This is a genomic window from uncultured Lutibacter sp. (assembly GCF_947495725.1).
GTDB lineage: Bacteria > Bacteroidota > Bacteroidia > Flavobacteriales > Flavobacteriaceae > Lutibacter.
The window spans coordinates 115343-172885 of sequence record NZ_CANLZZ010000007.1 but is presented as its reverse complement, the minus strand read 5'-3'; the positions used below and the strand labels follow the sequence as shown (position 1 = coordinate 172885).

Here is a 57543-nt window from a genome sequence, read left to right as displayed (position 1 = left end):
CTTCAGCTTTAATTTCTTTAATTAGGAATTCTCCTCCTTTAATTGTTGCCATTTTTTAGATAGATTTTTGGTGTTATTTTAATAATTCATAAACTCCTGCAGCACCTTGTCCGGTTCCCACACACATAGTTACTATTCCATATTTATTTTTACGACGACGCATTTCATTGAATAATTGTACTGAAAGTTTTGCGCCTGTACAACCTAATGGATGACCCAAAGCAATTGCTCCACCATTTACATTTACAATGTCTTGATTCATATTTAATTCGCGCATAACAGCTAAGGATTGTGATGCAAAAGCTTCATTTAACTCAAATAAGTCAATATCATTTAAAGATAAATTTGCTTGTTTTAAAGCCTTAGGAATTGCTTTTACAGGACCAATTCCCATAATGCGTGGTTCAACACCAACAGCAGCAAAAGAAACCATACGAGCAATTGGCTCAATATTTAATTCTTTAACCATTTCTTCACTCATTACCAATAGAAAGGCAGCTCCATCACTCATTTGAGATGAGTTTCCAGCGGTAACACTTCCTCCTTGAGCAAATACCGGTCTTAATTTAGCTAAAGCTTCTAGTGAGGTTCCTTTTCGTGGACCCTCATCAGCACTAACAGTATAATTTTTAGTTTGCTTTTTGCCGTTTTCATCTAAAAATATGTTTTCAACAGTAATTGGAACAATATCATCATCAAATTTATTATCTGTTTGAGCTTTTAAAGCTTTCATATGAGAGTTAAAAGCAAATGCATCTTGGTCTTCACGAGAAACTTTAAATTGTTCAGCAACAGCTTCAGCTGTTAATCCCATTCCCCAATAATAATCTTCATTACCTTCTTTGGCCGATTTGTAGTTTGGGACGGGACGATAACCTCCCATTGGAATATAACTCATGCTTTCTACACCTCCTGCAATTATACAATCGGCCATTCCAGATTGAATTTTAGCAACGGCAATACTTACTGTTTCTAAGCCCGATGCACAGTAACGATTAACTGTCATTCCAGGAACATCTTCAATTTTTAAACCCATTAATGAAATTAGACGTCCCATATTTAATCCTTGTTCGGCTTCGGGCATTGCATTACCAACAATTACATCATCAATTCTATGTTTATCTAATTGCGGAAAATCTTTTAATAAATGTTCAATAGTTTCTGCGGCTAATTCATCCGGTCTTTTAAATCTAAAGACTCCACGAGGAGCTTTACCAACTGCTGTTCTATATCCTTGTACTATATATGCTGTTTTCATGTGTTCTAGTTTCTTAAAGGTTTACCTGTTTTTAACATGTGCTCAATACGTTCTAAAGTTTTACGTTCAGTCATTAAACTCATAAAAGCTTCGCGTTCAAGATCTAAAAGGTATTTTTCTGATACTTTTGTTGGCTCAGATAAATCTCCCCCCGCCATAACGTAACCAAGTTTGTTTGCTATTTTTTTATCATGTTCGGATGCGTAATGTCCTTTTTCTAAACTATCAGTTCCAACCAAAAACATTCCTAAAGCTTGCTGTCCATAAACTAATACTTCTTTTGGCACTGGTTGAGTATAGCCGTCTTCAAGCATTTGGATTGCATGACGTTTAGCTGTTGCTATTTGCCGATCTTTATTTACAACTACAAGATCTTTATGATTTTTAAAGAAACCTAAATCATAAGCTTCATGTGCTGATGTAGCTACTTTGGCCATTGCTACATTAATAAAATAATCGCGTAACTTGTTTAATTTTACATCATCTTTTAATAAACCTTCAGAAGCACGTAATGCCATTTCTTTTGAGCCAGCACCTCCAGGAATAATTCCAACTCCAAATTCAACCAAACCAATATAGGTTTCAGCTGCAGCAATAACTTTATCGGCGTGCATACTCATTTCGCAAGCACCACCAAAGGTATATCCGTGAGGAGCAATTATAGTTGGACAAGATGAATAACGCAAGCGCATTACCGTATCTTGGAAATATTTAACGGAGAAATTAAGTTCATCATATTCTTGTTCAACGGCCATCATAAATGCCATTGCTAAATTTGCGCCTACGGAGAAATTAGCGGCTTGGTTTCCTAAAATTACAGCATCGTATTCAGTTTCAGCTAAATCAATTCCTTTATTGATAGCTTGTAAAACTTCTCCGCCCAACGTATTCATTTTAGATTGGAATTCTACATTTAAAACGCCATCACCTAAATGTTGAATAGAGGCACCCGCATTTGACCAAATTGTTTTAGCTTCACGAATATTGTCTAAAATAATAAAACTTTCTTGTCCAGGTATTTTTTTCTGTGTTTTAGATGGGATATCATAATAATATTTTGCTCCATCACAAACAGTGTAAAAAGATTTATGTCCAGAGGCAACCATTTCTGTTACCCAATTTGCTACAGTGATATTTTCGGCTTGCATTAACTCGATACCTTTTTCAATTCCGATGGCATCCCAAATCTGGTAAGGTCCATGTTCCCAGCCAAAACCAGCTTTCATAGCATCATCTAATCGGTATAATTCATCAGAAATTTCAGGAATTCTATTTTGTACATAGCCAAACATGGCAGCAAAATTTTTACGATAAAATTCACCAGCTTTGTCTTTTCCTTTTACTAAGATTTTAAAACGATCAATTACTTTATCGACGGTTTTTGTGAGTTCAAGTGTTGCAAATTTTGCTTTTTTACCAGGACGATATTCTAAGGTATTTAAGTCTAGGCCTAAAATTGATTTTTTCCCTCCTTCAACAATTTTTTTATAAAATCCTTGGTTTGTTTTACTTCCAAGCCATTTATTTTCCATCATGGTATTGATGAAGCTTGGAAGTTTAAACAATTCATGTGCTTCGTCTTTGGGGCAGTTTTCAAATATTCCGTTTGCAACATGTACTAATGTATCTAATCCAACAACATCAACTGTTCTAAATGTTGCAGATTTTGGTCGGCCAATTACTGGGCCTGTTAATTTATCAACCTCTTCAACTGTTAAGCCTAATTCTTTAACTTGATGAAAAAGACTCATGATACCAAAAATTCCAACTCTATTTCCAATAAATGCAGGAGTGTCTTTTGCTAAAACTGAAGTTTTACCAAGATATTTTTCACCATATACCATTAAAAAGTCTGTAACTTCTTGCGAACAATTAGGCCCAGGAATTACTTCGAATAATTTTAGGTAACGTGGTGGGTTGAAAAAATGGGTTACGGCAAAGTGTTTTTGAAAATCTTCACTTCTTCCTTCATTCATATATTTAATTGGTATTCCAGAAGTATTTGAAGTTATTAAGGTTCCTGGTTTACGGTACTTTTCAATTTTTTCAAAAACAGATTTTTTAATGTCTAATCGTTCAATTACAACTTCAATAACCCAATCTACGTCATTAATTTTACTTAAATCGTCATCTAAATTACCAGTGGAAATTCTACTTGCAAATTTTTGATTATAAATTGGTGAAGGTTTCGATTTTAAAGCTGCTTTTAAGCTATCATTTACAAGTCTATTTCTAACTATTTTGTCGTTTAAAGATAAACCTTTAGATTGTTCCAAAGCATTTAGTTCTCGAGGAATTATATCGAGTAGTAAAACTTCTACACCAATGTTTGCAAAATGACACGCAATTCCAGATCCCATAATTCCAGAACCTATTACTGCTACTTTTTTTATTGGTCTTTTCATTATTTTGATTTTTTATATAGTTGGTTTTGAATCTAAAAAAACAGCTCTATTAGAAATTAATTTATTTATAGTTTCTGCAACTTCTAAAAAGTGTTTTATTTTTTCGTCTGAAATGGCATTTCTCACGCATTGGTTAAATTGTATTACGTGTTCTCTTGAAATATCTCTTTTTTCTAATCCAAATTTTGTTAGTTTTATTAAAACACTTCTGCCGTCTTCAGGGTTTTTTTCTCTGTATATAGCTCCTTTTTCTTCCATACTTTTTAATATTCGAGATAGGCTAGTAGGTTCCATTCCCATTTGTGGACCTAAAGAAGTAGAAGGTGTTCCATTTTTTGAATCTATATTTAATAAAACAAATGCCATTGCCATTGTGCTATCATGTTTTATAGCCTGTTCATTGTACATTTTTGCAACTGCTTGCCAAGTGGCTCGCAAGGTGTGATCTATAGTCAATTCTTTCTGCATTTTCCAAATATATAAAAAAATACTATGCACGCATAATAAATATTAAAAAAATGTTTTCGACAAAAATTGTTTGGTTATTAAAAAAAAAAAGGATAAGTTTAAAATTCAAATCACAAACTGACAATTATGGCTACATTAGAATATATAGGGAAAATAATTAAACAAGAAAATATTGATACGGTAGATGAAAACAAAATTCCAAGAACATTTGTAATTAATGTACCAAACCCGTATGATTCGTATTATAGTAGGTTTACTGATGTTGAAAAACCAGACTCAATTATTTTTGTAACCAAAACTCCAAATTCATTTGAAAAAATTTTGAGAGTTACTAAAAAAATTAATGAAAAGCATAACCTTAATTTAGATAGTGCTAAATGTGAAGTTACCATTGGATCGAGAAAGTTAAATGGAATTCGGGTAAAAGGAATTAATAGATATCCTGAAATTGAAAAAGTGCAACAATATTATAAAGATGCTGGTTATGATTTTGCCAAAAGCGAAAAATTTAAAGATGTAGACTCGTTAATTCGTATAAACAGATTTTTTAATATTGAAAAATTAGCAGAAGGTGTTTTTAAAGCCAATAATGAGCAAGATGTTTATTATGTTACTATTCCAAGGTATATGCCTTGGGATGAATTTAGAAGAATAACTTTTGAAATAAAGAATAACATTTCAGATAAAAATTACGATATAGCCAAAGGAATTGTTTACATAGATGGTGGAATTAAAGAGTTTTTAAGAATTGTAAAACCTAAATATACTTTAGAAAGTATTCAATTGATTAGAGACAAATACATTGAAAAACTTCAATAATTTTATTTAAAGTTTATCCAAATTTTAATAAATTAAAGCTATTTTCGTTTGTTGATTAAAAAATCGCAATATGGAAAACGTTTTAAAAGTTGATGGTGTAAGTAAAAGTTATGGAAATTTTACAGCATTAAACAACATATCCATTGCAGTTCCTAAAGGAAGTGTATTTGGATTGTTAGGGCCCAATGGCGCCGGAAAAACTTCATTAATACGCATTGTTAACCAAATTACGCTGCCTGATTCTGGTAAAATTTATTTAGATGGAGAAGAGTTAAAACCAGATCACGTTCATCAAATAGGTTATTTACCAGAGGAAAGAGGTTTGTATAAAAGTATGAAAGTTGGTGAACAAGCATTGTATTTGGCACAATTAAAAGGATTGTCTCACTCCGAAGCTAAAAAGAGGCTTAAAATGTGGTTTGAAAAGTTTGATATTTCAGATTGGTGGGATAAAAAAATTCAAGAACTTTCAAAAGGAATGGCTCAAAAGGTACAATTTATTGTTACTGTGATGCACCAACCAAAATTGCTAATTTTTGATGAACCTTTTAGTGGATTTGATCCAATTAACGCTAATTTAATAAAAGATGAAATTCTAAAATTACGCGATGAAGGTGCTAGTATTATTTTTTCCACTCATAGAATGGAATCGGTTGAAGAAATGTGCGAGCATATTGCCTTAATTAATAAATCCAATAAAATTTTAGACGGAAAACTAAGTGATATAAAACTAGAGTTTAAAGAGAATAAATTTGAAGTGGGTTTACAGTGTGATAATAAGGAAGAATTATTTAATGAAATTAAAAATAAATTTATTGCTGAAAAATCAACTAATTTTAATGGTTCGAACTTAGGGATGACAATTCAGTTGCCTCAAAATGAAGGTTCAACAGGTTTAATTAAATTTTTGAATAGTAAAGCACAAATAACACATTTTACGGAAATTATACCAAGTGCTAACGATATATTTTTAAAAGCAGTTGCCAACAATGGATAAATTAAAACTAATTATAAAAAGAGAGTTTTTAGCTAAGGTTAAAAATAAATCATTTATTATTTTAACCTTATTAAGTCCGGTTTTAATGGTTGGTTTAATAATGTTAATTGTATTTTTAAATCAGAAAAATAGTGAAGACATTAAAACGATAGCCTATGTTGATAACAGTGGGTTAATGGCATCGGTGTTAAAAGACACAGAACACACAAAATATTTAGATTTGCACGCTTTAGGTTTAGAAGAAGCTAAGGCAAAAACCAATGAGTTTTACTATGGTTTAATATATATTCCTAAAGTTGATAGTTTACAACAATTAGAAAAAAATATTTCATTTTACTCTAAAGAATCTCCAAGTTTAAGTTTAGTAAGTAGTATTGAGAGTAAACTTGAAAAAAGAATTCAAAACCTACGTTTAGAGGCGATGAACTTTGATTTAGAACTATTAAAATCTGCTGAAACTAATGTCGATTTTATTACTGAGAATTTTGAAGGGAAAAAATCTTCAAAAATTGGAAGCATTTTAAAAATGGCTGCCGGTGGAGGTTTTGGATATTTAATTTTTATGTTTATTATTATTTATGGTACTTCGGTAATGAGAAGTGTTATTGAAGAAAAAACAAGTAGAATAATAGAGGTAATTATTTCTTCTGTTAAACCTTTTCAGTTAATGCTTGGAAAGATTTTTGGAAATGCCCTAGCAGGAGTTTTACAATTTGTAATTTGGATGATTTCGGCTGGTTTTTTGTTATTTATTATAACTTTAATTTTTGGACCTGAAGCAACAAATATGAACGGAGTTCAAGGAGTTGGTGTTTCTACTGAAATGGCCAATCAGGTTCAAGAAACTGCAAATAATGACCTTCAATTAGTTTTAGCTGAGATGAAAAATTTACCAATAATGACACTGTTTTTCTCATTTATAATTTATTTTGTTGGAGGCTATTTAATTTACAGCTCAATTTATGCAGCCATTGGAGCTGCAGTTGATAGCGAAACCGATACACAACAATTTATGATGCCGGTATTAATGCCATTAATGATTGCAATTTATGTAGGTTTTTCGGTAATTGAAAATCCACACGGGCCAATTGCAGTTGGTTTCTCAATATTTCCATTAACTTCTCCAATTGTAATGTTAATGAGGATTCCATTTGGAGTTCCGTGGTGGCAATTAGTGGTGTCTATGGTTTTATTAATAATAACCTTTTTAGGAATGGTTTGGTTTGCTGCTAAAATTTATAGAGTTGGTATTTTAATGTATGGAAAAAAACCAAGCTATAAAGAATTGTATAAATGGTTGAAATATTAAAATGGAAACAATAAGAAGCATATTAAATTTTAGTTTTTCTATAACAGAAGATATACAAATCTCTGTAAGCATTATTTTACTTTTAATACTAGCATTTGTATTGACTAATTTCTTGTTAAGAGGAATTAGGAAACTAGTTAACAAAAAGGTAGATGAACAAGATATAGGAAGGTTTAGTAGTGTATTTTCGTTTATTAAATATATAATTTATGTTTTTGTAATTATAATTGTCCTAGAATCCTCAGGAGTTAATGTTAGTGTATTTTTGGCTGGTTCAGCAGCATTACTTGTTGGAATTGGATTAGGTCTTCAAACACTTTTTCAAGATATTATTTCAGGTATTTTTATAATTTTAGATAAAACACTACATGTTAATGATATTATAGAGATTGATAATTTATTTGGTAAAGTTTTTGAAATTAAATTAAGAACAACACGTATTGTAACAGTTCAAAACAAAGTAATTATTATACCAAACCACAGATTTTTAACAAATAATCTAATTAATTGGACACAAAACGGAACTACAATAACAGAAACGCTAGAAGTAGGTGTGGCATATGGTTCGGATGTTCAACTAGTTAAGAAAATACTTATAGAGGCTGCTTTAGAACATCCAAAGGTGTTGAAAATTAAATCTCCAGATGTTTTGTTTATGGATTTTGCAGATAGCGCTTTACTTTTTAGATTACGCTTTACAATTAATGACAGTTATTACCAATTAAAAATAAAAAGTGAATTACGTTTTGCCATTTATGAAAAATTTAATAAAAATAATATCAAAATTCCTTTTCCTCAAAGAGATATTCACTTGTATAATCAGGATAATAATAACGAATAATATTCAGAAGAATTAACAAAACATAAAAATGGCTTGCTTTTTGAAGTGCCTACAATTATAAATTACAACTTTTCAAAATAAAAAGAATATATGTCGAAAATATTAATAATTGAAGATGAAGCTGCAATTCGCAGAGTTTTAAAGAAAATAATTTCAGAAGAAAACGATGACTATCAGGTTGAAGAGGCAGAAGATGGGTTAATGGGGATAGAAATGATTTCAAAATCGGATTTTGATTTGGTTCTTTGCGATATTAAAATGCCAAAAATGGATGGTGTTGAAGTATTAGAAAAGGTTAAAAAAATAAAGCCTGAAATTCCAATGGTTATGATATCGGGTCATGGTGATTTGGACACAGCAGTGAATACTATGCGTTTGGGGGCATTCGATTATATATCTAAACCACCAGATTTAAATCGTTTGTTAAATACTGTTAGAAATGCTCTAGATAGAAAAGAATTAGTTGTTGAAAATAAATTACTAAAGAAAAAGGTTAGTAAAAAATACGAAATGATTGGTGAAAGTGAGCCAATTTCGCACATCAAAGCAATTATAGAAAAAGTGGCGCCAACTGACGCAAGAGTGTTAATAACTGGGCCAAATGGAACAGGGAAAGAATTGGTAGCACACTGGCTACATGAAAAAAGCGAAAGAACAAAAGCACCAATGGTTGAAGTAAATTGTGCCGCAATTCCTTCTGAGCTTATTGAAAGTGAGTTGTTTGGTCACGTAAAAGGATCGTTTACAGGAGCTAATAAAGATAGAGCTGGAAAGTTCGAAGCCGCCAATGGAGGTACCATTTTTTTAGATGAAATAGGAGATATGAGTCTTTCTGCTCAGGCAAAGGTTTTAAGAGCTTTGCAAGAAAACAAAATTTCTAGAGTTGGAAGTGATAAAGATATAAAAGTGAATGTTAGAGTAATTGCTGCCACAAACAAAAATTTAAAAAAGGAAATTTCGGAAGGTAGATTTAGAGAAGATTTATATCATAGACTAGCAGTGATACTTATTAAAGTTCCTGCTTTAAATGAAAGACGCGATGATATTCCATTGTTAATTAACTTTTTTGCTAATCAAGTCGCTACTGAACAAGGAAATGCAGTAAAATCATTTTCCTCAAAAGCCATAAAACTGTTACAAGAATATGATTGGACAGGAAATATTAGAGAACTAAGAAATGTAGTTGAACGATTAATAATATTAGGTGAAAAAGAAGTTTCGGAAAACGATGTAAAACTTTTTGCAAGTAAATAGCTAAACCTTATAGTGTTTAAATTTTAGTATAAAAAAATCTTATGTTAATATAAATAATTAGCATAAGATTTTCTGTTTTCTAATAAATTTTGAACATATATTTGTAGTGTCAAAAAAGAATATTAATAATTAAAAAATAAATAAAAATGGCAACAGCAGTAGGTAAAAAATTTCCAGATTTAAATGTAGATGCAATGAACGAAATGGGTGATACATTTAAAGTTAATGTGTTGGAAGAAGCTATAAATAATAAAAAGAAAGTTGTATTATTTTGGTATCCTAAAGATTTTACATTTGTTTGTCCAACTGAATTACACGCTTTTCAGGCTGCACTAGGTGAATTTGAAAAGAGAAATACAGTTGTAATTGGAGCTTCCTGTGATACTCCAGAAGTGCATTTTGCTTGGTTAAATACACCAAAAGATAATGGAGGAATAGAAGGTGTAACTTATCCAATCTTGGCAGATAGCAACCGTAACTTATCAAGTATTTTAGGAATTTTAGATATTACTAATGAAACTTATGATGAGGAAACAGGAACTGTACAGGTTGAAGGAGATAATGTAACATATAGAGCAACTTATATTATCGATGAAGATGGTGTTGTACAACACGAAAGCATTAACAATATGCCTTTAGGTAGAAATGTTGGTGAATATTTACGTCTTATTGATGCATTGACACACGTTCAAGAAAAAGGAGAAGTTTGTCCTGCAAACTGGGAAGAAGGAAAAGATGCAATGGCACCAAATGCAAAAGGAACAGCTGATTATTTAGCTTCACATTAAAAAAATAAGAATTATGTTTCAAGAATTAACAGAAGATAATTTAGAGCAAATTGTTGCTGACAATAAAACCGTAGTTGTACAATATGCTGCTACTTGGTGTGGTAATTGTAGAATTATGAAACCAAAATTTAAAAAATTAGCTTCAGAAAATCCAGATGCTGTTTTTGTACTTGCAGATGCAGAAAAGTTTCCAAATACTCGTAAATTAGCAACGGTAGATAATTTACCAACGTTCGCAACTTTTACCGAAGGAGCTTTTGTTAATCAAGTACAAACAAACAAATTCGAAATTTTAAAAGATTTAGTAGATGAAGTTACCAGTAATTAAGCATTTAACGAATTTTATCGAAGAAAACGATGAGGATTACGTTTTAGAGACTATTGAAACTTTAGAAGCTTTAACCGAAGTTTCTTCACTAAAAGATGAAGAATTGGATGTAATTGGAGAAATAATTTCTAATTTATATGGAGCCATAGAAGTTGATAAAATGGTAAAAGGTGGAATGCCTAAAAAAGAAGCATTAAATACGTTTATGAAACGTGTTTTAGGATCTATCGATACTTAATTTACTACTAAAAAAATCAAAAATAAAAATCCCGAGTTTATAGCTCGGGATTTTTTGTAGAGTTTAAATTAATTTCTATTTAATTGTTGGTATAATGTCTCTTTACTGATTTTTCCTAATTTGGAAAGTCGCATTAATATTTTAACTCCAAAACTAATTTGTAAATACTGCAAATCTAAATTGCTTAATTGTCTTATGCTGGATTGATTAGAGACTACCATATTTTGATTCACTCTGTCAGATAAATCATAATTACCTTTTGCGTATAACATAATTCTAAAATCATCTCTATCATATATTTCTCTTCCTTTTGAACTTTTAGTTGATAGTAAAAACTCATACCCTAGTATAGAAGAAATAAAAGGAGTTGCTTCATACAATTTTTCTTTTTTAGATTCATTGACTAATAAATTATTACTATACGTATTAAGCTCAGTTTTTAATGGAATAGAATAACCGCCCCCTAAAGCAAGAACTAGATGGTTTTTTTTATTCATTTTACCAAATCGAAATTTCAGATATACTGGAATTTCAAGATTGGAAGTTCTAACAGAGTCAACAACTGAATTAGTTGAGTTGTGAATTGAAAACTCATGTCTATTATAGGAACCTCCAACATAAAAACCTAGTATTGATTTTGAAGAGTAAATATCAAAACCAAAATTACCAGAAACACTTGGAATTGAATTAAATTTTATATTTTTACTTGTAGTTTTGCCTTGTAATTTCATAAGTGAAGATTCTCCATTTTTATTAGCCCAATTCAAGTCAATACCTAGGTCAACACTTACTTTTAATTCTTTTGTTGAAAAGAAAACAGGACTAATTGAAACTTCCTGTGCAATAAGTTTGTTAAATATAATAAAGGATAAGATTGTAAATAAGTAGATTTTTTTCATAATTAGTATTTTTTTCGTTTTTCAATGCTTTTTGTAAATATTTGTGTTTCGTAAAAAGATACATTAGCTCCTTTGTCTTTTGCTTTATAAAAATACTCTTTAGCTAAATTTAATGCTAAATTTTTAGAGTATCTCATTGGTTTTACTACAGTACTTGGTTTATCTAGCATCATTAGCATCATAAATAAATAGTTTTGTCCCGTCAATAATTTACTGCTTTCAAATTTTTTATATGTTTTAAATGTAGATAAGTAATGTTTCTTTGATTTTACTGCATTTTTATAAGCAATCTTTAATTGTTTTTCTACAAAATAAGGGTCTCCATTTTTACTTTCTTCTAATTTGTTCAGTAAAGTATTATTGTTAGGGTCTAATTCTAAGCCTTTTTCATATTGTTCTCTAGCTTGTTTAAATTGACTGTTTTTTAAATAGTTATTTCCAAGCTTTAAAAACAGATCAATTCTTTCTTGGAAAATACCTTCTTCACATTTTTTCTTAATATCATTAACGTAAGTTAATTCAAGTTTGATGTTATTTTTATCTGCATTTTCAAGTTCTCGCAAAGCATCATTATATCTTTTTTCTTTTATAAATATTTCAATAGAGTTTTCATATTCAATAGAGGTTATGAGATAATTGCAATTATTTACTCCGTCTAAAGCATCTTGGTTTTTACTATCAAGTTTTAATATTAACTCGTAAGATTTTACGGCTTCTGTATAATTTTGTTGACTGTAAAAATTGTTTCCACTTTCTAATAGATTTTTAATTTGAGATTGTAGTAATTCTCTTTCTCTTTTAAGTTCTTCTGAATCGGTGCTTTTAGAACAATGATCAACAAGGTGTTGTTGATCATTTATATAGCTAAGTAAAATTTGATCAATTTTATATTCAGATGTTGTAACATCTATAATCATTAAAAAGTCATAAGTTACAGGCTTATCGTTTGGTAGTTGTACTATTTTAGTAAATTTTGCATAGGCATATTTTTTTAGATTATGGGAATTTGAACATTTTAGAATTTTTTGATTTACAATTTCAACTCTAATTTTTCGATTGTATTTTTGTTCAATTTCAGCTAAATACTGTACTAAGCTATAATCATATTGAAGTGGGTTTAGTTCATTATGATGATTCCCATCTTGGAAAACATCCTTATATGAACCCATAAGTATAGACCCAGTTGCATCATTAAAATCAGCACTATAAGAATACTCTATAAGATTATTTATATAAACTTGTAGCAGTTTATTTAAATTACCTTCATCAAAAGAAAAACAATTAATATTATTTAATAGTAAAATGATTAATGTATAATATTTAAAAGTACTTTTCATTATAAAATTTTTATATCAACTACATAAATACTTTCGTATAGCATTTTCCATTTACTACCAAGTATTGTATTTACTTTTTTAATTAAAAAACTACCTTTTTTTGTTGTATAATCGCAGTAATCATATTGTAAAAGCCCTTCTTTATTTCGATTGCCTAATTTTGATCCACAAAATTTTTGAACAATTGTGTATTCCATATAATAGCTGTTAGGTTCTGTTCTGTGAGGTCTTAAATCTTTAATATCAAATGAAACAAAATCAATATCAACAACAGCGTATCTTTTTTTATAGTTTTTAAGTTTCTCTCTTAAATAGGTTTCAATAGGATAGTCATTTTTACCTTTTCTCGATGCAACCTCAATAGTTGCTTGTTCTGGTTTTAAGACAAAACTTGGTAGAATACTTTCTATTATTCGGTTTTTATCTTCAATATTTCGAGATGTGGCAATTTTGTCAAATGTAAAACCTAATAATTTTATTTTTTCAATAGCTTTTATTTTAAAATTTTCTTTATCGGCGTCACTCATTGTGTCAAATTTTTGACTGTGCCCTAAAAATAAACCACCAAAGAAAAACAATATTAAAATTATTTTTCTCATATTGCTTCACTTGCGTTATGACATTCAATAATTTTTATACCTGAAATTTTACCTGATTGTGTGGAGGTTTCCACTCTAAAGATATTAATGTCAGTAATGGATTCTAAAATAGCTATTCGATGCGTAAAATATTGTTTACCCTGTCCAGGATTCCATATTTCAGGATTATTATCGGTTTTACTTATATAAGTAGCAACATAAGCACTTTCATCAAAATATTTATTCCAAACTTTTATTGCTAATTCATTTCTTTCTGAGGAACTTAGTTGAGCATTGACAATTTTTAGCATATCTTCACGTAAATCAAATGCACTAGCAATTGTGTTTTCGCTGCAAGGATTGCCTAGGTTTGGTTTTTCTATTGGGGCTTTAATTATTAGTTTTCCAATTCTGATTAAATTTTGCTCTTTTTGATCTTTTTCATATTTTATATATACGTTTTTACTAAAACTTTTTCCTTCTGCTATAAGAATTGAATCCAATTTAATTTTTAATGATTTAATATCTGGAAAATAATTTGGTTCATTCGTATTTGATGAGCTTATTATAAAAACTAAATCGTTAGAATTAATTTTTAAATTATTTGTGTTATTAGTTATATTTCCTTTTTTAGCTAAAAAGTCACCTGCAGTCATTTTTGGTAAAAACTCTTCATAATCTAATTTTAAATCAACATAAGTATAGGTCCCCATTTTTTTTCTAAGCTTGTTCTCCATTGAAATAGGTACTTTAATTTCCATTTTGTTTTCTCCGCTAAGATCATTTCTTAAAACGGATAGTTTAGGAATGAATACAATTTTTCCATTAGGGTGTTCTTTTGGTTCAAGCAATTCTTTAATTTTAGAGGGTATTGGTTCTTCCATTCCTTCTACAAGGTTTGTATTTGCTAGAACAATTATATTATAGTCTTTCATCTCAGTTTCACAAGATGTTAAAAAAATGGCACTACTTAATACTACAAATGTTCTGAATATAATATTTTTCATAAAAAAATGGGATTAACTGTTATGTTTCATTTGATGATATAAACAATGGATGGCAATTTCTTCACGATTTATTTCATGTCCAATACTTAGAAATGCCTTAACATCATCATCTGTAAAAATACCTCGAGTAATAAATTCATAATGATAAAAATTATCTTCCTTTCTGTCAAAAAGCAATTTATGATCTTCAATTTTTAATTCAAAGGGAACATCATCTTTATGGTTCCATAGTTTGTATTGAGAAATAAATCCACCTTTTTGAGGTGCTTTAATGTCATAGTTTTTACCTTTGTGATTTTCGGATTTTGCTTCGTTTGTGCCATCACCAATTCTTTTTAGTCTATTATATTCTAACCATAGGCTATGTTGTTTTTTTATTTCACGCTCAGTATTTTTTTCAGCTAAATAAAAACCTGTATGATTTATATGAATATAAATTGCAATCATATACAATACGGTCATAATTCCAATATAAACAAATCCTAAAGTTCCTAATAAAAAAAGAGCTACTAGCTTTAGTACTGCACTAAATATAATTAGGAATATTCCCCAACTTTTAATTGAACTTTTAATATTTAAATCTGTTAGAATACTTAATCTTTGGGGACGCATTGATTCATCCAGCTCATTTAGTAGTGCTAATTTACATTTCGATTCTTGTTTTTCTGAAATAGGTTTATGGTGTAAATTACTACCTACAATATCAAATGCAATAAATAAGATTACGGCAATTATAGCACCAATCAAAAACATTCCACCTCGTACGATTCCACCATAAATGGTAACAATAATTGCTGCTAATTCAATAGCTGCAACAAAATACACCCATCTTTTATCAATATTAAAATCTGTTGTTTGATAAAACCCAGGATGTTTGGTCCCTTCAATTTGCTTTTTTCTAGTCCCTAACCAAGTCTTTCTGATATCACTTGGTTTGAATAATGATTTATCTTTAATTGTTGGCATATAGTTATTAATTTATTTGAAATAATAGTTTAGCAAATTTTTTGTTTTATTGATAACAATTTTTAGCGTTTTACTGTTTCGTTAATTCAACATTCTGAGTAGCGTTTAACTCGTATATAATTGAATTTGAAGAGCCTTTATTAAAAGTGTAATTAAGAGTTGTAATTCCAGAAGTATTAATTATTATTTGATAGACTTCATTTGTTATTGTTTCGTCAATTTTCATTGTCCCACTTTTAAGACCTATAGCAAAACTTTGATCATAGTTTAATATTTCTTGCCCATCAGCATTTAAATCTATAATGTTATCAGAAGTAAATTTAAAACCTCCAATTTGTGACCACTCAGGTTCATTTTTATCGAGCCAAGTACCAATTATCCAATTTGGTGGATTAAAAGATGATGAAGAGGAACCTTCATCATCTTTTGAACATGAGATAGTTAACAAAAGACTAAAACATGTAATAATTAAAATAGAAATCTTTTTCATAGCAATTTTTAAATTAATAGATTTAGTAACTTTTTATTCAATAGTTGCGACTGCTGTTGGGCTAAAAATATTATTTTCATTTTTCCATTTTTCAAAACCATCTTCTCCAAATAGAGCAATTAATTGTTTTGAACTTACGGCTGTACCTTCAACAATAAATCCTCCATAAAATGGATAGCTTTTTGCTCTTACAACTCCATTTATAAGGATATCATATTGAGGGCCTGCATTTTGGAGTGCTGTATCCATTGCGTCCTTTATATTTGTCCCAATTCCAAATACTCCCATACTTTTTCCTGATGTTATTTTACCTTGTTCAAGATCGAAATTAATGGCATGGTTTTTAGAGCTAATAACTGTAAAATCTACAAGTCTTTGAGAACAACTAGAAAGGGTTAGTACTGTAATTACAAGAATAATTCCGTTTAATTTTAGATTTTTCATAATTTTTAAGATGAATTAGTGTTAATTTGTCTCAAAAATGCGACCTAATTATAGGTTGGGCAATAAAAAATGAAAATTCTATAAATTCTAGTGAAAATGTTGGTTATTTAAAAGGAAGTTAACTTTTAAATAAATTGTCAATTTTAAAATTTACATCTTTTGTGTAGGTATCCTTAATTACAATTAAGTGTTTATTAATAGAGAGTTTAGAACCATTTATTCTCCCGTCAAAGTTTTTTGATTTAAGATTAACAATAGTGCTTTCGTTTATTCGAATAAAACTGTCAGGTAAAATGGTTAACAAAGTTTTTAGTGAAGATTTAAAGAAATAGCGTTTAGAATCACTAGTTTCTATTCTCACATAATTAGTTCTTAATGGTTCTATAATCTTATTACTTTTAGAAATAGCTTCAGTAGTAATTATATCAATTTCTTTAAATGAAATGGGAACTTTAGTTATTTGATTTTTACTTGATGTTTTTAATTTGTCTAAGTAATCTACATATGCCATAATACCTTCTTGAGGAACAGAACTTGACTTTTTTGTTTGTTGCAATACTGTTTTAATAGAACGTAGTAATTGATTTGTATCTAAGTGTGGCTTAGTTTTAATTTCAAAAATATTTGGGTTGGTACGTAAAGCTCTTTTAAAAGTAACTTCATCACCAAAATCTGTTACGTATATAAACGGAATTTTATACTTGTTAAAAAGCTTGTCTCCTAAATCAATTCCATCTTTGTCTCCTTGTAAATTAATGTCTAATAAAACTAAATCGGGTTTGTTTTGTTCAATACTATCAATGGCTTCAATATAGCTTTTGGTAAATTCACTAACTAGGTAATTTTCTTTTGTTAAAAAACGCCTTAATCTTTCATATAATATAGGTTCATCTTCAACAATTAAAATAGTAGTTTTCATAGTAATTAATTAGGGTTAAAATTTAATAGTTAATTGCACACCATTATTGGAGTTTAATTCAAAAGTTCCGTTTAGTTGTTCACTTAATAATTTCATAATTCTAATTCCAAAAGTTGTAGATTTATCTAAATTAAATGAAGTTGGTAATCCTTTTCCACTATCCTGCAAGGTTAAAAAATAACTATTTTTATTACTTGAAATTGTTATTTGAATACTTCCTTTTTCTGAATCTTCAAACGCATATTTAAAAGCATTAGTCAAAAACTCGTTAATAATTAAACCTAAAGGAAATGATTTAGTGGTTGAAATTGTTAAATCTTCGGGTATGTGTTGTACTATTTTTATATTTTGTTTTGCAAAGCTGGTTTCAATATTTGTAACAAGTTCGTGTACATATTTTTTTACATTAAGTGTAGCCAAGTTCTTGTTACTATACAGTTGTTTATGTACTTGATTTATACTGGCAATTCGGTGTTGTAATTCGGTTAATTTATGTTCAAAAGGCTTGTCGAAAAATTCTTCTTTAGCAACTTCAATAAAAGTATCTATAATTCCTAAATTATTTTTTACATGGTGGTGTAATTCTTTTTGTAGATTTTCAATTAGCAATTGCTGTTTTTTATTTTTTTGATAATAATAACCGAATATAAATAATGTAATTATTGAAGTTCCTAAACCGCCACCTAACAACCATTTTTGTGTTTTTTCTTTTTCTATTTGGAGGGTTTGTTCGGTTTTTTCTGCTTTTAATTGTATGTTTTCTTTTTCTTTTTGTTCGGTTTGGTATTTGGTTTCAATTTCTGTAACCTTTGAATTTCTTTTTTCTAACAAAATGGAATCATTAGCTTTTTTAAATTTCTTAAAAAAAGATAATGATTTTTTAAAGTTTAATCTACCCTCATTTACAATGGCTAAATTCTGATAAATTGCAGATTTGGTTTCTAGATCGACTAAATCTTTGTGAATTGTATCTTTAGATATTTCTAATAACAATGTTTCAGCTGAATCAAATTGTTTTAAATCAATATAAGCAGAAGCTAAAGTTTGTTTTGCTCCAATAATTGCTAATTTATGGTTTAATTCTTTTGCAATATTTAATGCCTTTTTTGCATATTCTATTGATTTATAATTGTTTTGCATGCGGTTATAAACAACAGAGATATTGTTTAGTACATCAAATTCGTAAAGTTTGTTGCCTACTGATTTATAATGTTTTAAAGCAATATTGTTGTGAATAATTGCCTTTTTGTAATTTCCCCATCTTGAGTATGTAATACCTAATCCGTGATGATGTATATTTATATACAGTGGGTTACTAATTAGTAATGAGTCTTTTAAAGCCATTAAATAATAACTTTCTGCTTTTTGAAATTGTTCAAGTTCTGTATAAGCATTACCAATACAATATAAGGAATGACTTTTTGCTAAGTAATTTTTTAGTCTATCTGCGTATTCAGCTCCTTTTAAATACGCTTTTATCATGTTTTCAGAATCACCAAAATTATCATAAGAAATTCCTAAATTTGAATATACCGTTGCAATTGCATTCCCTGCAGGATTCTTTAAGTAAATTTCAATTCCTTTTAAATAAGTTTCTATTGCTTTATCATATTTTCCAAAGTGATTATATACTCTACCTAAATGATTAAAATCTACAAGTTGAAAATTTACATCGTTAGAATTTTCACTAATTTTCACAGCTTTTAATGCAAATTTTTCAGCATTTATTAAATCTTCTTTTTTTATATAACACTCAGAAATATATTTATAAGCTCTAGATTCTAACTTACTTTTATTCATTTTATTTGAAAGTGTTGCCATCTGCATAAAATATTCAATTGAATTATCTGGAGTGGCATAATTAATTAAGTAAGTATTTAGTTTTTCTAAGATTTTAATTTTTTCGTCATTAGTAGTTGAAGCTTTTAGTACTGTTTTTAAACTATCAATTTTTAAATTTTGACTTGTAAGAATAGAAAAGGAGAATATAAAAATAAAGAGTAATTTTAATTTCATAGAATTTTTATTTCAAATTTAACCTTTAAAGGTTTAATAAAAAATGACTTTTATTAGGCTTTTCTTAATTATTTAGGAAATTATCTGCATATTTGATTGTAAACTAAATTATTTTAATTTTAAGTATAAAAATTATTCCAATGAACAATTATCAAGTAACAAGTAACATAAAACTAAGTGAACATAATACCAAAGAAATTAAAAAAAATGCTAAAAAGAAGCTAAAAAAGCTAAGAAAGGAAATTAGTGAAGTTCAAGATACTATGTATGCCGAAGGCAAGTATGCGGTACTAATTTGTTTGCAAGGAATGGACACTTCTGGTAAGGATAGTTTAATTAGAGAAGTTTTTAAAGATGTTAACGCAAGAGGAGTTGAGGTTCACAGTTTTAAAGTTCCAACCGAATTGGAATTGAAACATGATTATTTATGGCGTCATTATATTGCATTACCTGCTAAAGGAAAAATAGGTATTTTTAATAGAACACATTATGAAAATGTATTGGTAACACGTGTTCATCCCGAATATGTTTTTAGTGAAAATATACCATCAATAAAAAGTTTAGATGATTTGAATGTTGATTTCTATAATAAAAGAATGGAAGAAATTAACAATTTTGAAAAACATATTGCTAACAATGGTACCATAATTCTAAAATTCTTTTTAAACCTATCTAAAGACGAACAAAAAAATAGATTGTTAAGAAGGTTACGTTTAAAACAAAAAAATTGGAAGTTTTCTCCAGGCGATTTAAAAGAAAGAAAACTTTGGGATAAATACCAGTTTTGTTACCAAGAGTTGTTGAATAAAACATCAAAAGAATATGCACCTTGGTATGTAATTCCTGCTGACGACAAACCAACAGCTCGTTTATTAGTTGCCCAAACTATTTTAAACACTTTACAACAGTTTAATTTTAAGGAACCCGAATTACCCGAAAAATATAAAGTTGAAATTGAAAACTATAAAAGTCAACTTGAAAATGAATAGTTAAGTTACATTAAACTTTTGTTAAAAAGTTTGTGAAATCAGACTATAAATTCCTAAAATCGTAAATTGCAAATTGTATATTTACAGTTCAAAAAAACAAAGCTAACCTATGGAATTAGAATTAAAAAAGCCCATTATATTTTTCGATTTAGAAACAACAGGAATAAACATTGCAAAAGACAGAATAGTTGAAATATCAATATTAAAAGTATTTCCAAACGGAAATAAAGAAAGTAAAACTTGGTTGGTAAATCCGGAAATGGAAATTCCAAAAGAGGCTTCAGATATTCATGGTATTACTAATGAAAAAGTAGTTACAGAACCAACTTTTAACGAATTAGCTCCTGAAGTTAGTAAAATGATTGAAGGTTGTGATATGGCTGGATTTAATTCGAACAGATTTGATATTCCATTATTAGCCGAAGAAATGTTGAGAGCAAAAGTTAATTTTGATATGAAAGATAGAGTAGCAATAGATGTTCAGGTTATTTTTCATAAAAAAGAAGAACGTACCCTAAGTGCTGGTTATAATTTTTACTGTGGGAAAAGTCTTGAGAATGCCCATTCGGCAGAAGCAGATACACTAGCAACTTACGAAATTTTAAAAGCGCAATTGGATAAATATGATGATTTAGAAAATGATGTTAATCTTTTAAGTGAGTATTCTACACATAATAAAAGAGCTGATTTTGCCGGATTTATTATGTTTAATGATGAAAAAGAAGAAATTTTTACGTTTGGAAAGTATAAAGGCCAAAAGGTTGTTGATATTTTAACTAAAGATAAAGGTTATTATTCGTGGATTCAGAACGCAGATTTTCCATTATACACCAAAAAGGTATTATCTGAATTAAAAGAAAGAATGTTTACAAATAAAAAAGAAAATACACTAGAAGATTTACAAAATAAATTCAATCAAAAGTTTTAAATATGTTAGTTAATTTTGAAGATTTAAATAAAAATTCTAGGATTTGGATATACCAATCAAATAAAGAATTTACAGAAAATGAAGTTGAAGAATTAGCTCCAATTATTGAAGAATTCGTTTCAAATTGGCAACGCCATGGTGAGGATTTAAAAGCTTCATATAAAGTAATTTATAATCATTTTATTGTACTTGCTGTAGATGAAGGTTTCAACAATGTGTCAGGATGTTCTATAGATGCATCTGTAAACTTAATAAAGAATTTAGAGGCCAAATTTTCGGTTAACTTAACAAATAAATTAAATATTTCATTCAAAAATAATAACAATATTAATATTGTTAATATGTCCGATTTTCAAAAGTATGCAAAGGAAGGAAAAATTACTTCTAATACAATTGTTTTTAACAATCTTGTTACAACCATTGAAGATTTGGAACAAAATTGGGAAATACCTGCAGATAAAAGTTGGCATAAACGCTTTTTGGTACAATAATTTCATAGCTTATAAAAACTTCTAATTTATTTATGATTAAAAAATTTCTATTCATAGTTATTATTTTGAATAGTGCTTTTTTAAAAGCACAGTCATTTCATCCTTTAAAAACAAAAGATAGCATTGCTCAACAAATGTGGGTAGATTCTATATATAATGGAATGTCTGTTGAAGAAAGAATTGGACAGTTATTTATGGTTGCTGCTTATTCCAACAAAGATAAAAATCACGAAAATTTTATTTCAAACTTAATTGAAAAATACCACATTGGTTCACTTATTTTTTTTCAAGATCAACCGGTAAAACAAGCAGAATTAACAAATTTGTACCAATCTAAATCCAAAGTTCCACTACTTATAGGTATAGATGCAGAATGGGGCTTAAATATGCGCTTGAAAGATACTTATGGATTTCCTTGGAATATGACCTTAGGTGCAATTAGAGAAAACGCTTTAATAACGGCATTTGGAGTTCAAGTAGGAAAACATTGCAAGCGGTTAGGAATTCATATGAATTTTGGGCCTGTTGTAGATGTAAATACAAACCCAGATAATCCAATTATTGGAAACAGATCATTTGGTGAAAATCATATAAATGTAGCAGAAAAAGCAATTGCATTTACAAACGGAATGCAAACGGAAGGAATAATAGCAAGTGCAAAACATTTTCCAGGTCACGGTGATACCGCAACAGATTCTCATTACGAATTACCAACTGTTAATTTTTCTAAAAAGAGATTGGATTCTGTAGAATTGTATCCATATAAAAAAATGTTTGAAAACGGTGTTGCCAGTGTAATGGTAGCACATTTAAGTATTCCTAGTTTGGAATCGAGTACTAGTTTACCATCGTCATTATCTAAAAATGTTGTTACCAATTTACTTCAAAAAGAAATGGGTTATAACGGTTTAATTATTACCGATGCATTAAATATGAAGGCCTCTGCAGATTTTGCTTCTTCAGAAGAGATTAATTTAGGTGCAATTTTAGCGGGAAATGATTTGTTGGATGTTCCTCTTAAAATTCCAGAAACAGTTGAACGATTTAAACTTGCTTTGGAAACAAATGAATTAACAGAGGAGCGTTTATCGGTTTCTGTAAAAAAGGTTTTAAAAGCAAAATATTGGGCAGGTTTAGCCAATTATAAACCTATACAAATTAGCAATTTAAAAGAAGATTTAAATTCAATTGAAGATATATTATTGCACAGAAAGTTAGTAGAGAGTTCTATCACTTTATTAAAAAACGAATCGCTTGTTTTTCCTATTCAAAATTTAGATAAACGTAAAATTGCTTATGTAAAATTAGGTGATGCAGAAAATGAGCATTTTGTAAATATGTTGAAAAATTATACAAATGTAGATGTTGTTTCGAGTAATAATTTAGATGATTTAATACTAAAATTAAAAAGGTATAATTTGGTAGTTGTTGGATATCACAAATCAAATAGTAATCCTTGGAAATCATATAAATTTACAAATAGAGAGTTGGTTTGGCTTCAGGAGATAGCACGAACTAATAACACAATATTAGATGTTTTTGCAAGTCCTTATAGCTTACTTCAAATAAAAACTTTTGAAAACATAGAAGGTCTAATGTTATCCTATCAAAATAGTGAACTTTCTCAAGAGATTTCAGCTCAAATGTTATTTGGAGCACTTGAAATTAAGGGAAAATTACCAGTATCAATAAAAAATGTTTTTTCTGAAGGACATGGATTAATGTCAACTTCTTTAAAAAGGTTAGGGTACTCAATTCCGGAAGATGTAGGATTAAGCAGTAAAAAATTATTACGAATAGATTCTTTGGCACAAATTGTTTTAAAAGAAAAAATGGCTCCTGGTTTACAAGTGCTTGTAGCAAGAAAAGGAAAAGTTGTTTATAATAAAAGCTTTGGATATCATACAGATGAACACAAGATAAAAGTAAGAAATGACGATGTTTATGATATTGCTTCTATGACTAAAATATTAGCTTCATTACCATTAATTATGGAATTAGAAGAAAAAGGAGAGTTTAGTCTTGACAGCACATTAGGAAGCTTAATACCAAAATTAAAAGGAACAAATAAAGACACGTTAACAGTTAAAGAAGTACTGTCGCATTATGGACGTTTAAAAGCTTGGATCCCTTTTTATATTAGTACATTAGACAGTATTACTAAAAAACCTTCGGAAGAGTATTATAGAACCAAGTGGTCTAATAAATTCCCTATTGAAGTTGCTAAGAACTTGTATTTAACAAAATCGTATAAAGATTCAATTTTTGATAGAATTGCTAAAGCAGACCAACGAGATAGAATTGGATATAAGTATAGTGATTTGTCTTATTTTTTATTTAAAGATTACATAGAAAACTATTATAAAAAAAACCTTAATAAATTAACTCGCCAGCATTTTTATAACCCGATTGGAGCAAATAGAAGTGGGTATTTACCATTAAATTGGTATCCTAAAAATAAAATAGTTCCTACTGAAAAGGACGATTATTATCGAAACCAATTAGTACACGGATATGTTCATGATATGGGTGCTGCTATGCAAGGTGGAATTGGCGGTCATGCAGGTTTGTTTTCTAATGCGAATGACGTGGCAAAAATGATGCAACTTTATTTACAAAAAGGTTATTACGGAGGAAAAAGATTTTTTAAAACAGAAACCATTGATAAATTTAATCATAGGTATTATGCAGACGAAAAAGTAAGAAAAGGGGTTGGGTTTGATAAACCACAAATTAAGGAGATTGAAAAAGCAACTTGTGGCTGTGTATCAGAAAGAAGTTTTGGACATAGCGGATTTACAGGTACATACACTTGGGCCGATCCTGAAACTGAAATTGTTTATGTGTTTTTATCTAATAGAGTGTATCCTAATGCTGAAAATAAAGGATTAGTAAGGTATAATATTAGAACAGATATTCAACAGTTTATAGAAGATGCAATTATCGATTAACGGTCATAGTTTTTGAAGTTATTACCCCTAGAAATACTGTAATTGCCAAATAATAAAAGGCAATGGTACTGCTAAATATAAAACCAACTATTAATGTTTGAATTAAATAAAAAATAGGAAATAAGGTTAAAATTAGTGCAAATCTAAAGGTGTTTGTGAAAACAAGATCGGTAATTTTTGATTTTAGGTGTTTCCATATCAATAACGGAAATATGCTATTTAGTTTGGTTAATAAATGAATTGGTGTTAGCCAATTTATTTTCTTTTTAATGGGAACTTCAATTTGTGAATAAGAATCTATGTTCTCTAATATTTTATTTGTTTCGTACGGATTTAAATAGTCTATGTTTAGAGCATTTAATTTAGCTATTTGTTCATCATATTTTTCAAGATTGTCAATATGCGTAGTTAACGTTATTAAAGAAGAATGCACTTCCTTTATGATATCTTTAAAAGTTAAATCAGGATTTTGAATATTGAAAAATGCGTTGGCCTCAATTGGTTTTCCATAATAAATAGAAACACTAAATGGGTAATTTAAATGAGAATCGTAGTTAATTCCAACAGGGATAATTTTAATATTTAAGTCAGGATATTTTTGTAAAGTTCCTAAAATTATACGTGCAAATCCTTTTTTTAATGGTATTACTCTTCGTTTTAAATGATGCTCGCCTTCAGCAAAAATTTGAATTGCTTTCTCATTTTTTAAAATCTCAAAGCATTGTTCAAAAACTTTTAAATTTTTTTCGATAGTTCTAAGCCCATCTCTAACCCTATAAACAGGAATCAGATTAAGAGACTTTAATATGTTGGAGACGATTTTAGATTTAAAGACACTTGCCCTTGTTAAAAAATGTATGTTTCTATTGGTATTTGTTGGTATTAAAATAGCATCAATTAAGGCATTTTGATGATTTCCTATAAAAATAATAGCTCCTTTGTTAGGTATGTTTTCTTTCCCATAAACTTTAATTTTTTTATGAGTAAAAAAAAGTCCTACTTTAACAATACCTCTAACCGTTTTATACCAAAGATGTTTCAAAATTTTATTCTATAGCTTTTTGTTTAGACCAATAACTTGCTAATACCAACCCAGAGAAAATATCCCAGATAGCCCAAAACGCAACCAACAACGCCATTCCGCCTAAACCATTAAAAAAACTAAAGATTAACAATAATCCTAAACCAGAATTTTGAATTCCAGTTTCAATAGATAGGGTTTTTTGATTTCGTTTTGATAACCCCATAATTTTGGCTGTGTAAAATCCAGTTGCCAATGCTAAAACATTATGGGCAATAACCAAAATTAGAACGTAATGAACATAATTAATAAAAATAGTATAATTATCGTAAAAAGCAATAATTATAAAAAGCATAAATATTACTAACGAGACAGGTTTTAAAATTTTTGTTAATTTGTCGGCAAATGCTGGTTTACGCTGTTTAACCCACATTCCTAGAATAAGAGGAACTCCTAAAATTAGAGAAACAAGTTTGACCAAAGTCCAAGGGTCTAATTCAATTTTTTGTAAAATTTCGGCCGTTGGAGCATATAAATTACCGTAAAACTGAAGATTAAAAGGAGTCATAACTAAGCTAACAAGTGTAGCAAATGCTGTTAAACTAACTGATAGGGCGGCGTTTCCTTTTGCCATTTGAGTCATAAAATTAGAAATGTTTCCTCCAGGGCAAGCAGCCACCATCATCATTCCTAAAGCTATACTAGGCATTGGGTTAACTAATTTTATAAAAATAAAAGTTACCAATGGTAGTAATAAAAACTGAGATACAATTCCTGTAAAAAGTATTTTAGGATTTTTAAATAATCGTTTAAAATCTTCTAACGTAATTCCCAAGGCAACTCCAAACATTATTATTGCTAAGGTTATATTTAGAATCCAAAGACCTTCGGTATCAAAATTTATTACAAGTGAATCTAAGTTTTCGTTCATTTTAGTTTTTAAAAGCGTACTCAATAATATTTGTTCCCATTTTTAAAGCTTTTTCTCTTATTTCATAATTATCATTATGAACTTCTTCATCTTCCCAACCATCGCTTAAATCTGCTTCATAATCATAAAAACAAATTAATCTTCCTTCGTAGAACAATCCAAAACCTTGCGGAGGTTTGCCATCGTGTTCATGAATTTTGGGTACACCACTTTCAAAATTAAATGACTGATGATATATTGGATGATTATATGGTATTTCTTTAAAATCTAACTTAGGAAATACCTTTTTAAGTTCTCTTCTAATAAATTTATCCAATCCATAATTATCTGAAATATGTAAAAAACCGCCTGAAATAAGGTAATTTCTTAAATTTTCAATAGCTTCATCGGTAAACATAACATTTCCGTGTCCAGTCATAAAGACAATAGGATAATTGTAAATATCAGTGCTTGTTACCGAAACGGTTTCGGGATTGTTCTTTATTGCTGTTTTAATAGACTTATTACTAAACTCGATTAAATTTGGCAATGCTGTTGGATTGGCATACCAATCTCCGCCTCCGTCATATTTTAAAATCGCAATTTGTTGTGCAAATGAATTATTATAGCACATTAAACATAAAGTAATTATAAATATAGGCGTATGGAAATTCTTTAAAATCAATATTTGAATCTTCTTTTTTATTTATTCATTAATAAAAGCAACGCTGTGCGTGGCAACAATACCTGCAGTTTCTGTTCTCAATCTGCTTTCTCCCAAAGATACAGGAATAAATTTATGTTCCAAGCTTTGCCGTATTTCCATTGTTGAAAAATCACCTTCAGGTCCAATAAGTATTGTTGTATTTGTTGAGGGTTTTAATTGAGATTTCAAGGTTTTTTTATCGGTTTCTTCACAATGAGCAATAAATAATTGACCATCGATAGGAGTTTTTATAAATTGACTAAATGCAATAGGTTTGTTAATTTTAGGAAAAGTAAATTTCAATGATTGTTTTGCCGCTGAATGTATAATTTTTTCCATTCTATCTAGTTTTAAAACCTTTCTTTCAGAATGTTCGCAAATAATGGGTGTAATTTCATCAATTCCAATTTCCGTTGCTTTTTCTAAAAACCATTCAAAACGATCGTTCAATTTTGTTGGTGCAATTGCAATGTGCAAGTAATAATTCCAAGGTTTATTATGAGTTTCAAAACTATTTATTTTAACCAAACATCTTTTATCGTTTGCTATTACAATTTCAGAATTGAACAGAAACCCTAAACCATTTGTTATAAAGATAGTATCGCCTTCTTTTTTTCGTAAAACTCTAACTATATGTCTACTTTCGGTTTTGTCGAAAGTGAAATTTTTAGTGGTTTCGTTTATTTCAGAATTATAGAATAACTGCATTTATAAATTCTTTTTAAAAGTACATCTTCTTTTGTAAGTAACCGGTTCAAAATTTTTCCAAACAGCAGCAATAGCCTTATTACTAGCTAATTCTGGTGTTCTTATGCAATTTACAATACCAATTTTCTCAAAAGATTTTTGATATTCATTAAAAATAAGAGCGTGAATACCTTTCCCATGATAGTTTGGATGCACACCAATTAAATAGAAAATAGCATCTTTACTATTTTTTTTTGCTTTTAATAAATGAAATATTCCAAAAGGTAATAATTTACCTTTAGCCTTTTGTAATGCTGTTGAAAATGAAGGCATTGTAATTGCAAATGCAACCATATTTTCATTTTTATCTACAACAAATTTTATGTATTCTGGGTTTATAAACGAAATGTATTTCTTTTTGAAATAATTTATTTCAACATCAGATATTGGAACGAAAGAAGGTAATGAAGCATAACTTTTATTAAACAAATCGAACATTTTGTTAACATAAGGCATTATATCTTTTGTTCTTGTAAAATTAAGAGGAGTTAACTCATAGCGTTTTTCTAGGATGGTACTAATTCTTCGAAGTGGAGCAGGAGTAACATTTTTAAAAGGAAATTTGTTTTCTAAATATTCTTTTTCAACTTTAAAACCTAAATTTTCGTAATGCGATTTATAATAAGGGTGGTTATACCAAGTTACCATGGTTCCAATATGATCAAATCCTTCTGTTAAAACACCAACTTTATCTAAATTTGAAAATCCAACAGGACCTTCCATAAATTCGAGTTTATTTTGTTTTCCAATTTCTTCAACTTTGCTTAAAAGTTTTTTTGAAACTTCGAAATCATCAATAAAATCGAACCAACCAAAACGCATTTTTTTAAGTTTTTGTTCGTTAAGTTCGGTGTAATTTATAATGGCCGATATTCTACCAACAATTTCGTTGTTTTTTAGAGCAATAAAAAAGCGCGCCGAAGCATGTTTAAATACAGGGTTTATATTTGAATCAAAACTCTCTAGCTCATCATTTATAATTGGCGGAACCCAGTAATTATTGTTTTTATATAGTTTAAAAGGAAACTTAACAAAAGTTTTAAGGTCCTTTTTTGAGGTCATTTCTTTAATTTCAATCATAGGTGTAAGATGCAATTATTTTCTTTTTTTACGAAATAATTTATCAAATAATCTTCCAAAAAAACCTTTCTTCTTTTTCTTTTTTAAGGAAGTTTTATTTGAAGTTTTTGTAACGGTATAAGTATCATAATGTCGGTCAAATCTCCAAGAAAAACCAGTTGAAAAATAATAGTAAGAATGATTATCAAAAAAATTGGTTCTAGCAGAGGCATCTATTTGTAAATTTTCATTAACTAAATAAGCTAAGCCAGTTCCAAATTGGTATTGAGGTGAATACAAATCTTGGTATCGACCTTGGTTTTCAACAAAAAACGACCATTGTTCATTAATTGCATAGGTAACCGTAGCAATGTATGCGTAATATTCACTATCTGAGCCAAAATCATCAGCAATTAAATTGGTTAAAAGCACTAACCTGTCTGTAAAATCATTTTGAAGTAAAACAGCAAGTTTATAACTCATAGAATCATCTCTGTAATCTTCACTTACAAATGTTGTGTGCACACCAGCATATACACCAATAGATGGAATTAATCTTTTCCAATCAAATGCCATTCTTTTTTTATAACTTCTAATTTCTTTGGATCTATCTGAAAATTTTTGCTCTCTTAATAAAAACTTTGCTCCAATTGATAAATCACTAATCCCTTTTTGCGTAAAATTTTTACCAACTGGATTTTGAATTTCATCAATTTGATAAGCTAAATTTAAGTTAAGTTCCAATTTTTCTGAAAACCTACCATGTCTAAAAAATAAATTACCTCCAAAAATATTGGGATGCGTTAAAATTGAAGGATTTTCATTATTTCTATAAAAAAAACCAGTTTCTACTTGATAAACATTTGTGCCAACTCCATAAGGGCTTTCAGAAAGCCCCGGTCTTTTAGAGTTTATAATTTCGGTATATTGCGATAAAGCTATTTGATAGCAACATACTGTTAAAAGAATAGTTAAAACTCGTTTCATAGTTAAGTTATTTTAGGTGTTCAAATATAAGATTTTATATAATTAAACGTTTTAGTTACTCTCAAATTGTTATTTTTGAAAATTATAGAAAAAATGTATTAAATGGGATTATTAAAAACAATAGCCATACTTATTATTATTTATTACGTAATCAAGTTTTTTAGTAGATATATTGCTCCTATTTTCTTGAAAAAAGTTATAAATAATGTAGAGAAAAAATTTAAAGAACAACAACAACAACAATATCAGCAAGATCAAACTGCTGGAGAAGTAGGTGAAACAGTAATTGCAAAAAAACCAACGCAGCCAAAAGAAAGTAATAAGGACGTAGGTGATTATGTAGATTATGAAGAAATAAAAGATTAATTATGAATGTTTCAATAAAAAAAGTAGTTCCTTATGTAATTGCAATAACTACTTTTATAGTTATTTCTTTAGCTTATTTTTCGCCAGTATTAAAGGGTGAAAAAATACAACAAAGTGATATTACTCAGTTTATTGGCTCCTCTAAAGAAATAAAAGACTTTAGAAAAGAAAATAACCAGGAACCATATTGGACAAATGCTACTTTTGGTGGAATGCCTTCGTATGTTGTTAGTGCTTATTACCCAAATGATTATATAAAAAAAATAGATAGAATAATACGTTTTTTACCAAGACCAGCAGATTATTTGTTTTTATATTTTTTAAGTTTTTTTATTCTTTTAATGGTGTTAAAAGTAGAATGGAAACTTGCCATTATTGGAGCTTTAGGCTTTGGACTTTCTACATATTTAATAATAATTTTAGGTGTTGGGCATAATGCGAAAGCTCACGCAATTGCTTATATGCCTTTAGTTTTAGCTGGAATTCTACTAGTTTTTCAGAAAAAACACATTCTTGGGTTTGTTATAACCACCTTAGCAATGGCATTAGAATTAAGTGCTAGTCATATTCAAATGACCTATTATTTAATGTTTCTTGTAATTATTTTAGGAATTATACAATTTACAGAATCGATTAAAAATAAAACAATTCCTGATTTTATAAAAAATGTTGGAATACTTTCTGTTTCGGTAATTTTAGCATTGGCAATTAATGCAACACATTTACTAGCTACTAGTGAATACTCTAAAGAAAGTACGAGAAGTAAAAGCGAATTAACAATTAATCCAGATGGCTCTATTAAACAGCCATCGTCGGGTTTAGATAAGGAATATATTACAGAATATAGTTATGGTGTGGCTGAAACTTTTAACTTGTTTATTCCTAGGTTTATGGGAGGTACAAGTCATGAAGAAGTTGAAAACAGTGAACTTCAACGTTTTTTACAAAACTCCGTAAATAAAGGATTGCAAGCAAGTGATGCAAATTATATAATGCGAATTTCATCGATGTATTGGGGAGATCAACCAATTGTTGCTGCTCCGGCGTATATTGGCGCTTTGTTTATATTTTTATTTGTGTTGGCATTATTTCTTGTAAAAGGAAGGTTTAGAAATTGGTTAGTAGCAGCAACTATATTTTCAATTTTAATGAGTTGGGGTAAGAATTTTTCATTTTTAACCGATTTCTTTATCAATTATATTCCATTATATAATAAATTCAGAGCAGTTTCTTCAATTCAAGTAATTGCAGAGTTAACAATTCCATTGTTGGGAATATTAGGCTTGAAAGAACTGTTTTCTTCTAAAATTACAAAAGAGGAAAAAGAAAATGCATTAAAATATACAACTATTATTGTTGCAGGATTGGCATTAATATTCACTGTTGGTGGAACCGGATTGTTCTCATTTGAAAGACCTTTAGATATTCAAATTGATGAACAATTAGCAGGTTATTTAGATGCTGTAACTGCAGATAGAAAAACATTGTTTTTTAATGATAGTTTGCGCTCGTTGATATTGGTTGTAGTACTTGCAGGAATTTTATGGTTGTTTATTAAAGAAAAAATCAATAAAAACTTAACCTTAATTGGTTTTGCAGTTTTAATGTTATTCGATTTAGTAAATGTTGATAAAAGATATGTAAATGACGATTTCTTTACATCTGCAAGAAAAGTTGACAAGCCATTTACAGCTTCTGAAATTGACAAACAAATTTTGAAAGATAAAAGTTATTATAGAGTAGCAGATTTCACTAAAAATATAATGGCAGATGGAGCAACTTCCTATTTTCATAAATCTATTGGAGGTTACCACGCAGCTAAACCAAGGCGTTATCAAGAATTATATGATTTTCATATAGCAAATGGAAATGGTCAGGTTTTAAATATGTTAAATACAAAATATATTATTGGTGCTGACGAGGAAGGTAAAGTTGGTTATGAATTGAACCAAGGAGCTAATGGAAATGCTTGGTTTATTTCAAAACTAAAAGTTGTTAATTCGGCAGATGATGAAATAAAAACTTTAGATAGTTTAAATACCAAGATTGAGGCGGTAATCAATACAGTAAATATTTCAGATAACTTAAAAACTAACTATAAACGGGACTCTATATCTAGTATTAAACTAGTGTCATATAAAGCAAATGAATTGGAGTATGAGTCTAAAACAACAAATATTCAGTTTGCTGTTTTTTCTGAAATGTATTACAAAAATGGTTGGAATGCTTATGTTGATGGAAAATTAACACCACATTACAATGTAAATTATGTTTTGCGTGGAATGGAAATTCCTGCAGGAAAACATAAGATTAGCTTTAAATTTGAACCAACCGTTATTAAAAAAGGAAATACAATTACTTTAATAGGTTATTTATTATTGTTAATTATTCCTTTGGGATGGTTTTTTATAGAAAAAAAGAAAAAAAATGTACAGTAAAATACCTGCAAAAAGGTACAAACATACTTTAGAATTTTTACAAAGCGTATTGCCCGCTCCAGCTACTGTGTTGGATTTAGGGGTTCGTAATCCGTTTTCTGAAATTATGGAACAAAACGGTTATACAGTTTATAATACTTCAGGAGAAGATTTAGATGAGGTTCCAGAAATTGTAAAAGAATTTAAAATTGATGCGGTTACTTCATTTGAGATTTTTGAGCATCTATTAGCTCCTTTAGCGGTTTTAAAAGCTATTGAAACAAAAAAAATAATTACTACCATACCTTTAAATTTGTGGTTTGCAAAAGCATATAAAAGTTCTACTGATATGCGTGATAGACATTATCACGAGTTTGAAGATTGGCAATTTGATTGGTTACTTGAAAAAGCTGGCTGGAATATTAAAAAAAGACAAAAGTGGACAAGTCCAATTAGTAAAATTGGAATTCGTCCAATTCTTAGAAAATTTACACCGCGCTACTATGCAGTGTATGCTGAAAAATAATTAGTATGCGCATAGGAATGATTTTAGATAAAACTTTTCCGCCCGATCCTAGGGTTGAAAATGAAGCTGTTTCATTGATTAAAAATGGTCATGAAGTTTTTTTATTTTGTTTAAAATATGCTGAAGAAAAGAATGAGGAAGTAATAAAAGGAATTCAGGTAAAACGTTATCAATCAAGTGCATTGGTGTATAAACTTTCTGCATTAGTTTATACAGTGCCTTTTTATACTTGGTTAATGTCAAAAAAAATAAATCATTTTTTAATTTCAAACCAAATAGAATCTGTTCATATACACGATATTCAAATTGCAGAGGCCGTATTTAGAGCTAATAAAAAATTGAATTTAAATACAGTGTTGGATTTACATGAAAACCGACCTGAAATAATGAAATTTTATCCTCATTTACAGAAATTTCCAGGGAAATATTTGATTTCTTCAAAAAAATGGAAACAAAAAGAAGAACTATTTATAAAAAAGGCTACTAAAGTTATTGTTGTTACCGAGGAAGCCAAAACAGAAATAGTAAAAAGAGTAGGTAAGGAGCCAAAAAATATTGTTGTTGTGCCTAATACGGTGCATAAAACGTATTTTAAAAACGCAGTTTATCAGAAAAATATTATTGAAAAATACAAAGCTAATTTTGTGTTGCTTTATATTGGAGATACAGGTTTAAGAAGAGGATTGCTAACAGCTATTGAAAGTATTTCGATTTTAAAAAATAGAATTCCAAACATTAAATTGGTAATAGTTGGAAGTAATTCTTCCGATAAGGTTTTGAAAGAATATGTAAATGATCACAATGTTCAAGATTTTGTAGATTTTGAAGGATGGCAAAATGAATCTTTGTTTCCATCATATATTAAAGCGAGTTCAGTTTGTATTTCGCCATTACATAGAAATTTGCACCATGACACTACATTTGCAAATAAAATCTTTCAATATATGAGTTTTGGAAAGCCTTTGTTAGTAAGCGATGCAACTTCACAAAAGAATATTGTTGAAAAAGCTGGGGCAGGTTTGGTTCACATAGCACAAGATTATAATGATTTTGCAGAAAAGGTGTTAGAATTGTATTTTGTTGAAGTTCTGCAGCAAAAGTTGGGAGGCAATGGTAAAAAGTTTATCGAAAATCATTTTTATTGGGAAAAAACTTCAGAAGCATTAATAAAATTATACTTAAATTAAGCTAATGAAAAAAGCACTTATAATTACTTATTATTGGCCACCAGCAGGAGGCTCTGGAGTGCAACGATGGTTAAAATTTGTAAAATATTTTAGAGACTTTGATGTTGAACCAATAATATACACGGTTAAAAATCCAAATTATCCTATTATTGATGAATCTTTAGTAAATGATATTCCAAAAGGAATTGAAGTGCTAAAACAACCAATTTGGGAGCCAAATAATATTCTTTCTTTATTTGGGAAAAAGAAAACAGAGAGTGCAGGTTTTTTGAATTCAAAACCAACTTTTTTTGGGAAAATATTACAATATGTGCGCGCTAATTACTTTATACCAGATGCAAGAAAATATTGGGTAAAACCTTCGGTTAAATTTTTAAGGGAATATATTTCAAAAAATAAAATAGATGTTGTAATAACAACCGGTCCGCCACATAGTATGCATTTAATTGGTTTGGAATTGAAAAAAACATTAAATGTAAAATGGATTTCAGATTTTAGAGATCCTTGGACCGAGATTGATTATTTTCATCAGCTTCCATTAACTAAAAAGTCTATTAAAAAACACCATTCTTTAGAGCAAGAAGTTTTAAAAAAAGCAGATAGTGTTTTGGTTGTTGGTAATACAATGAAATTAAATTACAATAAATTTAGCAATGTTGTAAAAACGATAACAAATGGATTTGATGGTGAAATAGTGTTGACTAAAACTGAGTTGGATGAAAAGTTTACACTTACTCATATTGGTTTAATGAATGCAGATAGAAATTCTAAAATATTGTGGGGAGCTATCTCAGAATTGATTTCAGAAAATAATAATTTTAAAAAGGATTTTATTTTGAAATTAATTGGTAAAGTAGATGCAACCGTAACTGAAAGTATTTCTAAATACAAGCTTCAAAATAATGTAGAATTAATTAATTATGTAACGCATAATGAAGTTGTAAATTTTCAAAAAAAATCACAAGTATTGTTAATGCTAGTTAATAATGTACCAAGCGCCAAAGGAATAATTACCGGGAAAATATTTGAATATTTAATGGCAAAAAGACCAATTTTAGCAATTGCTCCTACAAAAGGAGATTTGGCTGAGATTATAAAACAAACTAACTCTGGATCAGTTGTGGACTTTAGCGATAAGGATGCTTTAAAAAATGCTATTTTAGATTTATATTTAAGATTTAAAAAGGGGAATTTATTGATTAACTCTATAAATATTGAACAATATCATAGAAGAGAATTAACGAAACAAGTGGCAAAAATTATACATAGAATTGCAGAATGAAAAAAATAATAACCATTTTAGGCGCTCGTCCACAATTTGTTAAAGCCGCTGTTTTAAGCAGGGTTATTAGTAAATATAATATTTTAGAAGAAGTTATTGTGCACACCGGGCAGCATTATGACGCTAATATGAGTGACATTTTTTTTAAAGAAATGGAAATTCCAGAGCCTAAATATAATTTAGCAATTAATGGTTTAAGTCACGGTGCAATGACTGGGCAAATGTTAACAGAAATTGAAAAGGTTTTAGAAATTGAAAATCCAGATTTGGTTGTTGTTTATGGAGATACAAATTCTACTTTAGCGGGCGCATTGGCTGCATCAAAAATGCATATAAAAGTGGTACATGTTGAAGCTGGTTTACGTTCTTTTAATATGAAAATGCCAGAAGAAATAAATAGAATTTTAACAGATAGAATTGCTGATTTATTATTATGCCCTACAGATACTGCAATTAATAATTTGCAAATAGAAGGATTTGATAGTTTTCCTTCAAAAATTGTGAAATGTGGAGATATAATGAAGGATGCTGTTGAGTTTTACAGCAAAACTTCATTAGAAAAATCATCTATTATTTCGGAATTGAATTTAAAAAATAATGAATTCGTTTTGGCAACAATTCATAGACAAGAAAATACAGATAATATTGAAACTTTAAAATCTATTTTTGAGGGGTTACAAAAAATAAATGAAAAGTATCAAGTTGTTTTACCTCTTCATCCAAGAACTAGGGCTATTTTAGAAAAAAATAAGTTATCATATAATTTAACAATTGTCAATCCAATAGGATATTTTGATATGTTGGAATTATTGAAGAATTGTAAAATGGTTATTACCGATAGTGGAGGACTTCAAAAAGAGGCTTTCTTTAATAAAAAGCATTGTATTATTGCTCGCGAAGAAACCGAATGGGTAGAATTGGTATCAAATGATTTTGCTGAAATAGTTGGAGGTAATAGTGATAAAATGTTGAAAGTATTTAATAATTATGCTAATTCTAAAGCAGATTTTTCAGTGAATTTATTTGGTAATAATGTTGGGGAGAAAATTTATACCGAAATTCTTAAATTAATCTAATGGGAATTGTTTTAAAACAGTCTTTTAATAATACGTTAATTCTATTTTTGGGTTTTGCCATTGGAGGAATAAATGTGCTGTTTTTGTATATCCATTTTTTACATGAAGATTATTTTGGACTAATTACTTTTTTACTTTCAACTGCCAATATTTTATTGCCTTTGTTAGTTTTTGGAATGCAGCACACCATAATTAAATTTTATTCATCTTATAAAACAAAGACTGAGCAAGATGGATTTTTAATGACTACCTTGTTTTTACCATTAGTTATAATAATTCCGCTTGCATTAATTGGAACTTTTTTTTACGAAACTGTTTCTAATTGGTTATCTGCAGAAAATATATTAATTAAGGATTATTCGTACTTAATTTTTATTATAGCCGTTTTTATGGGTTATTTTGAAGTGTTTCATTCCTGGACAAAAGTGCAACTTAATTCTGTTTTTGGAAATTTTATTAAAGAAATTTTTGCGCGCCTATGTACATCGTTTTTATTGTTGGCCGTTTATTTACAGTACTTAACCAATGAACAATTTATTTATGCAGTTGTTATAGTTTATGGTGTTAGAACTTTAATTATGAAGCTTTATGCGTATTATGTTTATAAACCTGTATTTATTTTTAAGCTTCCGAAAAATTTAAAAGAAATAGTATCCTTTTCGGGTTATATAATTGTAGCAGGTTCTGCATCAGGGATATTATTGGAAATTGATAAGTTTATGATTCCTCAGATGGAACAAATTGCTGAAGTAGCTTATTATTCTGTTGGAATTTATATTGCAAGTGTTATAGCAATCCCAACTAGGGCAATGCAGCAAATTACCAGTCCAATTACTGCAAAAGAAATGAATGCAAATAATATTAACGAAGTTGAAAAATTGTATAAACAAACTTCAATTAATTTATTGGTGGTTGGAGGTTTATTCTTTTTGTTAATTAACATTAATATTTCAGATTTATACGAGATAATTAACAAACCACAGTTTACGAAAGGAATTTTAATTGTGCTTATAATTTCGGTGGCTAAACTTATTGAACTTGCATTGGGAACAGGAAATGCAATTTTGGTGAATTCGAAATATTATAAAATATTTTTTTACTTATCCTTGGCAATGGCTGTTAGTGTTATTGTTTTAAATCATTGGCTAATTAAATTAATTGGAATAAATGGAGCTGCATTGGCAACATTAATTGTCGTCCTTATGTATAGTTTAATAAAAATGGGATATATAAAAATGAAGTTAAATATTCATCCATTTGGACTAAATACCCTTAAAATAATATTGATTATAATAGCTATTTATGGTGGATTTTATTTTTGGAATTTTAATTTAAACCCAATTGTAAATATAATTTTGAAAGGAATTATAACTTGTGGAATTTATCTTTTCTTAATAAAGAAACTTCATATATCAGAGGATATTAATAGTCTTGTATCCAAATTTTTAAAATAAAATTGGTTCATTTTAAAATATTGAATTTACAAATTTAAGGTAATTAATGTTACATTATATTTCCCGTTAAAATGTATATTTTCGTTAAATTGTTAAATAGGAGTTATAGATGCAATACTTTTATCATATTTTATATGGAGTTTTAATGGCATATTTTGGTTTAATTTCTCCAGGAATGTTAAATATGACAGCTCTAAAAATAAGAATAAACTATGGTAAAGTAGCAAGTGTAAAATTTTCTATTGGAGCTGCAATAGTTGTTTTCTTTCAAGCCGGAATAGCTTTGTATTTTGCCAATTATTTTAACCATAATCCAACCATAATTTCATTATTAAAAACTATTGCTATTTTTGTGTTTATAGCACTTTCTATATTTTTTTATATACTTTCTCGTAAGGAATTGAATCCAAAACCAACCAAGCAATCGGGTAATTATTTTGTGAAAGGAATTGCAATGTCATCGATTAACATGTTAGCAATTCCATTTTATTTAGGATTAAGTATTTATTTAACATCGGTAAATAAATTAATAATTGAACAACCGTATATTCTGTTATTTGTTATTGGAGCAGGGTTAGGGTCGTTTTTAATTTTTTATACCTATATAGTTTTTGCAAGGATAATTATTTTAAAGGTATCTTTTATAGCAAAAAACATCAATATAATTTTAAGTTTATTGTTTTTGATGTTGGCAATTTTTACCTTGGTTAAGATATTACAGTAATTTTATTTTTATATTTACAGAACTTAAAGAATTAGTTAAAATATGATTGAGGCTATTGATAAAAACTTACAAAGAGGCATTCAACTTTTACAATATATATCTGACGAAAATTACAGAGATACTTCAATAGCTCCTTATTATTCTAGTATTGGAAGTCATATGAGACATATTTTAGATGTTTTCGACTGTATTTTTGAAGGAATTTCCAACAATGAAATAAATTTAATTAAACGAAAAAGAAATCAAGAATCCGAAACTTTTACTGAAAAAGGAATTGCTTATTTTAATGAAGTTTTAATGAAATTAGAATCATTAAAAAATGAAGATTTTGATAAAATTGTAAAAGTTACCGATGATCTTGGACTAGGTGTGGTTACTGCAAATTATACCTTGGGTGGAATTTTAATTCAGGCACACAGCCACGCAATTCATCATTTTGCAAGTATAGGTTATGTAATATCTCAATTAGGAATTGAACTTCCAGACGAAGATTTTGGATTTAATCCAACTACTCCAAAAACTACAATTAATTAACAGATAGGTTTTTAACTTTTTTAATGTAATTTTTATATCTAAAATAAACATCAATTAAGTTTTTGAAATCAGAATACGGTACATTATTTAACTCATTATTTTTTGTCCCAATTTCAAAAATAGTTTTCCAGTGCTGTTTTATAGTTTTTAATGCAGAAAAATAACTACCACTTAAAGAATCATACACATGCGTTGGCTCTGCAATTACCCCATTTATTTCAAGAATTTTGAAATTTTCGCCTTTGAGTAAATCGTCAAAACTTTTGTACTTTAAATCGAGCCTTCCGTAATACCATCCCGTAATTTCACTATTAATAAAATCAAAAGTATTTTCTAAATCTCTAGAAATTAAATGATTTCCATTTATAAATTGAGTTCCCTTTGAGTGGTTTCCAATAATATTTAAAACAACTTCTTCATTTTTCAAAGGAATAAATTCAAGTTTATCCCTATTTAATTCTAAAATTAGATCAATATATTTTTGTGCTCTATCATTTTCTTTTATCAGAGTTTTTAAGGTCGATTTTCCATCACCAAATACCGATAAATATTTTTTTAATGTAATAGATGTTATTTTACCTTTTTTAGTACCAGGAATTCTGTGGTAAAAAATTCCACATTCGTTTTTAAAATCAATAAATTCTTGAATGATTAAATTAATTGAGTTGAATTTATTTAAATAAGATATTAGAGATTTTTCAGAATCTATTTTTTTAACTAATAAGCCTCTAAAACCAATGTCTGGTTTAATTATTAACGGATATCTAATTTGTTCAATTTTTAATTCGTTTAAGATATTTTCAATAGTTTCTTGTTTTTTTACAAATACACTTTTTGGTTTGTATTTTCTAGGTAATAATTTAATTGTTTTGTATTTGGACTCTAAACCATTTCCAGAACCTTCAATGCTTGGATTTACTGCAGAAAAAAAACCAAAACTCTTAGCCTTTATAGCTAAATAAAAAGCGTATGGAAGTAATGGAACATAAAACATATAAGATGGCCAATATTCCCAGTTTTTTAAAAATTTAGGATTAAATATGCTCATTTATTTAGAGTTAAAAAAAGCATTTAGAATTATTCTAATACCTAAAAAACCTAATACAATTGCCGCAATTGCCAAAATAATACCTAAAATTAGCCATAGATAATTATTTTGAAGTTTAATTGCTTTGAAACCTATTGTAATTAAAATTGGTGCAATTAATAACAGTGGTAAAGCCGCCAATTCATACTTTAATCCTCTGGTTAATTCTTTTCTATCGGTTCCCATTAGTATAGTTGTCTATTGCGTTTCTAACGTTTTTATGTTTTAAAAGTAATTGATGTGCAACTTTTTCAGTAATATTCAATTCATCCATCAACATTTTTGTTCCTCTATCTATAAGTTTATTGTTAGATAGTTGCATATCTACCATTTTATTTCCTTTAATCTTTCCAAGTTGAATCATTGCACTTGTTGAGATCATGTTTAAAGTTAATTTTTGAGCAGTACCAGCTTTCATTCTTGAACTTCCAGTAACAAATTCGGGTCCTACAATAACTTCAATTGGATGTTTTGAAACCAATGCCATAGGACTATTTTTATTACAAGTAATACAACCTGTTAAAATATTATTATCATTACATTTTTCTAATGCACCAATTACATAAGGAGTTGTGCCTGAGGCTGCAATACCAATTACGGTATCGTTAGAATTTATGTTATATTCTTTTAAATCTTGCCAACATTGTGTTTTTGAATCTTCTGCAAATTCAACAGCTTTTCTTATTGCTGTATCTCCTCCAGCAATAATGCCAATTACCATTGTATGCGGAACACCAAAAGTAGGAGGGCACTCCGAGGCATCAACTATTCCAAGTCTTCCACTAGTTCCAGCGCCAATGTAAAATAACCTACCGCCTCTTTTCATTCTTAAAACAAGTTGTTCTACAAGTTTTTCAATCTTCGGAATAACTTTTTCAACCGCTAGAGGAACCGTTTTGTCTTCATTATTAATATTGGTTAAAATTTCATTTAGCGTCATTCTTTCTAAATGATTGTAATTTGATGATTGTTCCGTTGTCTTTATAAAACCCATTTTTCAAAAATACTAAATTGAAACTATTAATTAATGTGACTTCTTAAAAAAATAAGTGTCATAAAACTATTACTTATAATTTATTAATTATTGCATTATGAAGAACATTACGGCATCAATATCATCATTTTTTAATTCAATTTCAGAAGGGTTTGGCGATTGGGGATTAAGTCTAATAGGGGCAATTGTTTCGTTAATAATTGGTTTGTGGATTATTAGAATTATAATGAATGCGGTTTCCAAATTGTTCGAAAAATCGAGGATTGATGAAACTTTAAGACCATTTTTAATTACATTAATTGGTTTTGCTCTAAAAGCACTATTATTTATTACCATAGCACAAATTGTTGGTGTTCCAATGACATCTTTTGCGGTATTGCTGGGTGGAGTAGGTATTGCAATTGGAGCAGCATTTAATGGTTCTTTAGGTCATTTAGCTTCGGGTGTAATGTTGTTAATTTTTAAACCATTTAAAGTTGGCGATTTAATTGAGGTAAATGGAGAGTTAGGTTTTGTTAAAGAAATATCGGTATTTGTTACAATTTTAGAGACTTTTCAAAATAAAACATCCATACTTCCAAATGGTAGTATAACAGCAAATAAAATAGTAAATTATACCACAAAAGGAAACTTAAGGGTAGATATGCCTTTTGGAATTAGATACGGAACTGATATTGATAAAGCAAAGGAAATTGTAAATAATATTTTGGCAAATGATACAAATGTTTTAAAGGATCCATGTCCAAGAGTTGCAGTTAATAATTTAGGGCAAAATGGAATTGAATTGTTGGCCTTACCATATTCTAGCGTTGATTCCTATTGGGATGTTTACTGGGATACTCGACAAAAAATAGTGGAAGCATTGGGAGAAGCTGGATATGAAGCACCGTTCCCACAACGTGTAGTTACCATGTCTAAATAAAAATATGAAAGAGAAAGAGAAAAAAAGAAAAGAAAAAGTACAAAAAAAAGCGAACAAATTATTTTGTTCGCTTTTTAATTTATTGTAATTCAATTATTACATCAAAACACTTTCTGCCGGAATTGAAGCAATTATTTTGTTGAAAGTTTCACTAGGTCTCATAGCTTTATTAGCCAATTCTAAATTAGGCATATAGTATCCTTTTAAATCAACTGATTCACCTTGAGCACCATTTAATTCTAATAAAATTTTTGATTTATTTTTAAATAACTCTTTATAAATTTTACTAAACAATAATTTCAAATCAGCATCTTTACTTTGATTTGCAAGCGCTTCAGCCCAATATAGTGTTAAATAAAAATGGCTACCTCTATTGTCTAGTTCATAAACTTTTCTTGATGGAGATTTTTTATTTTCTAAAAATTTATTTGTTGCTTCATCTAGTGCGTCAGCTAATACCAAAGCTTTAGAATTATTATAGTTTTCACCTAAATGTTCTAAAGATACCGCTAACGCTAAAAATTCACCTAAAGAATCCCAGCGTAAATGACCCTCTTTTACAAATTGTTGTACATGTTTAGGTGCAGATCCTCCAGCTCCTGTTTCAAATAAACCACCACCATTCATTAACGGAACTATTGAAAGCATTTTGGCACTTGTTCCAACTTCTAAAATTGGGAATAAATCTGTTAAAAAATCTCTTAAAACATTTCCTGTTACAGAAATTGTATCTAATCCTTGTTTTATTCTAAATAATGTAAATAATGTAGCGTCATATGGCGACATTATTTGGATATCTAATCCAGAAGTATCTAGTTTAGGTAAGTAAAGATCAATTTTTTTAATTAATTCTCTATCGTGAGCTCTAGTTTCATCAAGCCAGAATATTGCTGGCGTATTTGTTGCTCTTGCTCTTTTAACAGCTAATTTAATCCAATCTTGAATAGGAGCGTCTTTTACTTGGCACATTCTCCAAATATCACCTTCTTCTACATTATGTTCAATTAGGGTTTTCCCCGATGCATCAATTACTTTTACAATTCCTTCTGATGGAATTTCAAAAGTTTTATCGTGCGAACCATATTCTTCAGCCTTTTGAGCCATTAAACCTACATTTGGAACAGTTCCCATTGTAGTAGGATCAAATGCACCATTCTTTTTACAAAAATCAATAGTGGCTTGATAAATTCCGGCATAACTACTATCTGGAATAACAGCTTTTGTATCTTGTTGAACGCCTTCGGCATTCCACATTTGTCCAGATGTACGAATCATCGCTGGCATTGAAGCATCTATAATAACATCACTTGGGACATGTAAGTTTGTAATTCCTTTGTCTGAATTAACCATTGCCAATGCAGGGCCGTTTTCATAACAATCAATAATACTATCTTCAATTTCAGTCTTTTTGTCTTCTGGTAAATTTTGAATTTTTGAAACTAAATCACCAAAGCCATTGTTTTCTTCAACGCCTAGCTCCTTTAAAGTGTCTCCATATTTATCAAAAATATCCTTAAAAAATACTTTTACCGCGTGTCCAAAAATTATTGGATCAGAGATTTTCATCATTGTAGCTTTCATATGTAATGAAAACAATACGTCTTTTTCTTTAGCATCCTTAATTTGCTCCTCCAAGAAAGAAATTAATGCTTTTTTACTCATTACAGTACCATCAATAATTTCACCTTCTAATAAATCTAACCCTTCTTTTAAAATGGTTGTTGCACCAGATTTATCTGTAAATTCGATATTTATTTTTGTAGCCTTTTCTAGTGTTATTGATTTTTCATTAGAACGAAAATCATTGTCCTTCATTGTTGCTACATGTGTTTTCGAATTTGAAGACCAAGCACCCATTGAATGAGGATTGTTTCTGGCATAATTTTTTACTGCTTTTGGAGCTCTTCTATCCGAATTACCTTCTCGCAATACTGGGTTTACTGCAGATCCTTTTACAGAATTATATCTTTTAAGAATTTCTTTTTCTTCTGGAGTTTTTGGTTCTTCTGTATAATCAGGAATTGCATACCCTAATTCTTGAAGCTCTTTAATTGCTGTTTTTAATTGTGGAACTGAAGCAGAAATATTAGGTAATTTAATAATATTTGCTTCTGGTTTTTTTGCTAAATCTCCTAATTCAGATAAGGCATCTTCTACTTTTTGTTCTTCCGTTAAATATTCTGGAAAAACGGCTAATATCCTACAAGCTAAAGAAATATCTTTTGTTTCAATATCAATATGTGCTGGTGCTGCAAAAGCTTTTACAATTGGTAAAAAAGAATATGTTGCTAAAGCCGGAGCTTCATCAGTTTTTGTATAAAAAATTTTAGGAGTCGTACTCATAATATTATTAATGTATTTAATAAATAATTTATTTTTTTGTTTCAATTATAATAGTCAAAACCATAAATAATTGAATGCAACAAATGTAATAAATATTGTAAGAAAAGCTACTTCGAAAACGTTATAAATGGAGGTTTCAAATTAAATAAAGTGTAAAAAAAAAGGCTATATTTTGAGAGATTCGTAAAGCTATATAAAAAACAAAAGCCATAATACTGATTTCTCGCTATTATGGCTTTTTGCTGAAATACTTTTTTTAATAATTTTCAATGATTTTTTAACTGTTTTGCCATTTTTTCAAACAACAAGCTAAAACTTTCATCTAATTAAGCTGTTTTTCTTACAAATTACAACATTTTATTAAACTAGTTATTTCTTTTAAAAGAACTCCTAAAGCTTTGTTGCATCTTTTAGAAATCTAAATTATACTCGCTTTAAACAGTTGTTTTAAAAATGTTTTTAAAATCTTGTTTCCATTAATTCATGCTAAATACCTGGTCACTTTACTCATTTAAAAGTTTGATTCTAAAAACGATGTTCAAGAACATTTAGAACTAATAATTAAATTTTTTTTAAACTTTAAAAAGTTACATTTTAATGTTAAAATCAACTTGTTATTAATTCTAATGTAAATTAACCATCAAATTTTAAAAAAACCAAATAAAACTGAAATTTGATATAAACAAGATGTAAACCAAGGTTATGAACAATTGTTCATAACGAAAAAACCACTTCAAATTTGAAGTGGTTTTAAATTTTCTTATAGAAATTAGACTAGCGTCTTTTTTCTGAAATTCTTGCTTTTTTACCAGTTAAACCTCTAAAGTAGAAAATACGTGCTCTACGAACTCTACCGTGTTTGTTAACTTCGATTTTTTGAATTGATGGTAAATTCACAGGGAAAATACGTTCAACACCAACTGTTCCTGACATTTTTCTAATTGTAAATGTTTCAGAAGTTCCAGTTCCTCTTCTTTGAATTACCGTTCCTTTAAAGAACTGAGTACGGGTTTTTTGTCCCTCTTTAATTTCGTAATAAACTGTAATTGAATCTCCTGCTTGAAATTGAGGGAATTCATTTTTAGTTACATATTCGTCTTGTACAAATTTTACTAAACTTTCCATTGTTAAATTTTTAATGGTTTTTCAAAAACCAACATTCACGATTTTCGTCAGAGGTTAATTTTGAGAGTGCAAATTTAATTAAAAAAATTAGTCTTCCAACAAATCGGGTCTAATTTTTTTTGTTCTTTCAAACGCCTGTTCATTTCTCCATTCTTCAATTTTAGGGAAATTACCTGATAATAGTATTTCGGGTACCTTAAGTTCTTTATAATCAGAAGGTCTAGTGTAAACAGGAGGTGATAATAAATTGTCTTGAAAAGAATCAGTTAAAGCAGAAGTTTCATCTCCTAAAACACCAGGAATTAATCTTATAATGGTGTCACACAATACAGCTGCGCCAAGTTCTCCGCCACTTAACACGTAATCGCCAATAGAAATTTCTTTTGTAATAAATAAATCGCGTACACGTTGATCTACACCTTTATAATGACCACAAAGTATAATAATGTTTTCTTTTAAAGATAGCGTATTGGCAGTTTGTTGATTCAAAGTTGGTGCATCTGGGGTCATATAAATAACTTCGTCATAATCTCTTTCGGCTTTTAATTTTGAGATACATTTATCTATAGGTTCAATCATTAATACCATTCCGGCTCCTCCACCAAATTGATAGTCGTCTATTTTTCCGTAATCATTTAAAGCATATTTTCGTAAATCATGAAAATGTACTTCAACTAAATCTTTATCAATTGCCCTTTTAATTATTGAATATTCAAACGGACTTTTAATTAATTCTGGTGAAACGGTTATTATATCAATTCGCATTGTGCAAATATAATTTTTTGAGTTTAAAATTTATATTTATTAGTTTAATAAACTAATTCTAACTTTTTTCTTTTTTAATTTACTGTTATTTACTTTAGCTATGAAATTATGAATATCATTATTTGCTACCGCGACATATGCGCAATCTTGTTTTAATTCAATAATACCTAATTCATCTTTCTTTAGATTTCCTTGCTTAAAAAACAACCCAGCAATATCTCCTTTTGAAATTTTATCCTTTCTTCCACCAGAAATATGAATAGTATTCCATTTGCTTTTAATAAACTTTTTATTGGTTTCAATGTTAATTTCCTCTGCGTTTTCTGTAAATACAGGTAGTTCTTCGTTTTTCCATTTTAGTAAATAGGCTGTTCCGTTGCTGTGCATACGTGCAGTTCTACCGTTTCTATGAGTAAATTCATCAGGTCTCATAGGTAATTCATAATGAATGATGTAATCCATTTCGGGAACATCGATGCCGCGTGCGGCTAAATCTGTTGCTATTAAAATTTTATGAGTGCCATTTCTAAATTTTATCAAATTTCGTTCCCTGTCTATTTGTTCTAAGTCGCCAAAAAACACTCCATGATTAATTCCTTTTTTATAAAGAAAATCACTTACAACTTCTATACTCGCTTTTAAATTGCAAAAAATAATACCACTGCCTTTACCAACATAACTAATTAATTTTTCTAATGAATCTAATTTATCTTGTTTATCAGCGACAACTGTTTTAATCTTTAAGTTAGAACCTTTTTTATTTAAGTAATTTATTCTTTTAGCATTTTTAATACCCATAAAAGAAGGTATTTTTACTTTTTGGGTAGCGGATGTTAATATTTTTTTATTTACTAAAGTTAAAGCTTCTACTATTGTTTTCATTTCTTCCTCAAAGCCTACTTCTAGTGATTTATCAAATTCATCTAAAACCAACGTTTTAATATTATTAACGTAAAAAGCTTCTCTTAAAATATGGTCAGAAACTCTTCCTGGTGTTCCTATTAATATTGCCGGAGGATGTTTTATTTCTATTTTATCTTTTGAGCCGGATCTTCCACCATATACGGCATTTGCTTTAAAACCACTTCCCATTTCCCTAATAACTTGTTCAATTTGTATTGCAAGTTCTCTTGAAGGGACAAGTATTAAAGCTTGTATATTTTTAATAGTTGGGTCTAACAATTCAAGTATTGGTAATAGAAAGGCTAGTGTTTTTCCAGTTCCGGTAGGTGATAGTAAAATTGTTTCTGCGTTAAATAAAACCGATTTGTAGGTTTCTTCTTGCATTGCATTTAATTTTTCAATTCCTAATTTGGATAAAATTTCCTGCTGATTTTTTATGATTTCTGCCATTTGGCAAAGATATCTTAAATATAATGAAAGTAGTCTTTTAAATTACGGTAGCTTTTAACATTCTGTCTTCTCCAAAAATATCTTTTTTAAGTTGTACATTTTTAAGTCCTTTGTTGCTTATTAGTTCAGCCGTTTCTTTACCTAAATACTGGTTTATTTCAAAATAAAGAGTTCCTTTTGAAGTAAGGTGTTTTTTAGCTAAATCTCCAATTTTATTGTAAAACAATAACGGGTTTTCATTGGTTACAAATAATGCTATATGAGGTTCGTTATCTAATACGTTTTTCTCCATTTGCTCTTTTTCAACTTCTCTAACGTATGGCGGATTGCTAACAATTATATCGAAATTATCAGGCAATTTTTCTAAATTTAAAATATCAGTTTCAATAAATTCAACTGAAGTATTGTTTAAAATAGCATTTTGTTTTGCCATTTTTAATGCTTCCTTAGAAATATCTAAAGCATATACTTTTGCGTTTGGTAAATTTTTGGCTAAGGATATTGCAATACAACCGCTACCAGTACCTATATCTAAAATTTTTATTTCACCAGAATCTTTATGATCATCTATTATAGATTGTACTAGCTCCTCAGTTTCGGGTCTTGGTATTAGAACATTGTTGTTTGTTTTAAAAACTAAATCAAGAAACTCCGTTTCACCTAATATATATTGTATAGGAGTAGATTTACTTAATTCTGTTAATGCATTGTTTAAAAAAGTAAGATCATTTTCTGAAATTTCAAAATTTGGTTGAAGCGCAACATCAATGCGTGTTAGCTTTAGTTTAAACTCTACAATAATATTAAAAAACGATTGTATTTCTGTTTGTGGGTAAAGTCCTTTGAGTTGACTGAAAAACTGAGTTTTAAATTCTTTTATTAGCATTATAAATCTTTAAGCATCCATAAATTACACGAAAAATGACCAGTATTTCCCATTGGAGCATTTAAATTTTTAAAACCAACTTTTCGGTATAATTTTCTAGCTTCTTCCATATATGGTAATGTTTCTAGGTAACATTTTTCAAAACCAAACTCTTTGGCTTTCTGCAGGCAAATATCCATCATTTTACTGCCTAAACCAATTCCTCGGGCTTCATTTTTAAAATACATTTTTTGAAGTTCGCACACATTACCTTCAAAATTGTTTAATTGCTGAATACCATCGCCTCCGTAAATTTCCCCATTATTTTCAATAACAAAATAAATAGCTTTTTTTGTTGAATACGCTTCAAAAAGAGTATCTAAAATTTTATCGGCATAAGCTGTTCCAATTTTTGGCACACCATATTCTATTAATACTTTGCGTATTGCTGTGGCAATTTTTACATTGTCTTTTTGCTCAATTTCTCTAATGTTAAAATCTGAAAGAATCATTTTAAAGTGCTATTTTTGTGCTGTGAATATACACGAAAAATACATAAAACGTTGCATTGAACTTGCTAAAAATGGGTTAGGAACAACATATCCAAATCCTATGGTTGGGAGTGTAATTGTTTTAAATAATACTATAATTGGTGAGGGTTGGCATAAAAAAGCAGGAGAGCCACATGCAGAGGTAAATGCCATAAATTCGGTTAAAGATAAATCGCTTTTAAAACAAGCAACTATTTATGTGAGTTTAGAACCTTGTTCTCATTTTGGGAAAACGCCACCTTGTGCAAATTTAATTGTTGAAAATGGGATTAAAAATGTAGTTATTGGAATTGTAGATTCTAATAGTAAAGTTAGCGGGAAAGGAGTTCAATATCTTATGTCAAATGGTTGTGCGGTTATTGTTGGTGTTTTAGAAAATGAATGTGATAACTTAAATAAACGTTTTTTTACATATCATAATAAAAAACGACCTTTTATAATTTTAAAATGGGCTGAAACCAAAGATGGTTTTATTGATAAATTTAGAGATGAAACATCTGAAAATATCCCAAATTGGATTTCAAATGAATATTCTCAGCAATTGGTTCATAAAATGAGAGCTGAGGAACAAGCCATTTTGGTTGGAACAACTACCGCTTTGAATGACAATCCTAGTTTAACGGTTAGAAGTTGGAGTGGCGAAAATCCTGTTCGTATTGTTTTAGATCGAAATTCTAAAATACCAAAAGACTACAATTTATTAAATGGAGAAGTGAAGACAATTGTTTTTTCGGAAGTAAAGCATAATATTGATTCTTACGAAAATGTAATTTTTGAAAGAATTGATTTTAGCGAAAATGTACCGCAACAAATTTGTGAAATATTATACAACTACGAAATACAATCAGTTATTATAGAAGGAGGAAAGCAAACCTTGCAAAGTTTTATTGATGCTAATTTATGGGATGAAGCCTTTGTTTTTACTGGAGATGTGCTATTTAGGAAAGGTTTAAAAGCTCCAATTATTAAAAAAACTTCTTCGGAAATGAAAGAAATAGGAAGTGACTTATTAACAATTTATACAAATAATTAGTTAGGTAGCAGTATGACTTCAGAAAAAGACACGTATAAAACAATTGAAATTGCTAAAGGCGATGTGCTATTTAAAGAGAAAGGAAGTAAGTTTTTTAGTTTTGTGATTCCTGTTTTTAGTGAAGATGAAGTTAAGCTTAGGCTAGAAGAAATTAAGAAAAAACATCATTCAGCAAGACATTGGTGTTATGCATATCAACTTGGGATAGATACAATTCGTTACAGAGTAAATGATGATGGAGAACCAGGAAATACTGCTGGACAACCTATTTATGGGCAAATTTTATCTAAAGATATTACAAATGTTTTAGTGGTAGTAGTTCGTTACTTTGGAGGAACAAAACTTGGAGTAGGAGGTTTAATTAGTGCGTATAAAACTTCAGCAAAAATGGTTTTAGATGAAGCTAAAATTGTGGAAAAAACTATTGATGTTCATTTTGAACTAATTTTTGAATACGAACATATGAATAAAGTGATGCGAATTGTGAAGGAAAATAACCTTCAAATTTCGCATCAAAAAATGGAATTAAACTGTGAGTTTGTAATTCCTATTAGAAAGAAAAATTCAGAAAAGATTAAAAAGCTTTTTACTGACTTAAGATGTCTTAAGATTTCTGAGATAAATTAGCTTTATAAATCCAATTGTTTTAATAAATATTCAGGAGCTCTTGTTGGGCGGTTTGTTAACATATTTACGAAAACAAGTGTTGTTGTTGCTGTTGTTAATAATTCACCTTTCTCATTAACTATTTGGTAGCTAAATTCAATTCGAGCAGTAGGTTTTTTTTCTAAAGTGGTTTTTAACGTTAGTAAATCATCATATTTTGCAGGCTTAATATAATTTATATTTAGATTAATTACAGGTAACATAATTCCATCTTCTTCCATTTTTTTATAGGAAATCCCCATTTTTCTTAACAATTCAATGCGTCCCATTTCAAAGTATTGAGCATAATTGCCATGATATACATAGCTCATTTGGTCAGTTTCACTATAGCGTACTCTAAATTCAATTTTATTCGAAATCATTTTGTATATTTATGAAGTGTTATTTACATAAAAAATAATTAATAATCAATAGTTATTTTATTTTTTTATGCTAAAAATTATTCACATTTTTGTACAACAAAGGAGCACTAGAGATTTCTCTGTTCTGATCAACAAATTTTAACTTAAAAAAAAGCTGCCGAAATCACAAAATGAGTATAACTGCATCATCAGTTTGGGAGGAATGTTTATCTTTTATAAAGGACAACATTAAACAACAAGCATATAAAACATGGTTTGAGCCAATCAAACCCATAAAATTGTCAGGTGAGGCATTAACTATCCAAGTACCTAGTAAATTTTTTTATGAATGGTTGGAAGAGCATTATATTAAATTGTTAAGAGTTGCTTTGGTAAAGCAGTTGGGAGATGATGCTAAGTTAATCTATGATGTTAGAATGGAAAATAATTACAGTAGTAATAATCCACATACTGTTAAATTTCCAAGTTCAAATAGAAATCCTATAAAATCACAGGGTGTTACTGCACCAATAGATTTTAATAAGCGCGAGTTAAAAAACCCGTTTATAATACCAGGAATTCAGAAAGTAAAAATTGAATCTCAATTAAACCCTAATTATAACTTTAAAAGTTTTGTTGAAGGAGACTCTAATAGATTGGCACGATCTGCTGGAATGGCAGTTGCGAATAAACCTGGAGGAACTTCATTTAATCCATTATTAGTTTACGGTGGTGTTGGTTTAGGGAAAACTCATATTGCACATGCAATAGGAGTTGAGATTAAAGATAAATATCCGGACAAAACTGTACTGTACATTTCTTCTGAAAAATTTACCCAACAATATATTGATTCCGTAAAAGGAAATACTAGAAATGATTTTATTCATTTTTATCAAATGATTGATGTTTTAATTATTGATGATGTTCAATTCTTATCAGGTAAAACAGGAACTCAAGATGTTTTTTTCCATATTTTCAATCATTTGCACCAAAACGGAAAACAAGTAATTTTAACTTCAGATAAAGCTCCTGTAGATATGCAGGATATTGAACAACGATTACTTTCTAGATTTAAATGGGGATTATCAGCAGAGCTTCAGGCTCCTGATTATGAAACTAGAGTTTCAATTTTAGAAAATAAACTATTTAGAGATGGTGTAGAAATGCCAACAGAAATAGTTGAATATATAGCAAAAAATATAAAATCTAACGTTAGAGAATTAGAAGGTGTTTTGATTTCTATGATAGCACAAGCTTCTTTTAATAGAAAAGAGTTTACACTTTCATTAACTAAGCAAATTGTAGATAAATTTGTAAAAAACACCAAACGCGAAGTTTCTATAGATTATATTCAAAAAATTGTTTCAAATTATTTTGAATTGGATGTTGCAACGTTACAATCTAAAACACGTAAGCGCCATATAGTTCAGGCACGTCAATTAGCAATGTATTTTGCAAAAAGAATGACTAAAGCTTCATTGGCTAGTATTGGTTCTCAGATTGGTAAACGAGATCACGCAACTGTTCTTCACGCTTGTAAAACTGTTGATAATTTAACAGAAACAGATAAGCAATTTAGAAGATATGTTGATGACATAACAAAAAAACTTACATTTTAAATCATAACATGACTAAAATATTAATGGTTTGTCTCGGCAATATTTGTCGTTCACCATTAGCAGAAGGTATACTTAAATCAAAAGTATATAGTTTTAAAACTTTTGTAGATTCTGCTGGTACTGGTGCTTATCATGTTGGTGAAAAGCCAGATAAACGTTCCATAGCCATTGCGAAACAAAACGGAATTGATATTACAGATCAAAAAGCTCGAAAGTTTACAAAAGAAGACTTTAAGTTATTTGATTTAATTTACGTTATGGATAATTCTAATTACAATAATGTTGTTTCTTTGGCTAGTAATGAAGTTGAAAAAGAGAAGGTGAAATTAATACTGAACGAAGTTTTTCCTGGTGAAAATTTAGATGTTCCAGACCCTTATTATGGGGGTGATTTTGGATTTAAAAATGTGTACAATATGTTGGATGAAGCTTGTAACATTATTGCTCAACAATTAAATAATAATGGATAACGAGAAAGGAAAATTATTTTTAATACCAACAACCTTAGGCGATAATGAACCTTTGGAAGTACTACCAATATCTGTTAAAAAAGTAATAGAAGAATTAGACTGTTTTATTGTAGAAAATGAAAAGACTGCAAGAAGATTTATAAAAAGGATAACACCTAGAAAATCTCAACCTTCACTTACAATTTTAAAATTGGATAAGTATGCTGATCAATTGGAAGTTAGAACCTATTTAGATGCCTGCGAAACGGGTGTTTCAATTGGATTGCTTTCAGAAGCTGGTGTGCCTGCAATTGCAGACCCTGGAGCTGAGATTGTGAAATTGGCACATGAGAAAAATATAAAAGTAGTTCCATTAGTTGGACCATCTTCAATAATTTTGGCAATGATGGCCTCAGGTTTTAATGGACAAAATTTTGTTTTTAATGGTTATTTACCAATTGATACAGCCGAAAGAAAAGCGGCTATAAAACGATTAGAAAGATTATCTAAAGAAAAAAATCAATCGCAAATATTTATTGAAACTCCTTATAGAAACGACAAAATGTTTGCAGATTTAAAAAGTACTTTAACTCCTACGGCAAAAGTATGCATTGCTTGTAACATTACATTAGCAGATGAATATATAAGAACTTTAGAAATAAAAGATTGGAAAAAAGAGAATCCAGAACTACATAAAAAACCTACAATATTTATTATTCATAAAGATTAAAAAAAAGCTTAAACGGATTGTTTAAGCTTTTTTTTATAACTATCCTTTCTTTTTTAAAGAACCAGATCCAACAGATTTGGATTTTACTTTATTAGGATTTCCAGTGTAAAGTACATTGCCAGAACCTGCAATTTGAGCATTGATTTCGTTTTGGGCATTAATTTTAATATTTCCCGAACCCGCAATTTTTGCATTCACCATTGTGGCTTTTAAATTATAACCAATTAAATTTCCAGATCCTGCAATACTACAATTAAACTCATTAGTTTCTCCTTGAATTTTTAAATTTCCTGAACCTGCAATGTTGGAACTAGTATTTTTTGCAGAAATATTTAAATTCATATTTCCAGATCCTGCAATATTAAGTTTAATGCTTTTAGTTTTTATTAAATCGGTAGTAAAAATAGTACCTGAACCGGCTAAAGCTAAGGATTCTAAATGTTCAAAAGGAATTGTAATTTCTATTTTTTTACTTGGTTTTATTACATAACCTTTTTTTGTTTTAATATTTAAATTTTCGTTTTTAACTTCGATAATAATGTATTCCATTAAATTTTCATCAGCTTTAATAGTTATTTTCCCTAATTGATCTTTTAGTAATTTAACTTCAAAATTACCATTTATACCAATTTTTTTGTAATCCGAAACTGTTCGAGTTTCAGTATTAATTTCTCCATTTCCTTTTACCTTTTTAGTAAATAATTGTGCGTTTACCGAATTATTAATACCAAAGATTAATATGAAAATGAATGTAATTATTTTTGTTGATGTATTTTTTAGAAAGTTCATAGTAGTATCTTTTAATTGTTGTAAAATGTTAGGTTTCCATAGTTAGATTTAACAGAAACTGTACTAGTTGAATTTTGTAAGTTGAAGTAACCTTCATAGTATTTTGATGTTGATTTTTGTATTTCTTTGTTAAAAGTAAAACCTTCAACTTTTTTTAAATTACCATAGCTTAAAGAGGCATTAATTTTAAAAGAATTTATAGGTGATACACCAATTTTTATTTGTGTATATGATGTATTAATTTGAAGATTTTTCAAATCTTTTCCTAATTCATTAATTTTTATATTTCCATAATCCATATCAAAATTACCAATTTCACCTACTTTACTAATAATTGTTTGCATATAATCGCAATTACCAATTATGTTATTAACTTCCTTAATTTTTAAACTACCGTAATCACAATTAAAATTTAGTTTATCAATCTTTCCAAATGAAATATGTGAATAATCAGCATTCAATTCTACGTTATCACTTCTGTCTATATTTAATGTAGAATAATCTGCGTTAATGTTACCTTCTTTCATAAAATCGATATTCGAATTATTTGTATAATCTATGTTTATATTATTATCAGAATTTAGTAATTCACCAATTGTAATTTTTCCATAATCACAATTTATTTTAGAGCTACCTTCAATTTTATCTATAGTAATGGATCCGTAATCATTATTTAAATTAATACTATTACTAATTGGCATTTGAATAAGATAGTTAATTTCCATATTTACATTACTCTTATTTCCAAAGAAACTCCAAGAACTTGAACTTTTTTCAATAACGGTTTTAGCAGAAACATTGTTTAAGGTTCCTTTGAATTCAACATCAATTTGTTCAAGTCTTTTTTTTACTTTTTCTTCATCATTACCATTTGTTGTAATACTTACTTTGATAGCAATTCTGTTTTCATTCCAAGAGCTAATTACAATATTTCCATATTTATTTGAAACATTTAATAAGGCATTCGAGTTAACGGTAAATTCTTTGTTAATTACTTTATTTTTAGTGTATTTCCCATCTTTTTCATGTGCGTTGGAAATAAAAGGAATTAGAAAAATAAGGACTATTATTTTATATAAAGTTTTCATTGTGTTGTTTTTTTAAATTTTTTAAATTATCTAGTTGATTTAATAAACTTTGCAAAACCTCAATACGTTGTTGAAAATTAGAAATCATTGCAAAAATAATTCGTTTGTCTTCAGTACTTTCTTTGAGCTCTAAAGTAAGTAGCTTATATTGGTTTTCTAGTTTATTAATTTGAAACAGACCATCTGAAATTAATTGTTCTGTGTCTGAATTTCGTTCATTTTCTATGGTTTGTAGTTCTTTTTCAATTAAGGCGACAAAATAACTTTGCGTTTCTTCCATTTCTGGTGAAATAGATGCTAATTCCATTCCTGTATTATTATTGAAAGAGGATCCAATCCAAATTCCAAAAAATAGTATTATTGAAGCTGCAATAGCTATAAATGTATATAAATTAGTTTTTTTAGATGAAGATCTATCATCCAACTTATTTAGTTTGGCCTCAAATCTGTTAAAGTGTCCAATTGTTGGCTCCTCAACATCAAATGTTCCTTCTAAATTCTCAAATATGTTATCTAAATTGTCTTTCATGTTTCTTAGATAAAAGTTGTCTTAATTTATTTTTTGCCCTTGAAATTAATGTTCTTGAATTTTCATATGAAATATTCATTATTTCTCCAATTTCTTCATAATCGTAACCTTCAATTAAGTTTAAAGTTAATGCCACTTTATAATTAGTTTTAAGTTTATTTAAACTTGTTAAAATGTCCTTAAAATTAAAATTACTATATGCTTCAACAGTTTCATCACTTTCACATTTTATAATAATATTTTTTTCAATTGGAACAGTTTCTAAACGGTTACTCTTTTTTAAAGCGGTTAAGCTATTATTAATAACTATTCTTTTTAACCAAGCTCCAAATGTTACATTTCCACTAAATGAATTTAATTTAGTAAAAGCCGCTAAAAATGATTCCTGCATAATATCTTCAGCCTCAAAGCTGTCATGAACTATTCTAAAAGAAGTATTAAACATAGCTTTATAATATAGCTTGTAAACTGTAAATTGTGCTTTTTTATCACCCTTTTTACATTTTTCTATAAGTTGGCTAGTATGTAAATTATTCTCCTTCAAAACTGGTTTCTATTAAAAAGACATTCGTTTTTTA

The 57543-nt window shown here is 28.8% G+C and carries 60 protein-coding genes (1 of these 60 running past the window's edge); 27 read left to right on the top strand and 33 right to left on the bottom strand.

Annotated features, from left to right (window positions below):
- The 4 genes in view from Q0776_RS15800 to Q0776_RS15785 are tightly spaced (at most 21 nt apart) and all read right to left on the bottom strand, a layout consistent with a single transcriptional unit that may run on beyond the window.
- Nucleotides 1–52: the start of an acyl-CoA dehydrogenase family protein gene (locus Q0776_RS15800; protein WP_298370358.1), read on the bottom strand. It extends 1742 nt beyond the left edge of the window; only the first 52 of its 1794 coding nucleotides appear in the window; its start codon is at nt 50–52; its stop codon lies beyond the left edge, outside the window.
- Nucleotides 53–73: 21 nt separating this feature from the next.
- A complete protein-coding gene (locus Q0776_RS15795) occupies nt 74–1258 on the bottom strand; it encodes an acetyl-CoA C-acyltransferase (RefSeq protein ID WP_298370356.1) in 1185 nt (394 codons plus the stop codon).
- A gap of 5 nt (nt 1259–1263) precedes the next feature.
- Nucleotides 1264–3663, bottom strand: a complete 2400-nt coding sequence (locus Q0776_RS15790) for a 3-hydroxyacyl-CoA dehydrogenase/enoyl-CoA hydratase family protein (protein WP_298370353.1) — start codon at nt 3661–3663, stop codon at nt 1264–1266.
- 12 nt (nt 3664–3675) lie between these two features.
- A complete protein-coding gene (locus Q0776_RS15785) occupies nt 3676–4131 on the bottom strand; it encodes a MarR family transcriptional regulator (protein ID WP_298370350.1) in 456 nt (151 codons plus the stop codon).
- Nucleotides 4132–4257: 126 nt separating this feature from the next.
- Between Q0776_RS15785 and Q0776_RS15780 the strand changes: the two genes are divergently transcribed.
- The 8 genes from Q0776_RS15780 to Q0776_RS15745 all read left to right on the top strand — a co-directional run bounded on the left by Q0776_RS15780 (nt 4258) and on the right by Q0776_RS15745 (nt 10705).
- A complete protein-coding gene (locus Q0776_RS15780) occupies nt 4258–4950 on the top strand; it encodes a hypothetical protein (RefSeq protein ID WP_298370347.1) in 693 nt (230 codons plus the stop codon).
- A 70-nt stretch (nt 4951–5020) separates the two neighbouring features.
- A complete protein-coding gene (locus tag Q0776_RS15775; protein ID WP_298370345.1) occupies nt 5021–5947 on the top strand; it encodes an ATP-binding cassette domain-containing protein in 927 nt (308 codons plus the stop codon).
- Nucleotides 5940–7256 carry an ABC transporter permease gene (locus Q0776_RS15770; protein ID WP_298370342.1) on the top strand — a complete coding sequence of 439 codons (1317 nt, stop codon included), beginning with the start codon at nt 5940–5942 and terminating at the stop codon, nt 7254–7256. The genes Q0776_RS15775 and Q0776_RS15770 overlap by 8 nt, the downstream gene beginning before the upstream one ends.
- 1 nt (nt 7257) lies before the next feature.
- A complete protein-coding gene (locus Q0776_RS15765; protein ID WP_298370339.1) occupies nt 7258–8097 on the top strand; it encodes a mechanosensitive ion channel domain-containing protein in 840 nt (279 codons plus the stop codon).
- A 90-nt stretch (nt 8098–8187) separates the two neighbouring features.
- Nucleotides 8188–9351, top strand: coding sequence for a sigma-54 dependent transcriptional regulator (locus tag Q0776_RS15760; RefSeq protein WP_298370337.1), 1164 nt, complete (start codon nt 8188–8190; stop codon nt 9349–9351).
- Nucleotides 9352–9497: 146 nt separating this feature from the next.
- On the top strand, nt 9498–10139 hold the full coding sequence (locus Q0776_RS15755; protein WP_298370334.1) for a peroxiredoxin: 642 nt from the start codon (nt 9498–9500) through the stop codon (nt 10137–10139).
- Between the two features lie 13 nt (nt 10140–10152).
- Entirely contained in the window at nt 10153–10467 is a 315-nt protein-coding gene (locus Q0776_RS15750; protein ID WP_298370331.1) for a thioredoxin family protein, read from the top strand.
- Nucleotides 10448–10705 carry a hypothetical protein gene (locus tag Q0776_RS15745; RefSeq protein ID WP_298370329.1) on the top strand — a complete coding sequence of 86 codons (258 nt, stop codon included), beginning with the start codon at nt 10448–10450 and terminating at the stop codon, nt 10703–10705. The genes Q0776_RS15750 and Q0776_RS15745 overlap by 20 nt, the downstream gene beginning before the upstream one ends.
- A gap of 68 nt (nt 10706–10773) precedes the next feature.
- On the opposite strand, the gene Q0776_RS15740 is transcribed toward Q0776_RS15745, so the two are convergent.
- The 9 genes from Q0776_RS15740 to Q0776_RS15700 form a co-directional block, all read right to left on the bottom strand.
- Entirely contained in the window at nt 10774–11604 is an 831-nt protein-coding gene (locus Q0776_RS15740; RefSeq protein ID WP_298370326.1) for a hypothetical protein, read from the bottom strand.
- Nucleotides 11605–11606: 2 nt separating this feature from the next.
- The gene (locus Q0776_RS15735; protein WP_298370323.1) at nt 11607–12941 is read right to left on the bottom strand and encodes a tetratricopeptide repeat protein; all 1335 of its coding nucleotides are present in this window, start codon (nt 12939–12941) and stop codon (nt 11607–11609) included.
- Complete coding sequence (locus Q0776_RS15730) at nt 12941–13540, bottom strand: hypothetical protein (protein ID WP_298370320.1); 600 nt, start codon at nt 13538–13540, stop codon at nt 12941–12943. Before Q0776_RS15730 ends, Q0776_RS15735 begins: the two co-directional genes overlap by 1 nt.
- A complete protein-coding gene (locus Q0776_RS15725) occupies nt 13537–14526 on the bottom strand; it encodes a hypothetical protein (protein ID WP_298370317.1) in 990 nt (329 codons plus the stop codon). The genes Q0776_RS15730 and Q0776_RS15725 overlap by 4 nt, the downstream gene beginning before the upstream one ends.
- A gap of 12 nt (nt 14527–14538) precedes the next feature.
- Nucleotides 14539–15492, bottom strand: coding sequence for a hypothetical protein (locus tag Q0776_RS15720; RefSeq protein WP_298370314.1), 954 nt, complete (start codon nt 15490–15492; stop codon nt 14539–14541).
- A gap of 70 nt (nt 15493–15562) precedes the next feature.
- Nucleotides 15563–15982: a hypothetical protein gene (locus Q0776_RS15715; RefSeq protein WP_298370311.1), complete on the bottom strand. Its 420-nt coding sequence runs from the start codon at nt 15980–15982 to the stop codon at nt 15563–15565.
- 33 nt (nt 15983–16015) lie between these two features.
- Entirely contained in the window at nt 16016–16426 is a 411-nt protein-coding gene (locus tag Q0776_RS15710; protein WP_298370309.1) for a hypothetical protein, read from the bottom strand.
- A gap of 118 nt (nt 16427–16544) precedes the next feature.
- The gene (locus tag Q0776_RS15705; protein WP_298370306.1) at nt 16545–17345 is read right to left on the bottom strand and encodes a response regulator; all 801 of its coding nucleotides are present in this window, start codon (nt 17343–17345) and stop codon (nt 16545–16547) included.
- Between the two features lie 15 nt (nt 17346–17360).
- Nucleotides 17361–19361, bottom strand: a complete 2001-nt coding sequence (locus tag Q0776_RS15700; protein WP_298370304.1) for a histidine kinase dimerization/phosphoacceptor domain -containing protein — start codon at nt 19359–19361, stop codon at nt 17361–17363.
- Between the two features lie 140 nt (nt 19362–19501).
- On the opposite strand from Q0776_RS15700, the gene Q0776_RS15695 reads away from it, so the two are divergent.
- From Q0776_RS15695 to Q0776_RS15680, 4 genes are all read left to right on the top strand, one after another.
- Nucleotides 19502–20350, top strand: coding sequence for a PPK2 family polyphosphate kinase (locus tag Q0776_RS15695; protein WP_298370301.1), 849 nt, complete (start codon nt 19502–19504; stop codon nt 20348–20350).
- A gap of 109 nt (nt 20351–20459) precedes the next feature.
- On the top strand, nt 20460–21278 hold the full coding sequence (locus Q0776_RS15690) for a 3'-5' exonuclease (protein WP_298370298.1): 819 nt from the start codon (nt 20460–20462) through the stop codon (nt 21276–21278).
- A gap of 2 nt (nt 21279–21280) precedes the next feature.
- Nucleotides 21281–21769 (top strand): ABC transporter ATPase, encoded by a 489-nt coding sequence (locus Q0776_RS15685; RefSeq protein WP_298370295.1) that lies wholly within the window; start codon nt 21281–21283, stop codon nt 21767–21769.
- A 32-nt stretch (nt 21770–21801) separates the two neighbouring features.
- A complete protein-coding gene (locus tag Q0776_RS15680; RefSeq protein ID WP_298370294.1) occupies nt 21802–24720 on the top strand; it encodes a glycoside hydrolase family 3 N-terminal domain-containing protein in 2919 nt (972 codons plus the stop codon).
- On the opposite strand, the gene Q0776_RS15675 is transcribed toward Q0776_RS15680, so the two are convergent.
- From Q0776_RS15675 to Q0776_RS15650, 6 genes are all read right to left on the bottom strand, one after another.
- Nucleotides 24710–25762 carry a lysophospholipid acyltransferase family protein gene (locus Q0776_RS15675; protein WP_298370293.1) on the bottom strand — a complete coding sequence of 351 codons (1053 nt, stop codon included), beginning with the start codon at nt 25760–25762 and terminating at the stop codon, nt 24710–24712. The two genes, Q0776_RS15680 and Q0776_RS15675, sit on opposite strands and share 11 nt — an antisense overlap.
- Nucleotides 25763–25766: 4 nt before the next feature.
- The gene (locus Q0776_RS15670) at nt 25767–26672 is read right to left on the bottom strand and encodes a bile acid:sodium symporter family protein (protein WP_298370291.1); all 906 of its coding nucleotides are present in this window, start codon (nt 26670–26672) and stop codon (nt 25767–25769) included.
- Between the two features lies 1 nt (nt 26673).
- Nucleotides 26674–27285 (bottom strand): DUF4159 domain-containing protein, encoded by a 612-nt coding sequence (locus Q0776_RS15665; RefSeq protein ID WP_298370289.1) that lies wholly within the window; start codon nt 27283–27285, stop codon nt 26674–26676.
- 72 nt (nt 27286–27357) lie between these two features.
- Nucleotides 27358–28065 carry a 16S rRNA (uracil(1498)-N(3))-methyltransferase gene (locus tag Q0776_RS15660; protein WP_298370288.1) on the bottom strand — a complete coding sequence of 236 codons (708 nt, stop codon included), beginning with the start codon at nt 28063–28065 and terminating at the stop codon, nt 27358–27360.
- The gene (locus Q0776_RS15655; RefSeq protein ID WP_298370287.1) at nt 28066–29184 is read right to left on the bottom strand and encodes a GTP cyclohydrolase; all 1119 of its coding nucleotides are present in this window, start codon (nt 29182–29184) and stop codon (nt 28066–28068) included. It lies immediately after the preceding gene.
- Between the two features lie 15 nt (nt 29185–29199).
- Nucleotides 29200–30150, bottom strand: coding sequence for a transporter (locus Q0776_RS15650; protein ID WP_298370286.1), 951 nt, complete (start codon nt 30148–30150; stop codon nt 29200–29202).
- Between the two features lie 102 nt (nt 30151–30252).
- Between Q0776_RS15650 and Q0776_RS15645 the strand changes: the two genes are divergently transcribed.
- The 9 genes from Q0776_RS15645 to Q0776_RS15605 all read left to right on the top strand — a co-directional run bounded on the left by Q0776_RS15645 (nt 30253) and on the right by Q0776_RS15605 (nt 39716).
- Nucleotides 30253–30516 carry a DUF4834 family protein gene (locus tag Q0776_RS15645; RefSeq protein WP_298370285.1) on the top strand — a complete coding sequence of 88 codons (264 nt, stop codon included), beginning with the start codon at nt 30253–30255 and terminating at the stop codon, nt 30514–30516.
- Between the two features lie 2 nt (nt 30517–30518).
- A complete protein-coding gene (locus Q0776_RS15640) occupies nt 30519–32954 on the top strand; it encodes a YfhO family protein (protein WP_298370284.1) in 2436 nt (811 codons plus the stop codon).
- Entirely contained in the window at nt 32944–33459 is a 516-nt protein-coding gene (locus Q0776_RS15635; protein ID WP_298370282.1) for a methyltransferase, read from the top strand. The genes Q0776_RS15640 and Q0776_RS15635 overlap by 11 nt, the downstream gene beginning before the upstream one ends.
- A 5-nt stretch (nt 33460–33464) precedes the next feature.
- Entirely contained in the window at nt 33465–34646 is a 1182-nt protein-coding gene (locus tag Q0776_RS15630; RefSeq protein ID WP_298370280.1) for a glycosyltransferase family 4 protein, read from the top strand.
- A gap of 4 nt (nt 34647–34650) precedes the next feature.
- Nucleotides 34651–35928 (top strand): glycosyltransferase, encoded by a 1278-nt coding sequence (locus Q0776_RS15625; RefSeq protein WP_298370278.1) that lies wholly within the window; start codon nt 34651–34653, stop codon nt 35926–35928.
- The gene (wecB, locus tag Q0776_RS15620; RefSeq protein WP_298370276.1) at nt 35925–37004 is read left to right on the top strand and encodes a UDP-N-acetylglucosamine 2-epimerase (non-hydrolyzing); all 1080 of its coding nucleotides are present in this window, start codon (nt 35925–35927) and stop codon (nt 37002–37004) included. Before Q0776_RS15625 ends, wecB begins: the two co-directional genes overlap by 4 nt.
- Nucleotides 37004–38458, top strand: a complete 1455-nt coding sequence (locus Q0776_RS15615; protein WP_298370275.1) for a polysaccharide biosynthesis C-terminal domain-containing protein — start codon at nt 37004–37006, stop codon at nt 38456–38458. Before wecB ends, Q0776_RS15615 begins: the two co-directional genes overlap by 1 nt.
- A gap of 109 nt (nt 38459–38567) precedes the next feature.
- A complete protein-coding gene (locus tag Q0776_RS15610; protein ID WP_298370271.1) occupies nt 38568–39182 on the top strand; it encodes a hypothetical protein in 615 nt (204 codons plus the stop codon).
- A 42-nt stretch (nt 39183–39224) separates the two neighbouring features.
- Nucleotides 39225–39716, top strand: coding sequence for a DinB family protein (locus tag Q0776_RS15605; RefSeq protein ID WP_298370270.1), 492 nt, complete (start codon nt 39225–39227; stop codon nt 39714–39716).
- Here the strand turns inward: Q0776_RS15605 and Q0776_RS15600 are convergent.
- From Q0776_RS15600 to murQ, 3 genes are read right to left on the bottom strand one after another with little or no spacing between them, the layout of a single operon-like run.
- Complete coding sequence (locus Q0776_RS15600) at nt 39709–40764, bottom strand: D-alanine--D-alanine ligase (RefSeq protein ID WP_298370268.1); 1056 nt, start codon at nt 40762–40764, stop codon at nt 39709–39711. The two genes, Q0776_RS15605 and Q0776_RS15600, sit on opposite strands and share 8 nt — an antisense overlap.
- On the bottom strand, nt 40765–40989 hold the full coding sequence (locus Q0776_RS15595; protein ID WP_298370266.1) for a DUF6095 family protein: 225 nt from the start codon (nt 40987–40989) through the stop codon (nt 40765–40767).
- Nucleotides 40976–41797, bottom strand: coding sequence for an N-acetylmuramic acid 6-phosphate etherase (murQ, locus tag Q0776_RS15590; protein WP_298370263.1), 822 nt, complete (start codon nt 41795–41797; stop codon nt 40976–40978). Before murQ ends, Q0776_RS15595 begins: the two co-directional genes overlap by 14 nt.
- Nucleotides 41798–41894: 97 nt before the next feature.
- Here murQ and Q0776_RS15585 point away from each other — a divergent pair, with 97 nt between their 5' ends.
- The gene (locus Q0776_RS15585; RefSeq protein ID WP_298370260.1) at nt 41895–42719 is read left to right on the top strand and encodes a mechanosensitive ion channel domain-containing protein; all 825 of its coding nucleotides are present in this window, start codon (nt 41895–41897) and stop codon (nt 42717–42719) included.
- A gap of 96 nt (nt 42720–42815) precedes the next feature.
- On the opposite strand, the gene Q0776_RS15580 is transcribed toward Q0776_RS15585, so the two are convergent.
- From Q0776_RS15580 to Q0776_RS15555, 6 genes are all read right to left on the bottom strand, one after another.
- Nucleotides 42816–45062, bottom strand: a complete 2247-nt coding sequence (locus Q0776_RS15580; RefSeq protein ID WP_298370257.1) for an NADP-dependent isocitrate dehydrogenase — start codon at nt 45060–45062, stop codon at nt 42816–42818.
- A 774-nt stretch (nt 45063–45836) separates the two neighbouring features.
- On the bottom strand, nt 45837–46187 hold the full coding sequence (gene rplS / locus Q0776_RS15575) for a 50S ribosomal protein L19 (protein ID WP_298370255.1): 351 nt from the start codon (nt 46185–46187) through the stop codon (nt 45837–45839).
- Nucleotides 46188–46274: 87 nt separating this feature from the next.
- A complete protein-coding gene (gene trmD / locus Q0776_RS15570; RefSeq protein ID WP_298370252.1) occupies nt 46275–46952 on the bottom strand; it encodes a tRNA (guanosine(37)-N1)-methyltransferase TrmD in 678 nt (225 codons plus the stop codon).
- Nucleotides 46953–46991: 39 nt separating this feature from the next.
- Nucleotides 46992–48305, bottom strand: coding sequence for a DEAD/DEAH box helicase (locus Q0776_RS15565; protein WP_298370249.1), 1314 nt, complete (start codon nt 48303–48305; stop codon nt 46992–46994).
- A 37-nt stretch (nt 48306–48342) separates the two neighbouring features.
- Entirely contained in the window at nt 48343–49191 is an 849-nt protein-coding gene (gene prmC, locus Q0776_RS15560) for a peptide chain release factor N(5)-glutamine methyltransferase (RefSeq protein WP_298370247.1), read from the bottom strand.
- Nucleotides 49191–49682, bottom strand: a complete 492-nt coding sequence (locus tag Q0776_RS15555) for a GNAT family N-acetyltransferase (RefSeq protein WP_298370245.1) — start codon at nt 49680–49682, stop codon at nt 49191–49193. The genes prmC and Q0776_RS15555 overlap by 1 nt, the downstream gene beginning before the upstream one ends.
- A 22-nt stretch (nt 49683–49704) precedes the next feature.
- On the opposite strand from Q0776_RS15555, the gene ribD reads away from it, so the two are divergent.
- Both ribD and Q0776_RS15545 read left to right on the top strand, forming a co-directional pair.
- Nucleotides 49705–50754: a bifunctional diaminohydroxyphosphoribosylaminopyrimidine deaminase/5-amino-6-(5-phosphoribosylamino)uracil reductase RibD gene (ribD, locus tag Q0776_RS15550; RefSeq protein WP_298370242.1), complete on the top strand. Its 1050-nt coding sequence runs from the start codon at nt 49705–49707 to the stop codon at nt 50752–50754.
- Between the two features lie 12 nt (nt 50755–50766).
- Nucleotides 50767–51381 carry a YigZ family protein gene (locus Q0776_RS15545; protein WP_298370241.1) on the top strand — a complete coding sequence of 205 codons (615 nt, stop codon included), beginning with the start codon at nt 50767–50769 and terminating at the stop codon, nt 51379–51381.
- 2 nt (nt 51382–51383) lie between these two features.
- Here the strand turns inward: Q0776_RS15545 and Q0776_RS15540 are convergent, their stop codons facing one another.
- Nucleotides 51384–51782: a thioesterase family protein gene (locus Q0776_RS15540; RefSeq protein WP_298370238.1), complete on the bottom strand. Its 399-nt coding sequence runs from the start codon at nt 51780–51782 to the stop codon at nt 51384–51386.
- A gap of 170 nt (nt 51783–51952) precedes the next feature.
- Here Q0776_RS15540 and dnaA point away from each other — a divergent pair, with 170 nt between their 5' ends.
- Genes dnaA through Q0776_RS15525 form a run of 3 tightly spaced genes read left to right on the top strand, consistent with a single transcriptional unit; the run spans nt 51953 to nt 54559 of the window.
- The gene (gene dnaA, locus Q0776_RS15535) at nt 51953–53380 is read left to right on the top strand and encodes a chromosomal replication initiator protein DnaA (RefSeq protein WP_298370236.1); all 1428 of its coding nucleotides are present in this window, start codon (nt 51953–51955) and stop codon (nt 53378–53380) included.
- Between the two features lie 8 nt (nt 53381–53388).
- A complete protein-coding gene (locus Q0776_RS15530) occupies nt 53389–53850 on the top strand; it encodes a low molecular weight protein-tyrosine-phosphatase (protein ID WP_298370233.1) in 462 nt (153 codons plus the stop codon).
- Nucleotides 53843–54559 (top strand): SAM-dependent methyltransferase, encoded by a 717-nt coding sequence (locus Q0776_RS15525; RefSeq protein WP_298370230.1) that lies wholly within the window; start codon nt 53843–53845, stop codon nt 54557–54559. Before Q0776_RS15530 ends, Q0776_RS15525 begins: the two co-directional genes overlap by 8 nt.
- A 39-nt stretch (nt 54560–54598) precedes the next feature.
- On the opposite strand, the gene Q0776_RS15520 is transcribed toward Q0776_RS15525, so the two are convergent.
- From Q0776_RS15520 to Q0776_RS15505, 4 genes are read right to left on the bottom strand one after another with little or no spacing between them, the layout of a single operon-like run.
- The gene (locus Q0776_RS15520) at nt 54599–55348 is read right to left on the bottom strand and encodes a head GIN domain-containing protein (RefSeq protein WP_298370229.1); all 750 of its coding nucleotides are present in this window, start codon (nt 55346–55348) and stop codon (nt 54599–54601) included.
- A gap of 11 nt (nt 55349–55359) precedes the next feature.
- Nucleotides 55360–56436, bottom strand: coding sequence for a hypothetical protein (locus Q0776_RS15515; protein WP_298370227.1), 1077 nt, complete (start codon nt 56434–56436; stop codon nt 55360–55362).
- Nucleotides 56420–56965 (bottom strand): hypothetical protein, encoded by a 546-nt coding sequence (locus Q0776_RS15510; protein WP_298370225.1) that lies wholly within the window; start codon nt 56963–56965, stop codon nt 56420–56422. Before Q0776_RS15510 ends, Q0776_RS15515 begins: the two co-directional genes overlap by 17 nt.
- On the bottom strand, nt 56946–57509 hold the full coding sequence (locus tag Q0776_RS15505; RefSeq protein ID WP_298370224.1) for an RNA polymerase sigma factor: 564 nt from the start codon (nt 57507–57509) through the stop codon (nt 56946–56948). Before Q0776_RS15505 ends, Q0776_RS15510 begins: the two co-directional genes overlap by 20 nt.
- Nucleotides 57510–57543 lie beyond the last annotated feature (34 nt).

What these genes read in the sequence shown, in the direction of transcription:
- Q0776_RS15765 (WP_298370339.1), top strand. Translation starts at nt 7,258, where the DNA reads ATGGAAACAATAAGAAGCATATTAAATTTTAGTTTTTCTATAACAGAA.
- Q0776_RS15700 (WP_298370304.1), bottom strand. Translation starts at nt 19,361, where the DNA reads ATGAAATTAAAATTACTCTTTATTTTTATATTCTCCTTTTCTATTCTT.
- Q0776_RS15725 (WP_298370317.1), bottom strand. Translation starts at nt 14,526, where the DNA reads ATGAAAAATATTATATTCAGAACATTTGTAGTATTAAGTAGTGCCATT.
- Q0776_RS15515 (WP_298370227.1), bottom strand. Translation starts at nt 56,436, where the DNA reads ATGAAAACTTTATATAAAATAATAGTCCTTATTTTTCTAATTCCTTTT.
- Q0776_RS15720 (WP_298370314.1), bottom strand. Translation starts at nt 15,492, where the DNA reads ATGCCAACAATTAAAGATAAATCATTATTCAAACCAAGTGATATCAGA.
- Q0776_RS15790 (WP_298370353.1), bottom strand. Translation starts at nt 3,663, where the DNA reads ATGAAAAGACCAATAAAAAAAGTAGCAGTAATAGGTTCTGGAATTATG.
- Q0776_RS15650 (WP_298370286.1), bottom strand. Translation starts at nt 30,150, where the DNA reads ATGAAACGAGTTTTAACTATTCTTTTAACAGTATGTTGCTATCAAATA.
- Q0776_RS15785 (WP_298370350.1), bottom strand. Translation starts at nt 4,131, where the DNA reads ATGCAGAAAGAATTGACTATAGATCACACCTTGCGAGCCACTTGGCAA.
- Q0776_RS15685 (WP_298370295.1), top strand. Translation starts at nt 21,281, where the DNA reads ATGTTAGTTAATTTTGAAGATTTAAATAAAAATTCTAGGATTTGGATA.
- Q0776_RS15655 (WP_298370287.1), bottom strand. Translation starts at nt 29,184, where the DNA reads ATGATTGAAATTAAAGAAATGACCTCAAAAAAGGACCTTAAAACTTTT.
- Q0776_RS15530 (WP_298370233.1), top strand. Translation starts at nt 53,389, where the DNA reads ATGACTAAAATATTAATGGTTTGTCTCGGCAATATTTGTCGTTCACCA.
- Q0776_RS15665 (WP_298370289.1), bottom strand. Translation starts at nt 27,285, where the DNA reads ATGTGCTATAATAATTCATTTGCACAACAAATTGCGATTTTAAAATAT.
- Q0776_RS15670 (WP_298370291.1), bottom strand. Translation starts at nt 26,672, where the DNA reads ATGAACGAAAACTTAGATTCACTTGTAATAAATTTTGATACCGAAGGT.
- Q0776_RS15735 (WP_298370323.1), bottom strand. Translation starts at nt 12,941, where the DNA reads ATGAAAAGTACTTTTAAATATTATACATTAATCATTTTACTATTAAAT.
- Q0776_RS15520 (WP_298370229.1), bottom strand. Translation starts at nt 55,348, where the DNA reads ATGAACTTTCTAAAAAATACATCAACAAAAATAATTACATTCATTTTC.
- Q0776_RS15715 (WP_298370311.1), bottom strand. Translation starts at nt 15,982, where the DNA reads ATGAAAAAGATTTCTATTTTAATTATTACATGTTTTAGTCTTTTGTTA.
- Q0776_RS15625 (WP_298370278.1), top strand. Translation starts at nt 34,651, where the DNA reads ATGAAAAAAGCACTTATAATTACTTATTATTGGCCACCAGCAGGAGGC.
- Q0776_RS15690 (WP_298370298.1), top strand. Translation starts at nt 20,460, where the DNA reads ATGGAATTAGAATTAAAAAAGCCCATTATATTTTTCGATTTAGAAACA.
- Q0776_RS15775 (WP_298370345.1), top strand. Translation starts at nt 5,021, where the DNA reads ATGGAAAACGTTTTAAAAGTTGATGGTGTAAGTAAAAGTTATGGAAAT.
- Q0776_RS15640 (WP_298370284.1), top strand. Translation starts at nt 30,519, where the DNA reads ATGAATGTTTCAATAAAAAAAGTAGTTCCTTATGTAATTGCAATAACT.
- Q0776_RS15615 (WP_298370275.1), top strand. Translation starts at nt 37,004, where the DNA reads ATGGGAATTGTTTTAAAACAGTCTTTTAATAATACGTTAATTCTATTT.
- murQ (WP_298370263.1), bottom strand. Translation starts at nt 41,797, where the DNA reads ATGGGTTTTATAAAGACAACGGAACAATCATCAAATTACAATCATTTA.
- Q0776_RS15740 (WP_298370326.1), bottom strand. Translation starts at nt 11,604, where the DNA reads ATGAAAAAAATCTACTTATTTACAATCTTATCCTTTATTATATTTAAC.
- trmD (WP_298370252.1), bottom strand. Translation starts at nt 46,952, where the DNA reads ATGCGAATTGATATAATAACCGTTTCACCAGAATTAATTAAAAGTCCG.
- Q0776_RS15580 (WP_298370257.1), bottom strand. Translation starts at nt 45,062, where the DNA reads ATGAGTACGACTCCTAAAATTTTTTATACAAAAACTGATGAAGCTCCG.
- prmC (WP_298370247.1), bottom strand. Translation starts at nt 49,191, where the DNA reads ATGCTAATAAAAGAATTTAAAACTCAGTTTTTCAGTCAACTCAAAGGA.
- Q0776_RS15585 (WP_298370260.1), top strand. Translation starts at nt 41,895, where the DNA reads ATGAAGAACATTACGGCATCAATATCATCATTTTTTAATTCAATTTCA.
- rplS (WP_298370255.1), bottom strand. Translation starts at nt 46,187, where the DNA reads ATGGAAAGTTTAGTAAAATTTGTACAAGACGAATATGTAACTAAAAAT.
- Q0776_RS15540 (WP_298370238.1), bottom strand. Translation starts at nt 51,782, where the DNA reads ATGATTTCGAATAAAATTGAATTTAGAGTACGCTATAGTGAAACTGAC.
- Q0776_RS15610 (WP_298370271.1), top strand. Translation starts at nt 38,568, where the DNA reads ATGCAATACTTTTATCATATTTTATATGGAGTTTTAATGGCATATTTT.
- Q0776_RS15745 (WP_298370329.1), top strand. Translation starts at nt 10,448, where the DNA reads ATGAAGTTACCAGTAATTAAGCATTTAACGAATTTTATCGAAGAAAAC.
- Q0776_RS15565 (WP_298370249.1), bottom strand. Translation starts at nt 48,305, where the DNA reads ATGGCAGAAATCATAAAAAATCAGCAGGAAATTTTATCCAAATTAGGA.
- Q0776_RS15710 (WP_298370309.1), bottom strand. Translation starts at nt 16,426, where the DNA reads ATGAAAAATCTAAAATTAAACGGAATTATTCTTGTAATTACAGTACTA.
- Q0776_RS15595 (WP_298370266.1), bottom strand. Translation starts at nt 40,989, where the DNA reads ATGGGAACCGATAGAAAAGAATTAACCAGAGGATTAAAGTATGAATTG.
- Q0776_RS15635 (WP_298370282.1), top strand. Translation starts at nt 32,944, where the DNA reads ATGTACAGTAAAATACCTGCAAAAAGGTACAAACATACTTTAGAATTT.
- Q0776_RS15695 (WP_298370301.1), top strand. Translation starts at nt 19,502, where the DNA reads ATGAACAATTATCAAGTAACAAGTAACATAAAACTAAGTGAACATAAT.
- Q0776_RS15750 (WP_298370331.1), top strand. Translation starts at nt 10,153, where the DNA reads ATGTTTCAAGAATTAACAGAAGATAATTTAGAGCAAATTGTTGCTGAC.
- Q0776_RS15555 (WP_298370245.1), bottom strand. Translation starts at nt 49,682, where the DNA reads ATGATTCTTTCAGATTTTAACATTAGAGAAATTGAGCAAAAAGACAAT.
- Q0776_RS15545 (WP_298370241.1), top strand. Translation starts at nt 50,767, where the DNA reads ATGACTTCAGAAAAAGACACGTATAAAACAATTGAAATTGCTAAAGGC.
- Q0776_RS15755 (WP_298370334.1), top strand. Translation starts at nt 9,498, where the DNA reads ATGGCAACAGCAGTAGGTAAAAAATTTCCAGATTTAAATGTAGATGCA.
- Q0776_RS15630 (WP_298370280.1), top strand. Translation starts at nt 33,465, where the DNA reads ATGCGCATAGGAATGATTTTAGATAAAACTTTTCCGCCCGATCCTAGG.
- wecB (WP_298370276.1), top strand. Translation starts at nt 35,925, where the DNA reads ATGAAAAAAATAATAACCATTTTAGGCGCTCGTCCACAATTTGTTAAA.
- Q0776_RS15795 (WP_298370356.1), bottom strand. Translation starts at nt 1,258, where the DNA reads ATGAAAACAGCATATATAGTACAAGGATATAGAACAGCAGTTGGTAAA.
- dnaA (WP_298370236.1), top strand. Translation starts at nt 51,953, where the DNA reads ATGAGTATAACTGCATCATCAGTTTGGGAGGAATGTTTATCTTTTATA.
- Q0776_RS15730 (WP_298370320.1), bottom strand. Translation starts at nt 13,540, where the DNA reads ATGAGAAAAATAATTTTAATATTGTTTTTCTTTGGTGGTTTATTTTTA.
- Q0776_RS15600 (WP_298370268.1), bottom strand. Translation starts at nt 40,764, where the DNA reads ATGAGCATATTTAATCCTAAATTTTTAAAAAACTGGGAATATTGGCCA.
- Q0776_RS15770 (WP_298370342.1), top strand. Translation starts at nt 5,940, where the DNA reads ATGGATAAATTAAAACTAATTATAAAAAGAGAGTTTTTAGCTAAGGTT.
- Q0776_RS15510 (WP_298370225.1), bottom strand. Translation starts at nt 56,965, where the DNA reads ATGAAAGACAATTTAGATAACATATTTGAGAATTTAGAAGGAACATTT.
- Q0776_RS15780 (WP_298370347.1), top strand. Translation starts at nt 4,258, where the DNA reads ATGGCTACATTAGAATATATAGGGAAAATAATTAAACAAGAAAATATT.
- Q0776_RS15605 (WP_298370270.1), top strand. Translation starts at nt 39,225, where the DNA reads ATGATTGAGGCTATTGATAAAAACTTACAAAGAGGCATTCAACTTTTA.
- Q0776_RS15645 (WP_298370285.1), top strand. Translation starts at nt 30,253, where the DNA reads ATGGGATTATTAAAAACAATAGCCATACTTATTATTATTTATTACGTA.
- Q0776_RS15760 (WP_298370337.1), top strand. Translation starts at nt 8,188, where the DNA reads ATGTCGAAAATATTAATAATTGAAGATGAAGCTGCAATTCGCAGAGTT.
- Q0776_RS15705 (WP_298370306.1), bottom strand. Translation starts at nt 17,345, where the DNA reads ATGAAAACTACTATTTTAATTGTTGAAGATGAACCTATATTATATGAA.
- Q0776_RS15680 (WP_298370294.1), top strand. Translation starts at nt 21,802, where the DNA reads ATGATTAAAAAATTTCTATTCATAGTTATTATTTTGAATAGTGCTTTT.
- Q0776_RS15660 (WP_298370288.1), bottom strand. Translation starts at nt 28,065, where the DNA reads ATGCAGTTATTCTATAATTCTGAAATAAACGAAACCACTAAAAATTTC.
- Q0776_RS15525 (WP_298370230.1), top strand. Translation starts at nt 53,843, where the DNA reads ATGGATAACGAGAAAGGAAAATTATTTTTAATACCAACAACCTTAGGC.